Genomic DNA, 57,671 nt, shown 5'->3' with positions numbered 1-57,671 from the left:
GGGGATCGATTGAATAGCAAGTTGCTGGGAGTTTACGTTTTAGTCTATTTCTGTTGATGTGCACCAAAGGGAATGTTCGGATTGTAGGTTGTCCTATCAGCTCGGACCATTCGTCCATTCATGATTCGTTTTTTACTGCTGCTCCTGCTTTTTCTCGTGACCCTGGGTTGCCCAAAGCAAGAAACCTATCTTCCTCCAGACCTCGTCTACCTATACAAAACCTACCCTGTTGGTAAAACTCCGACATCAGTTAAATCAGGTGATTTGAATGGTGATGGTTTTTCTGATCTCATTACAAGCAATATTCAGGGAAACTCATTGTCTATTCTAATGGGCAATGGGGATGGAAGCTTTCAAGAGCAACGAACTGTCCAAGCCTGTCAGGAGCCAAGGAATTTGGCCCTTGTTGATTTCAACATGGATCGACGGGTGGATTTAGCCGTCGCGTGTTCAGGGAGCAATCAGGTGTTGATCTTTCTCGGAGAAGGGAATGGCACGTTTACGCGTGGAGCGCAGTATCCCGTCCATCGAACGCCAGTCGATCTTGCCTCTGGTGATTATAATGAAGATATGTTACCGGACCTGGTGGTGGCTCTCCGCAATGACAAACTCCAAGTTCTGTTGGGGATGGGGACTGGAAAGTTTCGTCTTGGAGCGCTGTATGAATATGGGGATACGCCGACGTCTGTCAGTACGGCCGACTTTGATGGTGATGAACATCTTGATTTGGCAGTGAGTAACGGAGGGCCTATGAGCCATGCTGTGTCCATCTGGCCAGGCAACGGCGACGGGACGTTTGAATCTCCCACAGATTATCGTACGGGAAAGCGGCCACTCGGGGTCTCATTTGCCGACTTTAATAGTGATCGAAACCTTGATTTATTGGTCGTCAATGGCGAAATGAATACGATTACCGTGTTTCTTGGAAATGGAGATGGAACATTTCAGGATGGCAAAGATTCTGGAGGCGATGCCGGCCCAAATCAGGGGTTAGCCTATGATTTTGATGGAGATAAACTGGCAGATGTTGCCGTGGTCAATATTCAATCGGGGAGTATGTCGTTATTATATGGGAAAGGCGATGGCACGTTTCATTACCCTCCCAAGCACTATTCCACTCCCTATGGACCATTCGCGTTAACTTCATTAATTGTGGCTTCGGGACGAAATGAACAACCGGGATTAGCCATTGCGAATAATTCCGCCAATAGTGTCTCGATATTTCTTCATCACGGCCTACATTCTCGAGGAAATCTAGAATCATCACCAGACTCTTAAGCGCAGAGAAGGGCGATGTCTCTTTCTTGACAGGTTCAAGGCCCTTCGCTAGAGTCAAATACTCTAGTAGATTATTTCTCTTTTTGATAATTCCCAGCTGACTCTGCAACAGCATCTCTTCTTACAGACACACAAAAATTATCCTCATAAAAGGAAAACGTGCGAACATTTGCCTGGTGGTTTGGAATGGGGTCACTGACAACGATGTCGGTGTTACTTGTTCAGGGTGGAGTACGAGATCTTGTGTATGGCTCACCGTCTTCGACAACCTTTGAAGGAATTCTCTCCATGGGATTGACCATATTGGGTGGAGGATTGCTTGCCGGCTGCGTTGCCGTTATCTTGAATCGGTTGCGATAGTGTTATTGAAGGCAGTTTGATAAGGGGAGGCAAGGAATCTCCAGGGTTGACGAAGGCTACTGGGTTTGGTGTAGGCTTTTGGAGTGTGCTTGAGTAGACAGACATCTACGGAAATTCACGTCGATATTTGCCATTATGACTTGTCTCAAATGCCAGGGAACTATGCTTGTAGAGCGTCACTATGCCACTCTCGCCCAACGGATTCATGCCCGTTGTATCAACTGTGGGTTTTGGTTTGATCTCGCTGATGTCCTTCGGTTTTTCAAGAAAGTGCTTGAAAGTGGGTATCGAGGATTAAAAATCCGAGAGACACTTTAAAACATTTTCTTCCTCTCTTTACCGTGTTCTGCCTCCATTCTATTTCTTAACACCTTTGCCCGAAGTTCGCAGCCGTTCGGGGTAGGTCGTAACAATCATCACTATCGGCCGTGGTTGACCGTTGGCAGTGCTTAGAGTCAGAGCCAATTCATGACGATTCCGAGTCATTCAACCGTCCTCAGTCGAGGAGCGAGGTAATGTGTTGAGGTCTGGCGTTCCACGTGTTGTGATGGAAGGAACGCGGCAGAAGACTTAGGGGCACCTCTAAAAACCGTCCTTTTCCGCGATGGCGGCGTTAGCCGCGTGCTCAAATCCTCATGTATTGGCTACCTACGATCAAAATAGCAAGAGTTCGCTCCCCTCACACAATGGAGGATTTATCAGTGTCGTGAGGGTTGTCCTACTATCGTAGCCAAGGCTCAGAACAGTGGCCTTAGGCACGATGGGCCACAGGGCAGACGGTACTGCCACCTTTCCTGTGTTGGGATGGACTCTCCTTTCCGTGAGAACGATCACAGGTGCCCAAGTTCCGCGCGCGGCCTCCTTGCCCTCACACAAAAATCCATGTTTTTAGAGGTACCCTTAAGAGTAGGTGGGGGAGTTTTGAGGGTTACGTGCAATCCGTTCAATATGCACGATGCCATCGTGTGATAAAATCGTTGCTTTTTCTAAAAGATACTGCATTTCTGCAATATTTCCTGGCCAGTCGTAGTGAGTGAGTACCTGATAGGTTTGATGGCTTATTTGGTCAATTGTCTTGTCATACTTTTCCGCATACATGTCGACAAAATGTTGTGCTAATGGCTCAATGTCTTCAGGTCGATGACGAAGAGGGAGGATGTGTAAAGGAACGACATTCAGACGATAGAACAGTTCTGCTCGAAACCGGCCTTCGGCTACTTCTTCCTGTAAGTTCTGCGATGTTCCGGCAATAATTCGAACCTGGTCCTCTCGGTCATAATTTGGTCTATTCAACGATTCCATTTCTAGTGTTAGCAGAGTACGGAGTAGCCAAGTTTGCGCTTCCGGAGTGAGCGTTCCGACTTCATGGAGGTACAGTGTGCACCCACGGGTCAAGTCGATAGGGATCTCTTTGTTGTCTGACAATGGGGGGCAGCCCTCTTGATTCGAAAGTTGTAGTGGATGTTGAGAAATGCTGGGACGGAATCTTGCGCAGTCTAGTCGATGGAAAGAAGATTTTCGTCTAATGCTGTGGTGGTGAATGTGGCGTGCGAAGGTTGCTTTCCCGCTGCCAATTTCTCCGATGAGGAGAACGCGACAATCAGCCTGTGCAACCAGGCGAAGTTGTTCCAGAAGTTCGAGAAATCGTGTTCCCTGGCCAATGAGAGGCTCGTGTGTAGGCTGAGGGTGTGGATCATTGGTCGAGCTGACAATCGCATTAGCAGGCATGGCGTTGGTTCCTTTGTTTTGAAGCATCACAGGAATTTTAAAGAAGCAACCAAGGTGCCATTTTTTTTCGTTTTATAGAATCGCCATAGATCTTTGTTTTTACGAATATTTTTCGTTTTACTTGAAATGGATAAAAAATGGAACGTGTAGGGTTAGGCCAGCATTTGCCTAGGACTGGGTATGTTTTCAATGCAGGAGTCCATTTTCGACAAGGCTTAACTGGGGTCGGCTATTGAAGAGCTGTCCATTGGGGTGACTACCACCCACCTAGCTGATGGCGAAGGCTGGCTCACTGAACATACAGTTGAGGAGCGCGTACTTTAGGGAGGGTCTTTGGTACCAGAAAAACGTTGTGGCCCTTCACATATGTCAAAATAGTCGACATATCTGATAGCAACGAGAGGGGTATGTAAGAACCTGTTGGTTACGCCTTTGTTTTTTTCGGCGTCCTGGTATTTCTTTTCCAGCGTGCTGAACTTGGGTGGTGTTGACCATATGTTCGAGGGGTGTTCTCAGAAGCGGCTGGTCGTGGTTCCCACTCTTGTACTTGCCCTGCAGGCCCTCTGGACCACCAGCAGGAGAGAGAGAATGGCTTATTTGGCGTGTCGTCTGACATGGGAGAATCCTTTTGTGAATGAGTAGGTAAAGGGTCTTCGCTTTCTTGGTCACCAAGTTGTTCGGATGGATGTGCTTCAGAGTGATTCATTGTCTCACTTTCTCTTCAGTGTGGGGAAAATACATCGGAAAACAGATCATTTTTGCTAAAAATAGACTGAGTATTTAAATTAAGCAAACATTGTACCAATAAAATCTATTGGAACTTTCTTATGTATTTCCACGGCAAATAAAGACTTTAATCGTCTCGTCTTTAAAGAGAAGGTGGATTGACTGGATGTTCCATAATTATTATTGCAAGGAAAGTCGACGATTTCCTGGAAATATAGAGTGTTCTGCACGATTCTATGTCGAATGACAGGTTGCGATTGAGCGAATCGATGGCTAGTGGAATGAGGTTCCGCTTTTTTATTGGAGTTTGTTCTGGGGGGGCTTCGCAAACCATTGAGTCGTCACAAACTTGAATTGTGCTGAGTCAAAAGGTTTTAAAATGTACGCATTCGCGCCACGTTCCATAGCGACCATGGCGCGATCCTTTGCTTCCGAGGCTGTGACCATGACGACTGGAAGGTATGGATATTGTTGTCGAATAGTCTGAAGAACCTGTACGCCATTCATGTCAGGTAGGCCAATATCCAAAATAACGCCATCGTAGAGGTTGCCCTGAATGGCTTTGAGTGCATCCTTTCCCGTGCGGGCAGGCTGGACCTGATACCCCTCTCCTTCTAATCGATCAACAACGAGCTCCAAGATATCCGGATCATCGTCTACGACGAGAATGCGTTTTGCGGTTTTAGTGTCAGGAGAGGGACCTTTCTCTGACGAGGGTTCAAGGGGAAGATCGACGTGGAAGGTTGTTCCCTTCCCAACCTCACTTTCAACCGAAATGGTTCCATGTTGAAGGTCTACGAGTTGTTTCACGATCGACAGGCCCAACCCTAGTCCTTTGACGTGAGTTTTGTGCCGACGATTCACGCGGAAAAATGGTTGAAACAAATCTGGAAGGTCTGTCTCAGGAATACCCTCTCCAGTATCCTCAATCGACAGTCTGGCACACGTTGCATCGAGCCGCAGGAGCTTCACACGTATAGCCCCTTCACATGGGGTATATTTAATAGCGTTGACGAGCAGATTGATCAGGATTTGACTCATTTTGTCTGCATCGGCATGTACCGTGAGTGTGTCGTCCTGACATTCCAGCTTGAGGGATTGCTGTTTGTCTGCGGCTTGAGGTGTGAGTTCTTCAATACATTCTTTGGCCAATAACGCAATAGGTACTTCACTAAGGATTATCTCCATTTTCCCGGCTTCTAGCCGTGCACGGTCGAGCAGGTCGGAAATCATTCGTGCCAGGCGGTTGCTGTTGGCTTGAATTCGCTGAAGACAACGTTCCTGTTTTTCGGAAATGGAGCCCGTCACTCCGCCTAAAATGTTTTCCGCAAATCCTTTAATACTCGTCAGTGGACTGCGGAGTTCGTGAGACACATGTGCAAGGAATTGTGACTTTAAGCGATCAAGTTCCTGCAATTCTTCATTAGCCTGTTGGAGTTCCGCCGTTCGTTCCTCCACTCGCTCTTCCAGGCCAAGATTCAATTCTTCAATTTGATGATAAGCCTCAGTATTATCAAGGGAAATAGCGACCTGGGTTGCAACGGTTGTCATGACATCCAGGTCGTCTTGGGTCAGCGATGGTCCGTGGATTCGATCAACCATTAGCGATCCCATGACTTTATCGTTGACTTTTAAAGGGACGGCAATGAGTGAGGTCGCTTTGGAGATTGTGGCCATCTCTTGATTCAAACGATGTAGGCGTTCCCATACAGCATGGTCATGGATATTTTCAAGAAGCACCGGTTCGCCTTTCAGGGCCACTTGCCCTTCGATTGTCGTCGGATCTGAAATAGGAATTTCATGGGAGCGGGCAAAGTGTTCGGCTTCTTCGGACAGGCCCAAGACGTGCGTATCGTGATTGACTTTGCGCACAGGGTCGTAAAAACTGATCATGGCGCGGTCGTAATGCAGTTCTTGAACAATGGTTTTTAACACATTTTGGATTAAGGTCTTGCGATCCAATGTGGCGCTAAACAGTAACCCCGCGCGATGCAGGGTGGTAAGTTGTGTCACTTTCCGACGAAGCTCGACCGTGCCATGTTCCTGTTCCAGAAAGGCTTCGCGGAGTTCCTCGTGACGAGTTTCCACCGTTTCCAGTTGTTCCACAATCAAGGCTTCTCGCTGTTGTGAATGCACCTGTTGATTGCGTTGGGTACAAAACCAGGTGATCACCGGTGGGAACAGGGCAATGGCTAAGGCCTCAGCGAGGGTGACCGTCGGATGTTGCCATTGCAGGTATCCGAAGGCGAGCACGCCGACTAGGATGCCTCCAAGGGCCCACCCAAATGGAACTTGAATTGGTGGCGTCCAACGAAACTCCCATTCACACCACTCATCACCATTTGCAATGCATTGGAGGTCTTTAACCGTTGCATGTCCCAACTGATGGACATGCTCAGGAACAACGGACAGTGCGGTTTTCGAGACTTCACATATTTGGTCGGCACATCGTTTTCGATAGGCTCCAAATTGTTGATAAACGTGATCGGTGTATTTCATTCGAAGAATGGCTGTCCCTTCAGTCACGGTGCCCACTTCAAAAAGAATGGACCCTCTGGCAAACTTTTGTCCAAAGTGCGGAAACATTTTGTAGATTTGTGACACGGAGAACGGACGGCCTAAGGTTTGAATGATTGGAGAAATATACTTGGTTTTCCCGACGTGGATCTGAAATTGCGGATCTTGGGAAATCAGGAGACAAAACTCAGTCAAAAAGCAGACAAATTCATAGGAATAGCTGTTCCAAATATTTTTCAGAAATGATGGAGACACATGATACGTGGGATCAGGAATGCGTTCGTTGAGGAGAGTGCAGAGCTCGGATGAGGCGTGAGGCCCTGCTTCCGATCCTCTGTTCTTGGCCGCCAATTCTTCCAAATGCGTCACATAGGCGCTGACCTTAATGCCTGTCACGTCGCGTATTTTCTCTCCTTTCTCATCGACACCAAAAGGCCGAAACTCCATCGTGCCTTTTTCCAGAATGGTGTGCTCTTTGGAGAGGAAATTCATGAATCAATGATGAAGCTGTTGGGGTTATAGCCGTTCCAGTTATGCCGAATCAGTTACATGTCGATCCACTGAATTCTGCTTGACCCTTTGTTATTGAACCGTCAATCGTATACAGGGCATCCAGGCGGGCATAACTTTCCTCTATGTTTGCGCCGTGTGAGATGGATTGAAGCGGCCAGCTCTTTTTTGGTTTCGCTCTATTGAGCAGAATCATACACTGATAGGGGAGAGCGAACACAAGCCAGTGGGGAAAGTAACGTATCTCCTCGCTTGTATTTCGTATCTCGTCGTTCGTAAGGCATGGGAGGAAAAACGTGAAGGAGGGGTCGTGAAGCGTCAAAGGCAAGTCTAAAGACTCTTCTTGAGAGATACCTTCTTTTTTTACGAGATACGATTCACGAGCAACGAGCAACGTTTTTTGTTATTTTTCAGGTAGCATGTGGGTCCAGCCGGTGCCCTTATGATGGAAGTCAAACGTGTGCGGATGGAAAATTTCAGCCAGAATTTCTAACGATTCGACGAGTCGAGGTCCTGGACGATTAAAGTATTGGTTGCCATCGGTTGCATAGACATTCTTCATGTGCACGGCGCGTAATTGATGCCAGATAGGATTGGACGTCAGGGTGTGAGCATGCTCTTGAATCTGGGAAAGAGAAAAGCCGCATGGCAATATGAGAATGATGTCGGGATCAGCATTCAGAAGGGCTTCCCACGTGATCCAGGGCGCATGGTGTCCGGCCTTGCCAAAAAGACATGATCCACCAGCCATTTCCACCAGTTCAGGCACCCAATTCCCAGCCGCCATGAGAGGATCCATCCATTCAATGCAGGCTACTTTGGGTGAATGATTCAGGGGGTGAGCCTGTTGGGCAATGGCTTTCATGCGTGCTTGAAGCATGTCCAAGACCTTTTGTCCACGGGTTTCCTGCTTGAGGGCCACAGCCACGGTATGCAGGTCGTTCCATACACCTGACAAATCAGTCGTCTGAAGCGGTACGATTGCGGGTTTCTTCCCAAGCCATGAATCTAGGGCCTGCTCCACATCCTGGAGATTGACGGCACACACATCGCACTGCGTTTGTGTCACAATGACATCAGGCTGTAACGTTTGTAACATGTCAGGAAAGACTCGGTAGACGGACAGAGCATTTCCCAAAAGATCTTTCACGCGTGCGTCGATCTCATGGCTTGATCCATTCACCTCAAACCTCGGTTCGGTGCAAATGGGAAGATGAGTAATCGAAGCAGGAAAATCGCACTCGTGGGAACGTCCAACGAGTTGGTGTTCTAGACCCAAGGCGCAGACCATCTCGGTGGCGCTGGGAAGCAATGTGATGATTCGTGTTTGCATAAAAAGTCTACGGATTCATTAGTTCTAAGCTCTCAAATCTCCAGAATCGTAATAGGCCACTGCGCGATTAGCAAGAGAGGCAATTTCCTTACTTTCCCTCGCCCCAGCGAGGAGAGGGTAGGGTGAGAGGAGAAAGTTGGGGGTACGTATCACATGGCGTGAAAATGAATGAGACTCCAAAAGAAAAAAACCATCCTCATTGTACGGATGGAAGCCGTAGGTCCGCGTATGGTAAAAGGATGCCATTAATTAGAATACAATTGTCTAATCCACCCACGGAGGGCATTATGGCCACGAAAGCGTATATCCTCATGAAAGTCAAAACGGGAAAATCCCAAGAAGTGCTTGCGACTTTGAAAGCGATGGCCGGCGTCGAACAAGCTCATGCCTGCTTCGGTCAACCAGATATTTTTGGACTCATTAACGCACCCGACGACCGTGCCCTATCCGATCTAATCATGACCAAGATTCACACGATTCCTGGCGTCGAGGAAACCGATACGCATATTGTGGTGCAGGAGTAGGAATATAGGACGGAAAGAGAAGAACTCAGAGATGCGATGCTGAGAGGCGTCTAATAAGAATCTATTCGTAGGTTAGGGATTTTTCGGAAATCCTTAAGATTCCGTGAAATAAGAGATTCATCGCATATCAATGCGTGAGCGCCAATCATGAGATCCATTATCCCAATTGGAGTTCCTTGATTTTGGAGATAAGCAAGCAGTTTGCCGTATGTTTCAGGTAGGCGGTGATCTGGATAGAGGATTTTGCAGTGCTGAAAGAGCAAGTCGATTCGGCCACGTTCTTTCGTTGAGGTTGACAAGGGCATCCCAGCTTCAAGTTCACAGACCACGAACATGCTTAGACGTACTGGGTCATCATTTAACTCTTCTAGTTTGCGATGAGCTGGCCCATAGGTTTGACGTTTTTCTTCTCGAAGCAAATCGATCACAAATGACGTATCAAGAAAGCTCATAGGCGAGGAGCTTTGACGGGATGCTTCTTTCTGTTCGCCACTTGCTCCTCAATATGGTCAAGTGTCGATTCTTCAACATCAAATGAAGGCAGCAGTTGCAAGAGAACTTTTGCGGTAGCCTTTCCGCCCAGACTCTCCTTAATGACTGAAGAGAAGGATTGTCCGTGTTTTTTACGGCTTGCGAGTAAGGTGTAAGCTTCCATGTCAATGGTAATAGTTTTAACAGCCATGCACTTATCGTGCACTTATATTGGGCGGTCGTCAATTCTTCGTCCGTGTTTAGACATTCGCTGTTTTCTTTCAACGAATCAATGCACTTCTTCAACGGCAGTTATAGCCGTTCCAGTTATGCCTAATCAGTTATAGCCGTTCCAATATACTCCGTCTGTACGACGTGTGTTTTTTCGCTGTGTGGATGATGTACATTCGGCTGGAAATTATTTGGTTTCGCTATAAATGTCGATCCACTGAATACTGGTTATAGCCGTTTCAATTATAGCGAAACCATGAAACATTTAGCCGAATTGACAGCACATACCAGACGCAACTACACACGTCATATAAGCGAACGAGAACCGGACCGGCTATAACTTCCGCTGGTGGAAACGTTGTACCGCGCTGAGTTCGTTGTATTTTCCTGTTTGGAACGTATTTGGATTCGCTATAACCCTTCGTTATTGAACCGTCAATCGTATACAGGGCATCCAGGCGGGCATAACTTTCCTCTATGTTTGCGCTGTGTACATGATGTACATTCGGCTGGAAGTTATTGGATTTCGCTATAATGACCTACCTGGATGAATTTGAACTGATGTGGGTTGCTACATCTCTATAAGGTTAGGCCAAAATGTCTCTCGTTGGAGGAATCTTGCTGGTTGCGCACATGTTGGATGGTGAAAGAATGTGGGGAACGAAAAGGGCCAGCATAAACAATATGCTGGCCCTTGAGGCAAGTTGAGAGAAAATCTGAAGATGTATCGTTTAAAACAACCCTGAAGCATGTCCCGACGAACTCATGAAAAATAACATGGGAATCGAAAGCATCGTGTTCGTTCGAGATGCCAACAGCGCGGTGCGGCCAGCTTTGGCCTTTTCGTCTGCTGTCGCTTCTTTCATCCCTAGGACTTTTTTCTGATTGGGCCAAATCACGCCCCATACATTCAGCAGCATGATGGTTCCAAGCCAGGCTCCCATCCCAATGACGGCATCCTGTCCCTGTAGCATAAATGCGCTTCCAAGCCGATGCTGAGTCATCAGCAATATCGCACCAAATATCCAGGTAACCAATGCACTCCAGCGGAACCACCACAAGGCATTCGGAACGAGATGCTGAAACGCTTCGGCTTTTGTTTCGGGTTTGACGGCCTTCAGAAACGGTACTTGTATAAAGTTAAAGTAGTATAGAATCCCGATCCAGGTGATACCCGCGAGGAAATGTCCCCACGCATACAAGCTTTCCATATTGATTCCCTCTTTTCTAAAATTTCTGGTGAATAGTTGTCGTGATTAAAGAATGGTCGTGATCTTACACGAGCATTTTCACGAACCCATAGAGCACGATGGTCAACACAAACCCAGCTGTAATAGTTCCACTGATCGTATCGAGTGGATTACCCATTGAAACCTCCCTGTGTATTGTCGAAAAACGAAATAAATTTCAGCCAAGCCGTTCTAGCTGACAGAGCACGATGAACACAGTAGCAAACCTCGAAAGCTTCCTGGAAAGACTAGAAGGTCGGACATCTTGTAGAGTGAACGATAGTGGGTGCACCGTGCCCCTGTTCACGGTAATAACCCTAACCCATTCCGTAGGGGTTCTTCAAGATGTCGTTCGCCCTATGGCGGGCTGTGGGGTTTGTGGGGCTCTTGGCTTATTTATTCTATCTTTGGCGTACGCAAGCAGAACCGCCAAGGCTTCTGAGCCCATTCCCCGGCATAGTCCACGCCTATTCGTGGAAGGGCAGTGATGAGGCTGGGGGGGATACGCTCACCTCGATCTTCAACCCAAATTGCTTGCCCAATCGTGGCATCCACACAGTTTAAGCTTTTATCGATGCTCAACTGCCGACAGACACGTCCAGGTCCATCGATACGAATGGGTTGCGGAAGCTGTTCTCCTCTCTGCTCAACGATCTCAATCCCTCGAATGAGAATTGCCGCCGGGAACTCGGGACGTTCCGTCACGAAATTGAGTAAATAGTGCATTCCGTAAATTAAGTAGACATAGGTCTGTCCCGGTGGTCCGAAAAGAACCTCTGTTCTCTTGGTTCGACCTTTCGACGCATGACAGGCTTTGTCTTCTTGTCCAATATAGGCTTCGACATCGATAATTCTTGCCACGGACTTGCCTGAAGCAGAGTCTCGAAACAAATACTTGCCTAACAGCTCCTTCGCAACTTTGAGCGTCGGTCTATTATAAAAAGACCGTGGAAGCGGGGTGGAGAGTATATGAGCGTGTCGATGGGGTTGGGGGCGAAAGATCGTTGTCAAGGTACGTGCAATCCTCTGGTTTTATCGTGAGGAAAATACGGTCGCGAGTTTTTGGTCAAACGTTTTTACCTGTGAGATGTCACGTCGCTTACAGCATGCTACGTGCAGAAGGTCGCGAGCCGTAAGGTGAGCATATCGAGAGATCAGCGTTCTTGCACATTGTACATCCGCAGGTTCTAACGACCAGACCTCATGCACGCACGATTCGACTAAGGTGAACGCGGCATCTAACGTCGAAAGGCGGTTCACCGGGAGGTAGGCGTGAAGGAGTTCTTGCAGGACTTCAACGGAAGTGACTAAGAGCTGGTCCCGTTCAAAACAGTCTGCAAAAAATTTTCGTGAAGGTGCCTTAAGTGGGTGGGACAGTCCGACGGCATACATGAACACGTTCGTGTCCACGAATGTCATAGGTCAGCCTGGCCCGAGGCGCGCGAGCGGTTAATCACTTTGAGATGATCCTCCCAATCAGGTTCAGTTCCCTCATCGTGAGCATCACATTCAAGAAAAAATCGTTCGAGCGACTCTTTGTCATAGATCGGTTTTTGCTGTTCGTTCAACAGTAACTTTTCATTCCCGGCTTTTCTTAGCCACGCACTCAAGGACAGTCCTTCCCGTTGAGCCATGGCTCTAAAGGCTTCTCGTTCCATTTCATCTATTATGACTTGGACTTTTATCGACATGATTAGTGTGTGTATTATGGTTACACATACATCTTATCATTACACATATGTATATTCAAACATGCATGTGTGTAAATTAAGAAATTTCCATTTATAGCCGTTCCAATTAGTTTCCGTACGTATGAAGCGGTGTTTCGCGCTGAGTTGATTTATTTGAATCGGCTGGAAGTTATTTGGTTTCGCTATAATCAAATAGATAGATTATGTTGACGGATTATCGGTGAGCCAAAACACTATTTGTCATTATTCGACATGATCACCATAGGGAGGAAGCGTGGTTAAACGAGTATCCTCAACCGGACCTCCGACAGTAAAGTGGTAGAGCGATTGATACGTAGTGTGTGGATAAAAGCCGAAGACTTTATGGACCGGATTATCGAAGAAACACCCGATGCCCGTTGACCGGATGCCGGCGGCTTCAGCCTCCAGGTACAGCACTTGCCCAATCAACCCTGTTTCCCAAAAGAGACGCCGATAGGCCCAAGGTCCATTGGATTCTAACGTGTGATCAAACTCAGAAATCATGCCTAACGAAAAGGCGCTATCTCCAGCAATTTCCTGCCAACAGCTCACCTGCATCGCAATCTTCTGCGCGTTTCCCTCTTCTAAGAGATACAGGGGAAGGTCATCCGGACACGCTTCAGGTGTGGTCCAGACGAACTGTTCATGCATGGTAGATTTGAATTCAGTCAATTTTTCTTGAGAGCGATCTCGAATCAGCATGTAGAGACCAGGAGGGATCCCCTCCACTCGATGGACAAATATGGCCAGGTGTATCGTTGGATTCCAGGGAATACAGTCCCACGGCATAGGACGTTGAGCAACAGGAAGGTCTTCTTGGGGCATGACACGGCTCAGCATAGTGAAGAAGCGTTGAGCGGGAATGCTAGTGTGTCCATCGAACGAGACAGCGCTACGGCGTTGATGAATAATTTGACCGGCTGAGAGTTGAGACATTTCTAGTGGTGGACTGGATTCTCCGCTCCCATCTTTTCCCTTTTCTACTTCTAGAGGGTTAAGAAAAGCGGGCAACGCAACAGATTCCAATGCCTGCGATGATTTCCACGAGGCTTCCGCCACATCATCGATGATTTCCCAGGGAATAGGGTTATCGCGACTCAATCGATTGGCTTTGCCTTGCCAAGTGCCCTGAGCGAGATTCCGTACGGCTTGCTGATCCAGCGCTTGTGGAAACTCTTGTGGTTGTGACGCATCCATTGGCCAAATCACGGCAACTAGTTCTGGATATTCCTTTTCAGACTGCACGAAATCATCTGATCGATTCAGGCCAAGCACTGTCGAAAGGGTCTCATCAGAATTCCCTTCGAGCAGGCTCATCTGCCAGCCTAAGGTCGCGGCAGCAAAGCGAAGTGTGCCAATGGCATGGCCGACATCATGCTGACAATATCGGAATGCCCGTTCGCCATATTTCCACGCTTCCCGCCAGTGAATGGAGCTGAGTCCAACAAAAAATGCTTGCTCAGGGAATCCTTCAAACAGAGGCTTGGCTTCAGAGTCGGTACAAATTAGACGGTGTTCGAGCCCATGTTCTTTGGGCGCATAATGGTAGAGGCCGGGCGTGAGTGGTAAGTCTGTGTAGTGGTTGAGAAACAGATACCCTTCAGTCGGATGAAGATTCCCGCTGGAAGGATTGCTGCGTAAGGCCCATCGATTGCCCCCATATTCTTTCCACGCTGTAAGGGAGAGTGCATACTCAAAGAAACGTGATAGGGACTCGATACTGAGGGGTACGGATGGGATAGTATGCGCACGATAAAGATCTTCGTACGTGGGCGAAACAGGCTTATCATCCAGAGTCAGGCGAGGTAGCGGGATAAGTGGGGCGCCGTTAAACCGGCGAAACGGGTTTGGCTGATTCGCCCAATCCATATAGCCCAACGATTGGGCATATTGATTAAAGTCATGCTTGGTTTGTTGATGATAGCGTTTGACTCGCTCCAAATAGCCTGAGGTTGATTGATGAGTTACGTCAGATTCCATGATAGTTTAGTGCTTTCAAACTACAAAAAGTGTCGTTGGGCCCTCTGTTTATAATTTGTATATGGGTGAAAAACTAGCGGATGAACTCCACAAAACTATCCCGGGGATTGAGCATTAGCAAATGAAGCGAGATTGAATCTATAGGTCAAGTGCAAGGCAAGTTTTGCGTCAGGCAAGAAAAAAGGGGGAGGTTAGTTTCCTACAACAAGTTCGGCTTCAAGAGGATGATCTTTTCGAAATCGACTCACGCCCTGTACGCTAAACCCAAGCACATGGCCTTGCTCATCGACGCGTTCCATGACTGCATCGTGGGCTGTCGGACGCATGAACCCTGGAGCGTCCTTGAACTGCACTTCCAGAAAATCTCCCTCAGGATCAAACCAGACTTTCACTTTTTCGGCCATATCGTTTCTCCTGCTTTTAATTGATCGGTCAAATAGGCCGTGACCACAAATGCATCATCTGGAGGATACTTTACCACGACACATAAGAATTTCGCACCAACACGGGTCTGGGCATAGAATTCATAGAATAATTCGACCGTCTTGTCAGAACGCGAAATACGAACTTCTGCGGGAGATTGTAAGACCCGTTCAATCTCAGCTTCCATTCCAGCCATCTCCTGATGCTGCAGAATATGGGCAATACGCTCATCTGTGAGTCTGACGGAGCGGCCAAAACAGTCATGAATTGTCTTCACAGATCACTATTTCCTAAGCCACTATTTGTGGCAGATAGAGGTATTTCTGAAAATTCGTAAAGACATGACTAATATCCTCTGGTTGTCCGAGGTCGGTCACGGCATCGGCAATCGAATCGTGATATTTCAATCGTAATAGCGGCGTCAGTTTGGTCTGATCGAGTTCTTCCACACCAACTTGGACGTATTGTGACAGCACAAAATCAAGAAAGACTTGTTGTTTGCTGTTGAAGTAGGTGCTGATTGCTACCTTGGCCTTGTCTGCCCGCTCTTGCCGCGTCAATGGCGGTAACGCATACGCCACGTGCGCGAGTACGTCGAAGAGGTCGCTGTTCTCGGCATCAATAATTTTCTGCATTTCAGCCATCTGTTCATGTCCAAAGCCCTTCTCGGTGAGTCCTTGTAAGAGTTTGGCTCGCGTGTCGGGAAGGCTCCAAAGAGCCCGGAGTTCAGCCTCGTTTTTGAAAAACTCTGGGAGTTTGCCAAATAGCATTTCGAGGAACTGGAGCGCCGACATGGGCGTGCCGTCCGGATGCCAAAACGTCGTGCACATCATATGTTGGATGACACGAGCTTTCCCATCGGCTAGCTTCACCTTAATTTTCTGTCTCTTCACGTAGTCGGGAGAGGTTTCACGAGCTTGGTTGGCTGATGGGCGAGAGGAGAGACGAGGCCTACGTCCTGCTTCCTCTTCAGGCTCGATCGGCTCACCATCCCACTCAGGATCATTGAAGTGATGATGCGCCTTCACGAAGTCGTAGATCGTGAAGTAATCCTTTCCGTCATACAGACGAGTACCTCGTCCAATAATCTGCTTAAACTCGATCATCGAGTTGATGGGCCGCATTAAGACGATATTCCGGATGTTACGTGCATCTACACCAGTTGAGAGTTTTTGCGAAGTCGTCAAAATGGTGGGGATAGTTCTCTCGTTATCTTGAAAGTCTCGTAAATGTTGCTCGCCCAGTGCATCATCATCAGCTGTCACCCGCTGACAATAGTTCGGATCGTGACTCGTCTTCATTTGATTAATGAGGTCGCGCACGGCTAGTGCATGGTCCTGGGTGGCGCAGAACACCAGAGTCTTTTCATGCTGGTTGATTTGCTCCATAAAGAGCTTCACACGGTGGACTTCGCGTTCCTTGATTTCAATGATCTTATTGAAGTCAGCTTCCTCAAAACGCTTGCCCGCTTCGATTTCCCCCTCGATGACCTGGTCATCAGGAGTGTAAACATAGTCGTCGAGCGTTGTGGCAATTTGCTTCACCTTGAACGGTGTGAGAAACCCGTCGTTGATGCCTTCCTTGAGTGAATAGATATACACCGGCTCGCCAAAATAGGCATAGGTGTCGACGTTATCCCAGCGCTTCGGTGTGGCGGTCAAGCCAAGCTGCACGGCAGGCGCGAAGTACTCCAGAATTCCGCGCCAGTTGCTTTCATCGTTGGCTCCTCCCCGATGACACTCATCGATGACGATAAAGTCGAAGAAATCCGGTGGATACTCCCCAAAATAGGGCGAGGGATGATCGTCTGTTGGTGGCTCGCTCATGAAGGTCTGGAAAATTGTAAAAAACAGGCTGGCATTCTTTGGGACTTTGCCCTTCTTGCGGATATCGTCAGGCTTAATGCGAACCAGCGCATCTTCAGCAAACGCGGCAAACGCGGTGAAATCATTATAAGCCTGAGTTGCAAGCGTATTGCGATCGGCCAGAAATAAAATGCGAGGACGACGCGATGGTTCTTTGTCTCGTTTCCAGTCCGTCAGGTTCCAACGAGTTTGAAATAGCTTCCAGGCAATTTGGAAGGCGATGGAAGTTTTGCCAGTGCCAGTAGCAAGAGTGAGCAAATTTCGATCTCTGCCATCAGCAATACGTTCTAGCACTCGATTGACAGCGATCTCTTGATAAAAACGAATGGTCCAACTTCCACTCTTGTCGGGAAACGGGATTGAGGAGAAGCGATCGCGCCAGTCATTCTGTTTAGCAAAAGTCAGGTTCCAAAGTTCGTTGGGACTCGGATAGTGTAGAACGTCACCTTCTGCTCCCGTTCGCATGTCGATGCCGTAAATTCCCTGGCCATTGGTGGAGTAAGTGAAGCGAATCGCAAGTTTTGCAGCGTAATTTTTAGCCTGGCCTACCCCTTCGGTCAGTGATTCATCCCATGCCTTGGCCTCGACAACAGCCAACTTGATGTTTCGATACTCCAGCACATAATCAGCAGTAAGTGGCTTACTACGTCGCCCGTATCCCTCAAGCCGTCCTAGTGTAATGGGGTACTCACGTCGAATCCGGCTTCCTTCAACCACACCCCAACCTGCCGCTTTTAACGCGGGATCAATATGCTCCGCTCTTGTTTCGGCTTCGTTCATCGTCCATTCCCTAGACACTTAAAGGAGATAGGTAAGCGAATCATACACCTCTTGCTTCAAATCGTCGCGGATACCGTAGCAAAGGTCGTACTCACCCCGACTCCCAGAGCCTACGCAGAGGGACCGCATGCATGCCGTCGCCAAAGCTGGCGCAAGTCTCCCCATCATACAGAACCACGCCACCCGCAAAGCGCGATCCGGCAGCCTGTCTGAGTTTACGCAATCCACGGAAGTCGCTAGACGTGACTGTGGCGCCCGCCTTGACTTCAACGCCTACTAGCATGCGTGCTCCTTGTTCAATCACAATGTCCACTTCACTCCCATCCTTATCGCGGAAATGAAAGAAATGTAACGATTCGTTGTGCCAGCTTGCCTGACGTCGAAGCTCTTGAAACACAAATGTTTCTAGAAGTTGACCTATTAAAGAACGGTCGGCGGTTAACGAAGCAGAATTGATGCCAAGCAGCGCCGCAGCTAGCCCTGTATCGCCCATGTGCAGTTTTGGGGTTTTAATGAGTCGACTCAGTCGATTGCTGTGCCAGGGTGGTAGAGTTTCCAGAAGAAAAATGCGTTCCAAGAGTGTCATATAGTCGCGGATAGTCGGACGGCTGAGCTGAAATGGAGCAGCTAAGTCGGAAATGTTTAACAACCTGCCAGTCTGTCCTGCAGCCAAGGTGAGCAATCGAGGCAAGGCATCAAGTCGGCTAATGCGAGACAAGTCACGGACGTCACGCTGGATAAGCGCATCCAGATAGTCTCGATACCAGGCAGCGCGTCGTCGCTCAGTCGATCGAGCCAGAGTTGCGGGATACCCGCCTGATGTGATGCGTTGACTGAGTTCGCTTCCTAACCGCTTGCTACGTCGGGTCTTGAAATCGGCGGTAAACAGCGTGTACAGAAAGTCGGCCTCCTTTCTTCCCAGCTCGCACTGTGCCAACGGATGCAGACGTAGCAGTTCCAATCGACCGGCCAACGAATCAGTGAGCTTAGGCACCAACAGAACGTGGGCCGAGCCCGTTAAAATAAATCGGCCTGGGGTGCGTTTCCGGTCGATAGCTGTCTTGAGTGTGGTAAAGAGGGTTGGGACTCGTTGGACTTCGTCTAGAGTGACGCGGTTGGGCAGGTCATCGACAAACCCAGCCGGATCGGCTTCTGCAGCTGTGCGGGCCACATCGTCATCAAAATTGATATAGGTGTAGCCCATGCGCTGGCCAACCCGTTGGGCCAGCGTCGTTTTGCCACACTGGCGCGGGCCGTAAATCAGCACGGCCGGGGAATCGGTGAGCGCTTCAATCAAGAGTGGTTCGGCATAGCGCGGAAGTAGGCGTGAACTAGCCATTGGCTAATCGTAAACATGAAATGCGGCTAATTGCAAGGTTTATGGTCGTCCAATTGCAAGGTTTATGGTCGTCCAATTGCAAGGTTTAAGGGCGGCTGATTGCAAGGTTTGAGGCTGGCCAATTGAAAAATTTGCAAACGTTACTATTTTATTGACGAGATAGCACAGAGTGATTGCAGATGACCGCTTCCAAGTTGAAGTGCTCAATTTTTCTGGTTACTCTGCGTACCCCTTCCTGCTGAACTGTTTCCAAAATGGAAACAGTTGGTTCTCGCTCCAGTTCGCCACTTGCAAAAATGTTTTTAAGTGCTTGGAAACGGCTGCTTTTTGTACATCGAACAAGGTGGCCATTTGCTCCTGCGACAGCCAGACCGTCTCACGCTCAAGCCGGACTTCGATGCTTCCACTGGGTGTTTCGTAGATACTGATCTCGTTCATGGTTAGTTTCTATAATTGTCCACTGAAGGCCTGATGCAGCAGCGATTTTTTCAACTCATCAAGAGCGGCCAACTTTTGCTGGTAAATGGATTCGAGGCGTTGGGTTTCTAGGTGGAGGACATCGAGGCTTGCAGCTATCTCCTTTTGCTTTGTCACTGTGGGCAACCAAACCATGAACTCGAATAAGTGCTCTCGATTTACCTTTGGAATTCCTGCGCGAGCTGAACCTTGTATCGCATAGTCAGTGAATGGTTTACTCAGTAAGAGGTGGAACAAGTAGTCGCGAGTAATTTGGTTCGGCAACGGCGTCAGCGGATACATATCCGCGCTGCACAAGCCATGGAAGTCAGCACGAGCCACCTTCATGAGGTAAGGACGAATCTTGCTGTAGAGGACCATCGATTTGTCGAATAGAAACTTCCCAGAAACCAGACCTTCTTCTCGCGAGGTCTTTAGGCCAACAAAGACGCCTGTTTTTGACTCAATGTTACCCGTGCCGACATGAACCAAATCAAAAAAATCATTCTTGCGAGGATCAACGAGCGTTGAGGTAATCGCACATACTTCGTTCAGTCTTTTTTGGGCCCATCCCTTGCCTCGCTTTGTAAAGATGGAGTGGAGGGGGCTGTCGAAGAGGGCGCGGGCGTTTTGGAGGTTCTTTCCGGCGTTGGCTTTGGCGGTAGCGATGCCCTCAAACGCTTCGTCGAGAATACCAACGATTCGCTGCTGTTCAGGGAGTGAAGGAGCTGGAATCGTGAACTCGTTGAGCTTTTCTTTTGTTATGTGAACTATACCAACAGCCCCGCTTACTGATTGCTCTATTTCCTCAGTGATGTGACGTAAGGCATGGAATGCATATCGTTTAGCGATCCCTTTGTGGAGGCCAATCTTGAAGATATGTTGGTTAAGAACTCCTCTCTGGCCGCTCCATAAGTGCGAGCCAAATGAAGAACCGACTGTACCTGACCACGAAAAAAGCAAGTCGCCTGGTTCGACGAGAATATCCTGATTATATTTCCCAGCAAAATAGTTGAATGGTGCGTCTTCTCTGTTGAGATTCTGAATGCGGATAATAGGCAACCCGCTTGTAGACCACTCTTCCTTTTTGAAGGCGCGTCCGTTCTTGAAGTCGAATAGATCGCCAAGCCTTTTACGCGGAGTCTCCTGCTTCATAGCAAGGCCATAATATTCGCAAGCACCTTTGCACTTTCGTTGTCCAATGCTCTGATTTCGTCCATGATTTCTTGCGGACTGCGGTGCACGATTTCTTCTCCGCCGTTGGGATTTTTCACGGAAAGCGCGAAGGTTTTTGGATCAATTTTCTTGGCATCCACTGTCCAGCTCTTAGGTGAGTCGGCGAAAGTCTTTTGCAGTTGGATGAACTCTGTCAGGTCGTCGTCGTTGAGAGGGTTGGTCTTGCCAAGGCTCCGGCCTGGGTCGAGCTGGTAGAACCAGATTTTTCTCGTGGGTGCGCCTTTTTCGAAAAAGAGCACCACGGTTTTTACTCCTGCACCCTGAAACGTACCGCCTGGACAATCGAGCACCGAGTGCAGGTTGCAGGATTCCAGCAGGAGCTTCCGGAGGCTGCTTGAAGCATTGTCGGTGTTGGAGAGAAAGGTGTTCTTGATGACCACGCCGCCATGCCCGCCGGCCTTAAGCATTTTGATGAAATGTTGGAGAAAGAGAAAGGCTGTCTCGCCGGTGCGGATGGGGAAGTTCTGCTGTACTTCCTTGCGTTCCTGGCCGCCAAAGGGTGGATTGGCCAGCACTATGTCAAACCGGTCTTTTTCTTGAATGTCAGCGAGGTTTTCGGTGAGCGTGTTGGTATGGATGATGTTTGGTGCTTCGATGCCGTGCAGGATCATGTTCATGATGGCGATGACGTAGGCCAGAGACTTTTTTTCTTTTCTGTAGAATGTACGGGTCTGGAGTGTCAGAAGATCTTTAGTCGTGAGATTTTTTTTCGATTTCAAGTACTCGAAGGATTCATACAAGAAACCCGCTGACCCGCAGGCACCATCGTAGATCGTTTTGCCAAGTTTCGGTTTAACCACTTGCACCATGGCGCGAATGAGTGGGCGCGGGGTGTAATATTCGCCGCCGTTGCGCCCGGCGTTGCCCATGTTTTTGATCTTGGCTTCATAGAGATGCGACAGCTCGTGCTTCTCAGACTGTGAACGGAAACGGAGTTCGTCTATGTGATCGATGATCTCACGCAGGTTGTAACCGCTTTGAATCTTGTTTTTGATCTCGCCGAAGATTTCCCCGATCTTATATTCGATCGTGTTCGGGCCACTGGCCTTTTGCTTGAATCCGTGCAGGTAGGGGAAGAGCTTGAGGTTCACGAAGTCGCGGAGGTCATCGCCGGTTTGAGCTTTGTTGTGATCGAGCTTCCCGTCCTTCTCCTTGGGTGCAGCCCAGTTATCCCAGCGAAATTCGGTGTCGAGGATGAACTGGTATTTCTTGCTCTCCAGCTTGCCTTCGGTGGCCCTGTCCTGCTCCAGGCCATCTAAGTATTTCAGGAATAGCAGCCATGAGGTCTGCTCGGTATAGTCCAGCTCCGTCGTACAGCCAGCTTCTTTTCGAAGCACGTCATCGATATTTTTAAATGCTTGCTCGAACATATTGGTCTATTTCTTATACCTCATTCTGGCCATGCGTAAAGAACGGAAAGTATTTCTTACTTAACATTTATTTATCGAGGAATGTACCCCAACCTCTCAAAAAAAGTACAGTTTTGCGAAATTCCCAAGGTACTCTCGAACTATAATTTAGTTCCTCGCGCGATAGACACGCCGATTGTTGGATACATATGGGTGCGGCTAAACTTCTTTAAGAAATGGAAGATAATCCCTTGCTAACAACTGACGGATTCGCCTTGTACAAGGGTGAGTCCTGAGGCTTACTTTTGAAGAAGATAGATAGCAAATCGGTGTTTTGGGATTTGATCGAGGTCTGCGGTTTGATCTCAGCGAGAAAGTCGGCATAGGCTGGGCGTTTGACGACGACGCGGTTAGTGGCAATTGGCAGTGCAACGGTGAATAGGTCATCGGCGGCATTTTCCTGCCCTCCAACTTCTTGCAATATTCTCATGTCTTTCTTCACTAACGCCGAATTTTCTTTTGGTGGAAACATGGGGTACCGATAAATCACGACGGGTTCAAGCGGATCCTGAAAAAGTGTCAGATCTATTGTTGTCTCATTGAATACGCTCTGGGGCACGCCTCAGGTCAGATATTACGTTCACGCATACCTCAGGCCTCTTCCCATCCTCCAAATTGATCAGAATGCTTTACTTTTCCCTGCGAGTTCTTGTGAGTGATCGTAAATAGTCTTTCTTCTTCCCATACCCACGACCACAGGTACATTCTCAGATGAAATTCCGTGGTCAGTATTGATGTGAAAGACCTGAGACAGGCATCATGTCTCGTGTGCTCTCTATGAAAGACGATCAATTACGAATGGGACCCGTTCTCCCCATCAACCTTGGATGGGGCCCAGAGGTGTGACCGAGAGCGCGGTGGCGTAGGACCTGATCTGGAGCTATTTCCATGCGATTCTATATTTTACGTAATCAGGAGGTCGTTTTGGCTTCTGGTGCGAAGGAGTTTGGCGAATGGGTGGAAACGGCTGATCGAGTGGTGAGTCACACAGAGGTCGCCGATGTTGAGGTGTCGACGATGTTTCTTTGTATTGATCATCAGTTCTTTGCCGGCCCACCTCTCATTTTTGAAACGATGGTGTTTGGTGGCGATCTTGATCAAACGTGCCGCCGCTGTTCCACATGGGATGAAGCGGTGGCGCAACATGAAGTAATCTTGTCAGAAGTGTTAAACCGCATGTATGGCTATTATAAGCCTGGTTGAACCTGTGTCGTTTCGCTTGAGAAGGGGATATTCTCATTTTTAGCGATGGGATGGAACCCAATCTCTTTATACGAAACATATCGATCTCACCGTTTCTCACAACATTTTCTTGCCAACTTTTCGGAGATTGTAGCGAATCCAAATACGTTCCACCTTATTCATGCCGACTATCAACGCGGTATCAAATGCTCAAAGGGCACGGAAGTTATAGCCGTTCGAATAGATGTCCGTTTGTGCGACGTATTGTGTTGCGCTATGTCCATGATGGACATTCGGTAGCGAAGTGTTTGGTTTCGCTATAATTGAATCGGCTATAAGGGTTATCGAATCAGTCACTCAACATTTTTCGACGATAGGTATACTTATAATCCATGCCAGCAACAATACAATACGCCTATCTGGCTCCAGAAGGATTTCAGGATCAACTAGCCAACGAGCTTGAGGGTATTCAATCCCAGCATGGACGGTTGATTGTGACGGATCGTCTTCCTGTGCAACCTCCTTTATGGGCGCAGAACTGTTGGCGCAATCCCATCTTAATACCCATTCAGTCAATTTCAGACGCGGCCCAACACCTCAAATCTCTCCAAAGAAACTGGAGCCTGTACTCCTTTCACTTACATCGACGAGGCCAACTGATTCAGGAGCAACTTCCGCATGTTTCCGCAAAACCGCTACATTTTCCAACGCGGCTCCCTCAGTCTCCTCTCGGGTCATGGACGCTTCTTGATCGAGAGACTCTGTTGGCCGCAAGCGACTGTTCCAGTGCATTTCCAAATGGAGAAATACAGTTTGTGGAGGATAAGACGAACCCACCTAACCGGGCGTACCTGAAGCTATGGGAAGCCCTGACGACTGTCCGGCACTATCCCAACGCTGACCAGTTTTGCATTGATGTCGGAGCAAGCCCAGGAGGATGGACCTGGGTCTTGGCAACATTGGGCGCTGAAGTATTCAGCATTGACCGATCGTTGTTAGACAAACGAGTATCTGAAATGCCGGGAGTCTATTTTCAAAAAGGGGATGCCTTTTCCCTCAGTCCAGAAACGTTCAAAGAGTCTCGAGCCCACACCGACTGGCTTTTCAGTGACCTTGTGTGTTATCCCGAAAAACTTTTCGATTGGGTCATGATGTGGGTCGAATCAGGCATATGCCATAATTTTATTTGTACCCTGAAGTTTCAGGGGGGCAGCGATTACCGCATAGCCCAAAAATTTGCCGCTATTCCCCATAGCCGAGTGCTTCACCTTTTTCACAACAAGCATGAGTTGACCTGGATAAAGTTGAAAGCCTGGGAAACCATCCCTGAATGACACCCAGTTACAGTTGTATGGAGCATATGAAAAAATGAAACTCATTTCCTGGAACGTGAACGGCATTCGGGCCGTGATCAAAAAAGAGTTTGCCGCATCTCTTGAAGTGATGAACCCTGATGTGCTCTGTCTTCAAGAAACCAAAGCACAAGACGATCAAGTATTGGAAGCATTACACGATATTCCCGGCTATCATATTTATACGAACTCGGCCATTAAAAAAGGGTATTCGGGGACAGCCATTCTTTCAAGAAATGAACCGCTTAACCTGACCGAAGGAATAGGGATACAGGAACACGATCAAGAGGGGCGAGTGTTGACGGCAGAATTTAAAGACTACTACCTGGTCAACACCTATGTCCCTAATTCTCAGAACGGATTACAACGCCTGTCGTATCGACAACAATGGGATCACGATATGTTGGTGTATCTGAAAGGGCTGGAAGCCAAGAAGCCCGTGATGTGGTGTGGGGACCTGAATGTCGCCCACAAGCCTATCGATCTGAAAAACGATAAGGCCAACTATAACAAGACAGCTGGGTATACCCAGCAAGAGATTGACGGAATGGACAATTATCACAAGAGTGGATTCGTCGACTCTTTCAGACATTTTTATCCAGAAGTTGAGAAATACTCTTGGTGGAGCTATCGGATGAATGCCAGAGAGCGGAATGTTGGCTGGAGAATTGATTATTTTTTGATTTCTGAGCTCTTGATGTCAAAGATCAACAACGCGTTTATCCTCAATGAAATCTACGGCTCAGACCATTGTCCCGTTGGAGTCGAACTCTAGAGTATAGAGTGACGGTTAGAAGCCCTTAGTAGCTGACCCATCTTTCTTCCATACACAGCATATGCGCCACTGTTCATTTATGCGGATACTGTGCTGTCCGGATCGGTCCCCTTTGAGTTTTTCTAGCCTGTTGGCTGGCGGAGCAAGCAGGTCACGTAACTCAACAGCACCATCCAGCATCGTCAGCAGTAACCCGATTCGACCTTTTCTTACACAATAACATCTCTAATTTTTCTCAAACGCGTATGTACACGCTTAGAACTGAACAAAATAGATATCAAATCTATGTTTTTGGTTTTGCTCGAGGTGTGGGGTTTGATCTCCGCGAGAATACTCACGTAGGTTGGGCAGTGTTGTGTAGTGGGCTCTAGACGATCATCCTACACATCCAAATCATCGGCTTGGCCGGCGTTGGCCATCAGAAATTCGTAGCGAGCTTCGGTTTTTTTGCCCATGAGGTCGTGGAAGATGCGGTCGGTGTTGAGTTCGTCCATGAGCTCGACTTTTAAGAGTCGGCGTGTCGCGGTATGTAAGGTGGTTTCCCGGAGTTGATGGGGAAACATTTCTCCGAGTCCTTTGAAGCGGCTAATAGTGGGCTTGGCATTGCTCCGAGCTTGCTCTAAGATGCGTTCTTTCTCCTCGTCGGTTCCAGCCCAATGCACTTCCTTCCCAATCTCAATGCGGTAGAGCGGTGGTTGGCCAATATAGACATATCCTTGCTTGATGAGCTCCGGGAGATGCCTGAAGAAGAAGGTTAAGAGAAGCGTACTGATATGGTACCCGTCGATATCGGCATCCATGAGCAGGATGATTTTGTGGTAACGCAGTTTCTTGACGTCAAAGTCCTTACCGATTCCGCAGCCTAATGCCTTGACTAAATCGGCCAGCTCTTTGTTTTCCACGACTTTGGCCAACGTCAAATCCTCAGTATTCAGAACTTTACCTCGAATAGGCAAAATAGCCTGCGTTTTTAAATCTCGTCCCTGTTTTGCGGTTCCGCCTGCTGAATCCCCTTCGACGATGAAGAGTTCGCTGATTGAAGGGTCGGTACTTTGGCAATCTGCCAGTTTTCCAGGCAGATTCAATCGATGACTGACCGCTGATTTACGCATCACGGCTTTAGAGGCTTCCCGTGAGGCTTCCCTGGCACGGGCGGCAAGGACCATACGGCCAACTAAGGATTCAGCGATAGACTGGTTTTCGTTGAGAAAGGTTTCTAAGGCCGGGCGGATCGCACTATCTGTCAGCCCTTGCACTTCAGGATTATTGAGACGCTCTTTGGTTTGCCCTTGAAACTGCGGGTTTAAAATCAACACGCTGAGTACAGCGGCCAGGCCTTCGCGGATGTCTTCGGCTTGGAGGCTGACGCCTTTGGGAGTCAGGTTATGCGTTTCGATATAATTTCGAACGGCTTTGACGATTCCGGCGCGGAGTCCTATTTCATGGGTGCCGCCGTTGGGGGTCGGGACTCCGTTCACATAGCTTCGAATAAATTCTGCTGGTTCGTCGGTCCATTGCAGGGCGACTTCCATCCCGAATCCGTTGCCATTTGCCGCTTGGTCTCCGGTTTGTTTGAGTTTTCGATCTAAGTAAAAGACAAAATCAGCCGAAGGTTTTCGTCCACGATCTGTGACGAGTTTGACCAGATACTCTTGGATGCCTTGTTCGTGTACGAAGCTGTGAGTTTCGCCAGAGCTTCCGTCCTTAAAGGTGAGCTTGAGGCCTTTGTGAAGATAGGCTTTGGCTTCCAACGTATCTTTCAGCAAGACCGGATCAAAGAGTGTCATCTTTCCGAAAATAGCGGAGTCCGGGCGAAAATACACTGATGTGCCTGTGCCACGAGCCTGTCCAATTCGTTTGACTGGTCCTTGGGCTTTGCCGGCTTGGTAGGTTTGTGACCATTCCTGTCCGTCTCGTTTCACTCGGACTTCGAGATGACGCGATAAGGCGTTCACGACGGATGCTCCCACTCCATGCAGGCCTCCTGAGTGAATGTAGCTTCCTGTCTCGAACTTTCCACCGGCATGCAAGGTGGTCATGATAATTTCCAGGGCGGATTTTTTGAATTTTGGATGCTTCTCGACCGGAATGCCGCGTCCGTTATCTGTAATCTGTATGCCGCTGCGAGCTTTATCGAGTTCAACAAGAATTGTGGTGGCGTGACCATTGATCACTTCATCAATGGCATTGTCCAAGACTTCCCACACGAGATGATGTAGGCCGGTCTTATCTGTCCCGCCGATATACATCGCCGGTCGACGCCGTACTGGTTCGATGCCTTCTAAAACAAGAATGTCGCTCGCGTCATATTTTTTCGCCATGTGCTAACTCTTTGGATATCTCGTGTCGTTGGTGGAACGTTGACGATTCATTTAATTGGTCGACTCTGTTGGGAATTCAGGTAGGGTTGCTTCCTGAATTTCAGTCCCACTGAGGCTTCCTCGACGAAAGAGAGGGTGGCCTTTTCCTCCACGGCTGACGGCTTGATATTTTTTGGAAGTTACAGGCAACTTTGCCCCATCCTGTTTAAGCAGGATGACTTGATCGTGCTTGTCTTTTAAGAGACCGAAGGCCACGACATGATCCTGTTGGTCTAATTTGATCACAATCACCCCTCGTCCCGGTCCTGACAGGAGGGGAATGTCTTCAGCCTGACACAGCAGCAAGCGACCGCGTTGGGACGCGACCGCGACGGTTGATGTGGCGAGTGCTCCCTCGAGAAATCCAAGACTCACAACTTCTTCGCCGTCTTTCAGTTTGATGAACTTTCGACCTAATCGGGTTGAAGGTTCTTGAAACGTACGTAATTCAATACGTACACCCATGCCGGTTGAACTCACGGCGACGGCTTGCCCTATCGAGGTTGCCCCGTCTTTGGCTGATTGATCAAATAACGGAAGGGATTTTGAGGTTTTCCCTTTCGATTTGACGGGCTCAGTTTGTCGCATACGTGGATCTAAGCTCAAGGCGGCAATGATACGTTCCCCATCTTTGAATTTGAAAAGCTTTTGCGCCGGATCCCCGTACCCACTTCGTGCGGGAGGGATATCGCCGATGCGTATGGTGTAGGCGCTGCCGTAGTTCGAGAAAAACACGACGTTGTCGATAGAGCTGCCGCCAAGTGCGAGCATGAGCTGATCGCCTTCTCGAAGCCGGGCTTTTGATAAGTCTTTGATGAGACCAACTCGCCGAATCCATCCATCGGTTGAGACGGTGAGAATCGCATCCTCTTTCACCATGTAGGCTTCCGGGTCAAACTGCACCTCTTCAGTTTGGCGCCGACCAATTTTGGTTCGACGTTTGTTTGAGTAGGTATTGGATACTTCCGTCAGTTCGTTTTTGACCACGGTCCAGAGTCTTGGCTTGGAGGCGAGTAGGGCTTTGAGTTCTTTCGCCTGTCGACGTTTGTCGGTGAGTTCATCCACCATTTTCTTGATTTCTGTGCGCGATAATTTGTAGATCGCCGTTTCGAGAATGGCTTCGGTTTGTATGGCGTCAAGATCAAAGCGTTGCTGAAGCTTTTGTGCTGAATCGGCTTTGCCATCGCTTTGACGCACGATTTTGAGGACTTGGTCGAGTGCATCAAAAATGATTTTAAATCCGTTCAGGATGTGAATGCGTCGTTCAAGTACTCGCAAGTCATATTCGTACCGTCGCTTGACCGTCTCAAATCGAAAGTCAATAAACAGCTCGAGTATTTGCTTGAGATTTAAGCAGTCGGGTCGTGAAGCTTGGGTGCCTGGCACTGGAACTAAGCACGTGAGGTTGACCGAGAAATTATTCTGTAACGGGGTGTTTTTAAAGAGATAGGCCATGGCGACATCGGGGTCGGCGCCTTTTTGAACCTCAAGGGCAACGCGCACGTCGGTCGTGGATTCATCCCGCACATCGAGGAGTTGAGGGATTTTTCGTGCGCCAATCAGTTCACCGACTCGCTCGACAATTGTTGATTTGTCAACGGCGAACGGGATTGAGGTGATAATGATCTCTGTTTGTCCTTGGCCGCGCTCTTCGATGGTATATTCACCACGGAGCCGGACGGATCCTTGCCCCTTCTCGTAAATCTCACGAATGTCTGAACGACTGTTGAGGATTTCTCCTCCAGTAGGAAAATCAGGGCCTTTGACGTGTTTGAGCAGATCGGCAATCGAACAGTTTCGATTATTGATCAGTGTCACAGCCGCGTCGATGACTTCCCCTAGGTTATGCGGTGGAATATTCGTGGCCATACCAACGGCAATGCCCGTTGAGCCGTTGACCAGCAGATTGGGGAATCTTGCTGGCAGAACGAGCGGCTCTTCGGCTTTCCCATCGTAATTGGGCTGCAGATCGACGGTCTCTTTGTTGAGTTCGGACAAAAGGTCTAACGCCGCTGGAGCTAATCGTGCTTCGGTATATCGGTAGGCGGCTGGCGGATCACCGTCAAGGCTGCCAAAGTTTCCATGTCCATCAACGAGAGGCAGTCGCAACGACCAAGCTTGCGCCATGCGGGCCATGGCATCGTAGACGGCCGAGTCGCCATGGGGATGCCATTCACCGATGACGGAACCCACGACTTTGGCGCTTTTGATTGGCGGTCGATCCGGCGTTAAGCGGTGGTTGTGATACATCGAAAAGAGAATGCGTCGTTGGACTGGTTTCAAGCCGTCGCGGACATCTGGAAGGGCACGAGAGGTAATGACCGAGAGGGCGTAGTTGAGATATCGCTGTCGTGTCGTTTCATCCAGCGGGACGGATGTGATGATTTCATCGACGCGAGGGGTTGGTTTGGTTTTCTTTGATTTCGTTTTGGCCATTGCTGTGTTATCTACAAATCTGGAAGGGAGTCATCGTACTCGAAGTCAATCGGCTGAGGTGTATTGTTTACGGGGTTGCAGGCGGAGGGTTGGGCCCAAGGTCATCATTAGAATCTGGTTGCTCCGGTTCAAGAAAGATCTCAGGTGGGGCTTCGAGGCTGAGTTGATCTCGAATCCGTGTTTGTACCCAGTTGGGATCCCACCATTCGGTTGGGTTTATCTGTTCTCCATGCAAAATCAAGCTGAAATGCAAATGATCGCCGGCGGCGAGGCCCGTTGTACCTGAACGCGCAATGACTTGTCCAATGGTCACAGCATCTCCAGTGCGCACGGCAAATGACGAAAGGTGAGCATAGAGGGACTGCAGGCCGTAGCCGTGGTCGATAACGATGGTGTTTCCGTAAATGCCGAGATAGTCGGCAAACACGACAACCCCATCATTAGAGGCTTGCACGGGGTATTGTTTGGTGACGGCCAGATCAAAGCCTAAGTGATCTTGGGTGTCGACGATCTTGTTTTTATAGACATATTTTCGATGATCCGCAAATGACGCTTCGACTTTTGATCCAGGCAGTTGACGAAAGGCTTTTGTCCAGAGGAACGCGGCTTCACTTTGTTTTGAAAAGTCTCGGATGGTCTGGTTATTCAACTGCCGAAGCTGGTTGTTCACCATGACAAAGTTCCCGAGATTTGATCCTTGATCTGACAGTTCCGGTGTTTGCGCAATGATCGGCAAGACGGCTTTTTTAATAAATGAATCGGAAATACCGATACGTCGTGTTCTCCAGGCCTTTTTCTTCACCCGAAGGTCGATGTTGAAAATAGCGGTATTGCCGACGGCATCTTGCGCGGTCAGTTGAACGGGGGTATTGGGTTTTGCGTTATACGGCATCGCAATGAGGGCAAACATGCCCGAGTCGTCAGGCAGCGGATAGCCTGGGAAAAAAGCCGATTGGATTTGCACTCCATGTGTGACGGCATCAGGTGACGCGCGGTACCGGACTACGCCTGAGCCTCCTTGGGAGATTGAGCTAGGGGGAGAAAGTAATTCAAGTCGTGGTGGACTGAATTTTGGGGTGAAGTCTTGCGAGATGCGATGACGATTGCCTTCGAGCAGGTTGCGCCAGGAATAGTCGCGTGCGGTAATGAGTAGTTTTGCGTCTCCTGGTTTTCTGGGAATCGTCTCGTCGGCATAGGGGGTCACCGTAAGTTCATAGTCGTGTCGGGTTCCCCCTTCGGCAGAGAGCAATCCACGTGACGTGAACGACTGTTTATCAATGACGTACGTTTTCAGGTTATGCACGATTCGAATCGAAATATTGCGTAAGCCGGTATCAGGATCGGAGATTCGAATGGAGAGCGGGGTTGACGGACCAACCTGATCAAACGGTTGCGTAATGACGATCTCCGGCGGGGTGATATCTCCCCACCGCGATAAGCCAACGACGACAAGGTACGTTGTCATCAGCACGAGGGCAATCAGAATAACGAGAAATTTTTTCGACACGCGGATGCAGTAACTCCTGTGTTCTTATGTAAATGTTGGGAGGGAGGCCTAAAGGAATATAGCGAACCCAACTGGTGACGAGCCGATATGCTTGGACACGATGGTTGTGAGACAACGTGTTCCTCACATGTCTCCGACCTTGGTGATTAAACTTTCCTTCTTTTTGTATTCATTAATAGGTGTCCAAGTTCAACCGATGTCCTTGGACACGATAACTGTATGACCGAAGGGCACTCAGAAATATCTTACGTTGGAGTCTAATCCTTCTTGATGCCGAGCCTACACGTGTCCAAGCAGATATAACACTATGACACACCAAATGTTGGAAATATATTGGAACAGCTACATTTTCCTCTATTTACTTATACCATATGAAGGGTAGAGAGCAAGGTGCGTGCTAGATTTTCTCTGAGAACTGTGCTCATCACAGGCACCACTAGTGTTTTCACTCCCCACCTCTTGACACCAGTGCAGTGATGTCATAGCCTGTGCAACCGCTTGGTTGGTATGGACTCATCAACGAGACCATCATAGAATACTAGATAATGTGGCAAGAGCGAGGAATCGCTGATGTCGCAATCTCGTCATAATCATTTAAACTGTTGCATTAATGAAATCGGATCTCATGGATGAGCTGATCCGCTCTTTTCTCCTTGCCGTATCTCGGTTATTTCCTATTTCGTCTTCATTTTTTCAATTTCCAACCGATGATGACATTACGGGTACGATTGCGTGAGTTGTGAGACATTCCGAGGAATGGATGTAGACAACGAATGATGTGGATTGACATTCTCAGGAAGGAGATGCCGTGGGACTAGCAGGAGACTTTCTCGGATGGTTTTCAAGTGATCTGGCCATTGATCTAGGGACGGCCACGTCACTGGTCTATGTGCGTGGCAAGGGCATTATGCTCAGTGAGCCTTCGGTGGTGGCCATTGAAAAGCAAAGTAATACGGTGTTGGCCGTGGGAGCCGAAGCGAAAAAAATGGTGGGTCGAACGCCGGGAAACATCGTGGCGATCCGGCCAATTAAAGAAGGCGTGATCGCGGACTTTGCCATGACGGAGCGAATGCTGCACTATTTTATTACCAAAGCTCATAACCGAAACTCCTTTGTCCGGCCACGATGTATCATTGGCGTACCCTCACGGATTACCGAAGTTGAGCAGCGCGCCGTCCGTGAATCCGCTACCCATGCCGGAGCGCGGGAAGTCTATTTGATTGAAGAGCCCGTCGCAGCCGCCATTGGTGCAGGCCTTCCCATAACTGAGCCATCGGGCAATATGGTTGTAGATATTGGCGGTGGAACCACCGATATTGCCGTCATCTCATTGGGTGGGATCGTGTGTAGCGAATCGGTGAAGGTGGCCGGGGATCAGATGGATGATGCCATTATGAGCTATATTAAACGACGCTATAATTTGTTGATTGGCGAACATATGGCTGAGAAAATTAAAATAGAAGTGGGGTCAGCCTATCCCTTGGAACAGCAAAAAACGATGATGGTCAAGGGGCGTGATATGATTTCAGGGATTCCCCGTACCGTCGTGGTGAATGACGCGGAGATTCGGGAAGCGTTGGAAGAACCCATTCATTCCATTGTGAACGCGCTTCGAACCTCCTTAGAAAATACTCCGCCGGAGTTAGCCGGTGATATTATTGACCGAGGGGTGGTGATCACTGGCGGCGGGTCGATGTTGCCGGGACTCGCGACGCGGTTTCAGGAAGAAACCAACCTTCCGATTATCACCGTGGAAGATCCGCTAACCTCGGTGGTTCTTGGTGTAGGGAAAGTCCTTGATGAGGGAGATCTCTTTAAGAAAGTCTCACTATTAAGGCCAAGCTAACGCTCATGCGGTGCCGGCGTGAGTTTGTGGACTGATCCTGCGTAGCCAAGAACATACAGCTCTCCCGACTCATCTTCTCCAAACGACGGAATCTGCAAGTCCGTATCGAGAAGAACGTTGAACGATCCGTTTGCATACCCAAAAATTTCTCCGCTACAGAAGTCGGCAAAGAGGTAGGTGCCCTGGAGGGCCGGGATGGCTTTTCCTCGATACACGTAGCCGCCGGTGACGGAACAGCGGCCATCATCGCCGTTTGGATAGTTCAGGACCGGCAATGTCAGGTGTTGTGAGTGTTGACAATCTTGCTTCGGTTGAAAGCAATGCTGTCCTTCCATGAATCGCCAGCCATGATTTTCGCCTTTCTTGACCTTGGTGATCTCTTCCCACGAGTTTTGCCCGACGTCGCCAGCCCATAGCTCTCCGGTTTGTCGATCAAAGGAAAATCTCCAAGGATTTCGCAATCCCGTCGCATAGATTTCTGGTTTTCCTCCATTTTTGACGAATGGATTATCAGCCGGGATGCTATAGGGGGTTCCTTGATTAATATCGATACGAAGAAACTTTCCAAGTAATTCATTGGGGTTTTGCGCACGGTTTTCTGGGTCGCCTCCCGCACCACCGTCTCCCATTCCAATATAAAGGTACCCATCGTGACCAAACGCAAGCATGCCGCCATTGTGGTTTCCGTATGGTTGGGGCATAACCAAGAGGACTTTTTCTCCAGTTTCGACTTGATCGGGATTCGCCGCCCGGCGATACTCGGCAATGACCGTGGCTTGATCCTCTTTACGGGTATAGTTAATGAACAATCGTCCATTTTTTTTGTAATGTGGGTGAAAGGCCAAGCCTAATAACCCTCGTTCTCCCCCAATCGACACCTTGTTGGAGATATCCAGAAATGGCGTTGGGAGAAGTTGCCCTTTTTTGAAAATGAGCACTTTCCCATCTTGTTCAACGATGAACAGCCGACCCTCATCTTCTTGTGTGTGAGTCAAAAAAACTGGTTTATGCAGGTTGCTTGAGATCATAGGGGTTAACGTAAATGGAGCGGTAGGATGCTCTGGGGAAGCGGACAGTGCCATGACGGGAGAAGAACCCAGGGCATGAACGAGGATGAGCAGGGCTAATCCTCGTAAACCTGGTCGTTTGGGGAGTGGTATCCGAATCATGGGTAATCCTCCAGGATTGCGAACCGAATAGTTGACTTGGTATAAAAAGGGACGTGATCCGTTTTGGCCACGTTGTAACCGTTGGTAGGCGTTGCCATTTTCATTCTAAGAGATAATGGAAGACTCATGATTCTTAAATACGAAAATGATGTGTTAGACGAAGAGCATTCTGCTGGTCACTTTTACCATGTCTGTCAGGGGAGGATCCAGGAGAAAGAATTGTCGGTTCCACCACCTGATGAGCCGTATGAATGTCCTGATTGCGGGATTGATCTTGAGCAGGAAGACTTTTTGCTTGCTCAACAACGCGGATGGTCGTAAGCGCAAAGCGTATTTCATGAAGCGTGAAACGACCAAAAAAGTAAGAAAATCTTCTCACGTAATACGAAAGGCGAATTGAAATGTCTAGTAGTGTCGGGCGAAAAACAGTAAAAGTCATGCGGGGCATTATGATGCTCTGCCCGGTGTGTTTTGAGTCTGTTCATGAGGAAAAGCTTGTAGATGAAAAAAACTATGTCGAAGATCATGAAGCGTTCTTTGATTTGATTTGCCCGGGATGTGAAGATATTAATCGCCCATTAATCGATGATATGCTTGGCAGCTCGGAATAGCTCTCGCTCATTTCCTTCCCGTTACATACTCTTCTGACCGCTGAATCAACTTTGTCGCAATCCTCTCCGTCTGTGCCAATTACCTACGCATCATAAATATGGTGGGTTGAGACTCGTTCTCTTCAGTCAATAACTGCGCCCAATTCCGCATGAATAACTCGTATCACTACAGTTTTTCCAATAACTGACCGAAAAGAACTATAAGGGCAAAAGTGTAGACCAACCTTTCAGCAAAGGAGGTGCCGTATGAGAGGCTCCATTCCTTTTTTTACAAGGTCTGTTGTATCAGGAGGAGTCATTCTCCTATTGATGATTGTGCCGTTTGTGAGTGTTGCCTGCCTGGATGTTCCCAACCCCGAAGAGTTTCAAGTCGACCTTCCATCTGAGAGTAAACTTCTGCCAAATGGCATGATGGTCGTGGTCTATAGTGACTCAACAGGTGAGCGACGAACCCATGTTACGATCCATCGCGTGCTTCGGGTATTACCTGGACGGTTTCCATCACTTCCAGAGTTACGCGATCCTCAATATAAAATAATGGAAACGGATGGAACCATTGGTCCGATAACCTATCTCCTGAAAGCCCATGCGCTTTACTATGGCGAGGGAACCGATTCGCTGGGATTTCCAACGAAGTCTTGGATAGATCCGGAAGAAGATGGCCTCAATGGTAATGAGCATTCCGTCTCGTTAGCCGGGTAGTGATTGCCTGTCAAGGCGTAGCGGGGATAAGAAGGCTTGGTTTTATCCAAGCCTTCTTATCCCCGTTGCTTTCCAAGAGCATTCAAACCATACAATACAATTCTCTTCCCCGTGACCCATCTCTTTGGCCTTGAGAGTGGTCTCCCTCTCATGTCACTGCCCCCATCAAAAGCTATTTTGTGAGGACGGTGACATTCGTTTGAGATGAGCGTTTGTTCTGGCATTACCCTCCTGCTGGGGATATCCTGACAAAGTTGAGAATGGTTTTGGTCTTTCCTCCGTTCCGGGTAAGTTGAATAGTTAAGTTTCCATCGTTCACCGTTACAGGGAAATCGGTTATAGTCAGGAATTCATTGACCTGTGTCGTCACATTGTTAATGACAGTTTGCCCTTCGACTACGATATGATGCGGTCCCTGAACGTAACTCGGGTCGCCGCTGGCTAATGAGATCAGATACTGGCCGTTGGCGAGAGTGTATTGCCAAGTGACAGCATTGCCAGTGTCAAAATGAATGAAGGTGTCTCGGGACTGATCGTTGAGGTAATTCCGATCGTGGGTGTTGACCCGTGTCGACCAGCCATAGCCGCGAGACGCGTTAAAGACGGCGCCGTCATCCTTGATGAATCCTGCTGGGACAGCCGCAGAGCCAGGTTGAAAGTTGATGGCGACTGCCGAGCCTTTTGGTGGCGGCGGGCCTGGATCTGGTGCCGGTGGCGGGGTCGAACCGGCAGGGGCAATGCGGATGAAGTTGAGGATGGTTTTCTTGCTCGTGCCATTTGGACGCGTGAGACGAATCGTTAATTGTCCGTCTGTGATGGTGGTGAGATGATTCGTAATTTGTACAAATTCATTGACCTTGGTCGGAATATTATTCATGACCGTGACGCCCTCGACTTGGACATGATGAGGGCCTTGTGGCCAAGAGGGATCTCCGCTGGCAAGCGATACATGGTATTGACCATTGGGAAGGGTATATTGCCAGGTGACGGTGGCGCCTTTGTCAAAGTGAATCAAGGTATCGAGGGCCTGATCACTCGAACGATTCCGGTTTCTGGTATTCACGCGCGTTGACCATCCGTAACCACGTGTAGCATTGAAGACTGAGCCGTCATCTTTTAAGAAGCCCGCTGGTGTTTCTGCGGACGAAGGTTGAAAGTTGATGGCGACGGTTTGATTGCCAGGGGGCAGCGGACTTGGCGGAACCGGGGGTGGACTTGGCGGAGCCGGGGGTGGACTTGGTGGAACCGGGACCGACCCGCCCTGACTATGTTTATAAATCCAGACTTCCGGGTTACTCGTGACGGCTTTTATGTACATGACTACGCCATAGGTACTAATAGGAATCACGACGGAATTCGCGATGTTCTTCGAAGAATTATTAAATTTTCCTGGTCGCCCTACATCGTTGACTGTCCCCCAGCGGTTTGTCAAAAAGTCAAATGCATGGAATTTCCCCTTGTTTGTCAGAACAAGAAGCTCCCCGGATCCTGGGTCAGCGGCGATGATGGTGCCTGTTTGGTGGCCCGCATTCACATGAAGTGGCGATGGGGCGTCGGGCCGTTGTACGGCCGTTCCTGAACTGTTTACGGTGCACCACCGGCTATGGAGAGGGCCCGATGAAGTATTTCCGCCTCCAAAGGCCAGCTCGCCTCGTAATGGTAGATAAAGGGCAAAGGTATGATAGGCCCCAGATTTTGGGCCGAAGCAGCTGGATTTTCTTGTGATCACGCCCCATTTGTCAGTATCGGGATTGTACTCTCGAATATTGCCAGTCGTGCCATCCGCGATAACCCATGTGCCGCGCTCCGGGAAATAGACCAATGCCTCGGCAACATTCCCGCTGTTAGACGTGGTACTTACCAGTTGCCAAGTGTTCGCCGTACTGATGGTTTGACGGATAGAAAATTGGTAGAGCTTCGTAACCGAGGGCTTTAAATTAATGTATCCGAGTGTCCCGCTTCCTGCGTCGATGGCATTATGATAATACCCGTGACCCCAGTTGACTCCAGGATATCCTGGTATGCGCCCCCCTTCTCGCCACGAGTTCGTTGCGTCATCGTATACATGGAGTTTGTTGGTCCCAAAACGGGCAGCTGCTAAGAAATAGACACGGCGGGTAATAGGGTCCCACGTACCTTCTCCCATCGCGTCAAGAGTTGTCAGGCTGCTATTTTGGCGGAAGAAGCTCGCTGGTGGATTGGATAACTTCGCCCATTTTCCTGGGGATAAGTTGTTTGCCGCAGTACTCAATTCTGTGGCTTCGGAATGAATGGGAGTTACGAGTCCAAAAACGCAACTGATAAAAAAGATGATGATAGATAAAAGAATCATGATGGTTCCTCCCCCTGCATATCGGCGGGATGGAAGCCTCGGTCGTGTAGAGGAATAGCATGATCATCCACCCACTGCCGTGTATTAGGAATATATGAATAAACATATGAATACTTGAGCCCTCATATATTTTTTGAGATGAAAAGGAAACGATTTTCTTTCTTTCGTCACGAACCAAGGCGTTCCAGGATATGCAGAACTTTATGGGCATCAGTATCACAACCCAGAACGATTAATTTGTCAATATGAATGGAGCAGGTATTGCCGGTTCTCATTGACCGGTCGATGGTCTTGTAGGTGAGGGTTCTACATGTACAGAATTTGCATTGAGTTGGATTCCAACTTGCTCAGAATAACGATTGCATCTAAGCTGACGACACAATAGGGAATTTCATTGAATTTAAGAGATGTTCGATACACGGTAGCTCGATAGACCAACGGCTATGCAGAGTGTAGCCCTACGTATTATTTGGGTTTGGGTATTGAAAGGAAGTACTGTGTATGCTGATGCTTGAGGTGGGTTTAGAGAGGGAAGCGATAGACGCACTGAATGTTAGAATGGGCACTTTGGTACGTGAGTCGGATGTTTCGATCTAAGAGGGTCGTCATTCCTGCGGTTGCACGTGTGTCTCTGAACGTATGATACCTGTTTGAGGCTGACGGACTCAGTCAAAAGAGGCAACATGCAGCAAACGGTCGTTTGCTCACATTGTATGGTGTCTCTAGGATCAATCACTCGCGATTCAGCTTCTAAAGACTTGACGGTGACGCCGCTCTACTGTGCTGCGTAGTAAAATTCCTCCTTGGCGATTTTATCCTCTTCTACGGTATAGAGACCGATTTCTTCTATGGTCATGCGCTTCCCTGTGTGTTTGGGAGTCACGTCAAATTTAAATAGCACGGCGAAGCGATTTCCGTTTGGGAAGGGACCGGTCACCTCACCACTGTGGACTTCGTGGTTTTCCACCCACCAGATATTCTTCCCTTTAATGGCTTCGAGTCCGGTTTGTGTTTGTTCCATGCCCGGCATTGCACAGGCTTCGATGCTGACAATGTTTGGGCTATAAAACTTTTCAATGGCTTCCATATTCTTCCCTTGTTTGCAAAGCCCGACAAGTTCTTGTCCAATTTGAGTAGCAGACATGAAGGAGTCCTCCTTTTCTATATGTGCGGTAAATATTTCATCGTTCGGGATCCGTGTTGTGTTATTTGGTATCTCGCACAATGATACGTTCTGACGTGTTTTTTTAACGAAATACGATTCACGCTTGCGCGCCGGAGCGCTACAGCGCGCAGGCACGAACGACGAGCGACGATATTTAATTGAGTGAGCACGATCCTGGCCCGCGTGGGTCACCGCAAGAACCACAAGCTCCCGGCTCACCTCCCGCAGCATATCCTCCATCACTCCCGCCTACGGCAAAAGCCGTTAATTGTTTTTCCAAATTGGTGGTCTGGCACTCAGGACATTCAGGAATTATTGAACCCTGGACAAGTGAGTCGAAATGATGGGAACATTCTTGGCAAATATAGGAGAACATTGGCATGGGTCCCTAGACCTCATTTTTTTCGTAATGGTAAAGGCTAGTATAAGAAAGGATCTCTGTACCTGACAATAGGCAGGACGTGAGTACAGTTCAATCTCTGATCGTTCGAATAAAGGGGCTGAAGTTATGTATCATGAAGAGAAGACGTTTACCGTATCATTTAGTTTAGAAGCGCACTTTCCTGATGACTATGAAGGCGATGAAGATGAGCAGGCCTGGCTTCATGATTGGGAGTCGCGAGTCATGCCGGATATGGTCAAGGCTATCTTTACGACGCTGAGAAAATATCCTTCGTGGGCTGCTCGTGTGCGCAATCGTGGAATGGCTCCAACGGAGGCTCTTGAAATTGCGTTAATCAAAGATTACACCAAACCCATTAATCCCTGAGGTTGCGTATGAAGATCTTCTCCCTATTCTTCACAAGAACTCAATTCTGGAGTGTTGTGGTCATGTTGATGGCTCCATCAGTGTTTGCACAAAATCTTGTGTACACTCCGATTGCGAGTACCTCTGTGGGGCGTACGCCTCAATCGATAGCCACGGGAGATTTTAATCACGATGGGCTGCTCGATATCGCGACGGTCAATAGCACATCCGATGATGTCTCCATTCTCTTGAGTAACGGGAACGGAACGTTTCGATCAGCAGTGTCTTTTGGCGTTGGCAAAATTCCTATGGCCGTAGCGACGAGCGATCTCAATGGTGACGACACGTTAGATCTCGTGGTTGCCACGAGTGGGATGGATCAGATTATTGTGCTTTTCGGCCAAGGGACTGGATTTTTTACACAAGCAGGCAGCTATCCATCCGGTAAGGGAACCACATTTGTCGTATTGCAGGACGTTGATGGTAATGGCAGTGCTGATATGGTTACGGCCAATAGTGGACGGTTTGGATATTATCCGCCCTTTAGTGTGTCCGTCCTGTTGAACAAGGGATCGGGGACATTCGGCAAGCCGACATTATATGAGACAGATGGACGAGATGGAATGTTTCCCACCGGGGTGTATGCTCATGATCTGACAGGAGATGGTCATGTGGATGTGGCCGTCACGTGGAGTCAAGCAAGTTGGCGTACGCCGAACGGGATGATTTCATTACTCGCCAATCAAGGCGATGGAACGTTTGTCCTGAAGGATGAAATCAAAGCAGGCTTGTCGTTGAGTGCCATTACAGGAGCGGACTTGAATGGCGATGGGCGTGGTGATTTGGTGACGACGAGTATTTTCTCCGATAGCGTGATCGTCCTGTTTCAAGACAAGCATGGGAAATTTGTCAACCGAGGATCGATGAAGGTGGGGTTTAGTCCAGTAGCGGTCGCTATTCGTGATTTAAATGGCGATGATGAATTAGATCTTGTCGTTACCAATCGAGATTCCAATAGTGTGTCGGTTCTTCTAAGCAATGGAGTGGCTACGTTTCACCAAGCTGGGCACTTTGGTGTTGGGGCTGTTCCCTCGGCAGTGGTTGCGGAAGATTTTGATTTGGATACATTGCCGGATCTCGTGACGGCCGACAGCGATTCCGATGCAATTTCGGTGTTGCTGAGTGGGGGAGGCGCTATTCCACTTGCTAGTATGAGCACAGACTCCATCATTTTTGAAGCCGATGATGTTCAGTCGGATTCTCGAGAGAAAACGGTACGACTGTCAAATATCGGGCTTGGTCCGCTTCAGGTCGCAACTGTCGAATTAGTGGGAAAAAACCCGGAAGCCTTTTCACTGAAGGACAATCAATGCGCGAAAGCCGAATTGTTGACCGGAACTTCATGTACCATTCAGATCGCGTTTACGCCTGGCAGTCAAGGGAGTCATACTGCGATGATTCGAGTGATGGATAATAGTAGTGGCAGTCCAAGGGTCGTTGTGCTGAAAGGTATATTCAAAGGATAAGCGGGCTCCATTCATTCAAGGCTACGGCTTGTCATTCCTCGCAGGGTTTTTCTCTCGATCATCCTCGGTAAATTAGATAGTATCTCTACAATGACAGGTGTTTGGTGTATCGATTACAGGTGGCCTCGGGCACGTACGGGTAAGTTCGTCAGCAGATGATGCAACTCCTTCGTTTCAGAAAGCCATTCCTGTCAGCATGATTGGTTTATAGGTGTCCCTAAGTTACGATTGTTCTGTACTCATGTAGTCAATGATTATTTGTCTTTTGTTGGGATTCATGACCGTCTGATGTGGGAATTATAGGTGGCCTAGGCTACGATGGTTGTGTGTTAAAACTGCTTCTGATGTAGGTTATAAAATTGAGGGCCATGGCGTACTGATGTCGCAATTATAGGTAGCTTAGAACACGGTAGGGTAAAGCTCTTCAGCAGATGATGCAACTCCTTCGTTCCAGAAAGTCATTCCTGTCAGAATGATTGATTTATAGGTGTTCTAATGCAACGAATAGGGATAGACATTGGAGGGACTTTTACTGACTTTGTTGTTCACGACGACAGGGATGGAACGGTGCGAAGTTTTAAGCGTTTGTCGACACCTACTTCTCCAGAGATTGCGGTTCTTGAGGGGATAGCGACGGTTCCGGTTGTTGGTTCCCGAGTTGTGGTTCATGGATCGACGGTAGCGACGAATGCGCTGTTAGAACGAAAGGGGGCAACAACGGCCTTAGTCACGACCAGAGGGTTTCGGGATATGCTGGTGATTGGTCGGCAAACTCGTGAACAGTTATATGATTTAGTGCCTGATTCGCTCACGCCATTGATTCCGTCTGAACTATGCTTTGAAGTCCCAGAGCGTGTCGACTATCAAGGAACAGTCGTGACGCCACTTGACTTGACGGAGGTTGACCGCATCATCCCAATCTTACTGGATCAACGAGTCAACTCCGTCGCGGTGAGTTTCTTATTTTCCTTTCTGTTTCCTGATCATGAACGCTTGGTTGCTGCCCGTCTTCGCGATGCTGGATTTTTTGTGACGGCGTCGCACGAGTTGGTTCCGGAATTTCGCGAGTACGAACGAACGAGTACGACGGCCATTAATTCCTATGTGTCTCCAGTGCTGGACCGATACCTTGCGCAAGTCCAACAGACAATGCAGCCTGCAGAGTTCCATATATTACAGTCTAATGGCGGAAGACTTTCCGTTGAACAGGCACGCGGACAGGGTGTGCGTTCCATTCTGTCTGGCCCGGCAGGTGGTGTCGTGGGGGCGAGATATATCGCCAAACTTGCCGGTTACGAAAATCTCATGACATTTGATATGGGTGGAACCTCGACCGATGTTTCTTTGGTCACAGACCATCTGCATGTTACCAATGAGGCAACGGTTGGCGGACTGCCGATTCGTGTTCCCGTTCTTGATATCCATACTGTCGGTTCGGGAGGAGGGTCAATTGCGTATCGAGATGCCGGAGGCGGTCTCCGTGTTGGTCCGCAGAGTGCGGGAGCGGATCCCGGCCCAGTGTGTTATGGGCGTGGTGGTCAGCAGCCAACGGTGACGGATGCCAACGTTCTTCTTGGTCGTCTTCCGCATGACGGATTTTTGGATGGGACGATGGCCTTGGATTATGCGAAAGCGGCAGACAGTCTGAATCTGTTGGCGAGAGATCTGTCACTTGTTTCATCAACAACGCTCGATCAGATACAGGCTTTAGCATTCGGTATTGTGCAGATTGTCAACGCCCATATGGAACGGGCGATGCGGGTCATTTCCGTAGAACGGGGATATGATTCACGGGATTGCACCTTAGTCTCATTTGGGGGAGCGGGCGGACTGCATGCCTGTGATATTGCGAGGCAATTGAGTATTCCGCGTGTGGTGATTTCTCCAAAGGCTGCGACACTCTCCGCGTTGGGCATGCTTTCGGCCGATGCACACATCGACTATGTGCAAACCTTCATGATCGAAGGGGACGTGTCCTTTGAGGAACTTGAGAAACGAGCGCAATCTCTTGTGGAGCAAGGGATGAACGATCTTCAGCGTCAGGGCTTGAATGCGGACTCCATTGAGGTGGTTCGAGAAATAGATATGCGATACAGGGGACAATCATTTGAATTGAGCGTGCCTCTCACTCCAGACTTTCGAGCACAGTTTGATGCGTTACATGAGCGACGCTATGGATTTTGTCACTATGATGCACAGACCGAGATCGTGAATGTTCGTGTTCGTACGATAGGGGTGGTCATGCCGCCAGTTTTGCCTGTGTATCGGGCTGAACATTCCGATGTGAAAGAAGCGATCTGGTGTCATCGGCCGGTGGTACTTCAAGGTCAGATTGAAGAAATAATTCATTACCGAGGGTCACTTTTGCAGACGGGGCATCGGGTCGAGGGGCCAGCCATTATTGTGCAAGAGGATACGACTATCTATTTAGGGGCAACCGATTCGGCTGTCGTTGATCAGTATCGAAATCTGGTGCTTGAGGTTGGAGCGTAAGCATGGATGACCCTATTCGTATAGAAATCATGAAACATCTCTTTGTGTCGGTGGCTGAAGAAATGGGTGTGCGGTTACAGCGCTCGGCCTACTCTCCAAACATTAAGGAACGGCGTGATTTTTCCTGCGCCGTGTTCGACGCCGGTGGACAGTTGGTTGCGCAGGCGGCTCATATTCCTGTGCATCTGGGTGCGATGCCGCTCTCCGTTCAAGCATGTCTGCAGGCGTTTACGTTCTCTCCCGGAGATGTGGCGATGGTAAATGATCCATATCAGGGCGGGACGCATCTTCCTGATATTACGATGGTGTCACCCCTATATAGTGAACGGAATGGATGTGCAAGGCTTTTGGGGTTTGTGGCTAATCGCGCGCATCATGCGGATGTTGGTGGGATGTCGGCAGGTTCGATGCCATTGTCGGAAGAAATTTTTCAGGAAGGCGTCATTATTCCTCCTTTGAAATTAGTGCGCGGTGGCGTACGTAATCAGGATGTATGGAACTTGTTTTTGGCTAACGTTCGAACCCCGGTTGAGCGAGCCGGAGATCTTCATGCACAACTGGCGGCGAATACTATCGGAATTCATCGCATGCAGGGTTTTATGCAGCGATATGGGTTCGAACAAGTGAGTCAGGATATGGCTGCGTTAGTTGAGTATGGCGAACGTATGACGCGTCGGCTTATCACAGAGTTACCGAATGGTCTGTATCGTTTTGAAGATCGACTAGATGATGATGGGATGACGGCTGACCCGGTGACAATTATGGCCACAGTGACGATTGCCGGAGACGAAGCGACGATCGACTTTACCGGGACTGATTCTCAACGAACAGGAAGTATTAACGCCGTGTATCCCATCACGTTGTCTGCCGTCGTCTATGTGTTTCGATGTTTGCTTGGCCTCGATATCCCTGCGAACAGTGGGTGCATGAAACCCATTCATCTCGTCGCGCCGGAAGGGACAGTTGTCAATGCACGATCTCCTGCGGCCGTGGCCGGAGGAAATGTTGAAACTTCGCAACGCATTGTCGATGTGGTGCTAGGGGCATTGGCGCAAGCATGTCCCGAACGTATTCCGGCTGCCAGTCAGGGAACGATGAATAATGTTGCAATTGGAGGATGGGACCCCGTCCGTCACCAGCCTTTTACCTATTATGAAACCATAGGTGGTGGCATGGGGGCCAGGCCGACCGGTAATGGTGCAAGTGCAATCCATTCTCACATGACGAATACCCTGAACACGCCAGTCGAAGCCTTGGAATATGCCTATCCCTTTCGAGTCACGCAATATACTGTGCGGGAACGATCTGGTGGACAGGGAGGTTTTGCTGGGGGTAATGGCATTTGCCGGTCATATGAGTTTTTACAACAGGCTCATGTGACCATTCTCTCTGAGCGGCGTACGTACAGTCCGTATGGGTTGGCGGGTGGACAGCCGGGGCAACCTGGGCGAAATCAGTTGCAGCGTAGCGGAGAGATTCAGGAATTACCAGGGAAATGTCGCATTGATGTCCAATTGGGTGATATCCTCACAATCGAAACTCCTGGAGGGGGAGGGTATGGAAGTCAACGTGAAAATTTAAAAAGGTAACATGTCAAATTTTTCAATATGACGCAACAGATAAGGAGCAAGTCTCATGTCGGATGATCGTCAAAAAGAAACGGACCCAGAAAAGTTAGCACTGTTGTATGAACGGTTTAAAGATGTCTGTCTTGTCGAAAAAGAAGTGTGGAAGGAAATCTATATGCCACCGAGTCAAGTGACGAATGGTGCTGTGATGACGAATGTGCAGGAGCGATATGACGTGATTATTGATGATGAAGACATTGAAGACACGCTTGAGGCCAATATTCCGCTTGGGAGCAAATCACTCGCTGCAGCAATCCAAGAGTATAAATCGCATATTAGTTTCGCGAAGAAGTGATCGGTGCTACAGAAAATTAAATGGAAATGGGACAACTAGCATGCTCCCAGCCTTTTTCTTCTATGAATCACGTAGTTTCCTTTGTACGAGAACCACACAGCTCTCGAATTTGCACCCAGTTTGTCTTTGGCAGCAACGAAGTTGCCGGGTTGAACGTTGGAGGTATAAGCTTTTGCAAGCGTTGAATGCGTTCATTCGTCGAGGGGTGAGTTTGTAGATATTGTGTAATATGTTGAGGCGTTTTTCCCTTCTCGTAAAGCTTTTCTTTGATCGTCCGAAAAAAGTTCAACATGCCTTGTGGGTCGATTCCTGCGCGAAGTAATAGCACCACTCCTTCTTTATCTGCTTGCTCTTCTACATCTCGATTGTACGACAAGGTTTGGAGTATATGCGCGGCTTGTAGTCCGAATGTCATGATCCCGCTGACGTCTCCGCTTAAGGCTCCGACCACGACTCCCATTGACGCCTGTTGGACTAAGAGCCGCATGCCATGACGTTGTAAGATATGCTGCATTTCATGAGCGAGTACGCCAGCCATTTCTTCGGCAGTTTCAGTGCTTTCGAGTAATCCTCGAAACACAAGTATCTGTCCGCCCGGTGCCGCGAGCGCGTTGACGGTGGGGCTGTCTACGACAGAAATGTGAAATGTATAGGGGGTAGACTGCACGGATGTACTCAAGGTGCTCACGATGGTGTCAAGTGATTCAATAATTTTCGGGTCAGCGCAACGTTTCTCCTGCGGAGCCAGTTCCGTGGCTATGTATTGGCCCAATTCTTTTTCCCAGGCTATTGGAATGAGTGTAGTGATTGGACCTGAGAGCCAGGGTATGCCCCAGGTGAAAGTCACCCACAAAAGCGGAAGGCTGACGAGACCGGCGAGTATCGTCAGCAGCAATCGACGCTGGCGACGTGCGGGGTTATGAAAGTGTGTGGCCAGGTCCGGTGCAAGAGCATGAAGACTCTGTAAGATGGCAATGTCAGATACTGTGAGAATCTCACATATCCCACTCCCTCGTTCGAATCGAACCTCTTCTCCTGAATATTTCCCCTGCGTTTGTCTGATATTGCAATAGCGCCAGGATAATTGGCTGCCGGATTGGGCGATGATTTGTATTCCAGAAGGTTGTATTTGAACCGTGACGCGGTGTGGAACGGCAGATACGCCATCGTAATAGATGCCGCTCCATTCTGTTTTTGGTGTGGTGGAACTCACGAGTTATTGAGAGACTGCAATGGACTGATAAGGCTATAGCCGTTTCAATTATAGCGTAAGCGTATAACTCTAAGCCGAATTGCTATCACGTACAAAGCGCAACCACACATGTCGTAGGAGCAAAAGGTGAAAAGTACGGCTATAACTTCCGCTGATTCAAACGTTGTACCGCGCGGAGCTATAGCCGATTCACTGAATTTCCGTACTCTTGAAGCGTTTGACTCCGCGTTGAAAGTCTTTACTTGGACACCTGTAATGGAGATATGTGTAGCCAGAACGATCACAACAACGATTACCCATCAAGTGCAACCGGGTCATTCAACGACCGTGTCCAAGCAGACTGATGTATATCTAGATTCGCTATAGTTGTATGTTTCCGTTTGGAACGTATTTGGATTCGCTATAGCCTATTCTTCTTGTCTTAGTTTGAGCGACGTACGCTTCACGAACAACGAGATGCGTCTTGTATGTTCCTAGCCGAGGTCGAATCCGGTATCGAAGAATCCTGCTAACTCTTCTCCCGTTGGAGAAGCATCTAAGGCATCTTGTTCGATGAGATGAAGATCGAGGGGACCGTCGAGTTCTGTGTAGTAATAAAAGAACTGCAGGTTACGAACTTGAACCCATGGCCACGCCATTCCTAATGTGCTGACCAGAAGAAAGAGATGTCCCAGCCGTAATTCGAAAATTTTCCACGCGGTCACGGTTGAAAAGAATCGAGCCTCGCCGAATATTGTATGATTCCAGAAAAAGCATTGTCGGGCAGCTTGCAGGTAAAACCATGGGACGATGAGCCCGATCCCGGCGATAAATGGAAGAGCGCTTGACGCAAACATGAGTGTTGTCATGTCAGACAGTGGCATGGAAAGGTACACGGTAATCACAGCCAGGACTATGCTGCTTGCAAGTGTGATGGTCATGAGATAGAGCACGGCCGATTTGGTGTAGATCGCAAATAAGTCCTTGCCGGTTCCCTCGTAGTCGAAGGTTTGGCTGCCGAATTGAGAATGTGTGATCAAGTAATGTCGTCGAGCATTTTCAAAGAATGGATAATACAGTCCAAGTGTGAGCGCGGTGAGAACAGAGCCTTTCAGCCAGAGCTTGGTATAGTCCGATACGGTGCCGCGAAACGAGAAGCGAATATTCCGTAAGGACGTTCGGCTCATGCGGTATCGGTGCGCACCGACGACGGCGACGGGGATGAAACAAAGGAAGAGCAGTCCGGCGATGCCTTGTGGAATATACGGAGGCACTTGTTTCCAGAAAAATGGAAGCGCACTTAACGACAAGTAGGGAATGCCGAAGACCAGCATGGCTTTCATCCATCCCGTAAACAGTTCTTTTCCTGTACCATGATAGGCAAACCTACTGCTGGCAAAGCTGGTTTGGCTGTTCAGAAATGCTCGTACACGGGCTCGTCCCCAGAAAGAATAGATTCCGAGTGTGATGATGGTGAGAAAGCTATTCACGATAAATATGCCAAAAAGTGATCGTCCGTTTCCCCAGAACACAGGGTGTCGAATTCGATCTGAGGAAATTGGATGTTCTGGTGTAGGGGCGATGGGGATTGGCGGTTCGTCGTTTGACTCCTCATCAACATGACTTGAATCAGGATTTTCGATAGACTCTGTCTGTTCAATCGTGAGCAATGCTTCTGAATGAGTGGGGTTGTCTTGTTGTTGCCCATTTTCTGATGATGCGTGTGCCGTCGCAATCACTGGAGGATCAACGCTCATGGTTGTTGGCTGCCAGTCCGGTGTCGTCGTTGATTGGTTCCCCACTTGCGAGTGTTCTTCGACTTGAGGACTGTCCTCTATTGATGTCGGCGTATGACTTTCCGGGGGCTGTGTATTCAGAACCGGTTCCGTCGCTGCTGCGAATGCCGATGGAGTCGTGGAAGACGACGATGATGGCCAGGGTGCTGAGGTGGTTTTCTCGCCCGTTATGACTGGAACATCTTCCTCCAGACTGAATAGTCCGGCTCCACATGAGATGCATTCATCCGTTTGAGTTTGACGCTCACCGCACTCCGGGCACGTCAGTTCTGTTGTCGCATCCATGTCGGTCTTCCTTGTCTTCACGTCAAAGTGGTGTAAGGTAATATATTGATCATGAGTGTTCAGACATGTTTGAATCTAACGATGTATCGGCAAGAACACGCGAAAACCTAAATGAACGGATGCCTGATGTTTGATTTTTGAGTGGGCTTGATTCGTGGAAGTTGGAAGAAAGCATTGCGTGTAAATGCGTAGATATGGCTTAGGTATTAGCTATGAGGTTGGTGATGCCGATGAAAGACAATAATGAGAAATGTGGATGTGGAAATAAGTAGGGGGTGGAGGCATGGATGGGGGATGCTGTTGCTTGTCCTTCTCGTCAGTGCATGGGGGTGCGTCTCTCAGTCTGCAATATCACCGGAGATACGAAATCTGCCACATCAACAAGACCTTGTCCCGATTCATGTAAGAGATCTGGCGGGCGTATGGGAATATGAAGAAAGCAATGTTGTCTACCCGTTAACATTTGATGAGAAAGGGAACGGGGTCTATGAGTGGAAGGACGGTCAGTTTACAACGACCAGTGTAGAAGGCCGAACATGGAAAGGCACATGGTCTCAGCGAGAAAATGACCGGGAAGGAGGCTTTGAAATACAATTAGGCCAAGATCTTTTCACTGCCACGGGGCGTTGGTGGTATACTCGTATTGAACAGGTTCATAATCCCTTGGAGCCAGGGGGGACTTTTACTCTCACACGACGTCCAGTTGATATGATGAAGAAAAATTCTGATGAACATCATTAAGACTCACCTTGTGGGTGTCATGATTGTGTTGTCTGTCGTTGGGTGCCAAAGTGCTCCACGGCATGCGACAAATCCCATCGTCAGCATCCATGCATCAACAACTACGGTCATGCTCTCGAATGAGGACGCGGTGAAGCGGTCATTGTATGCGCAATTAGATGAATGGAATGATGTGGACTATGATTATGGCGGGCTGAGCAAGGACGGTGTCGATTGCTCAGGATTTGTGTACCTCACCTACCAGTCTCACTTTGGCGTTACATTACCACGGACCACGGCTCAGCAGTCTCATGTAGGACAACCAGTTGCCCAACGTCATCTGAGGCCCGGAGATTTAGTCTTTTTTAAAACGGGACGCAAGACCAGGCATGTAGGAATTTTTGTTGAAGGGCGACAATTTATCCATGCCTCAAAAAGCCGTGGAGTCATGATGTCAAGTTTAGATGATTTCTATTGGTCGAAAAAATATTGGAAAGCCAAACGAGTCGAAACGCACTCATCTTCTGCGACACTCATCCCTGAATCTACCAATCGCAATTTCGCTAATGTTGGATTGGAGCAGTCTTAGCTGTTGCCTTAGGTGTTGAGACCACCTTCTTGAGGGGCGGGGCTGTCTGGAGGACCTCACGGAGGACTTCGTCAATTGTTTCCACAAATACGACAGTGATATCGTGCTTGACTTGCTCGGGGACGTCCTTGAGATCTTTTTCATTGGCTTTTGGCAATAGAATACGTCGAAGGCCTACGCGATGAGCCGCAAGAATTTTCTCTTTAATTCCGCCAACGGGTAAGACCAGTCCGCTGAGATTGATTTCTCCAGTCATCGCTGTATCTTGTCGAACAGGAATGCGCAAAAATATTGAGGCGAGCGCGCTCGCCATGGTCACCCCTGCAGAAGGTCCGTCTTTGGGTATGGCACCTTCGGGAACATGGATATGAAGGCCATTTCGTTTGAATAAGGAGATGGCAAGTCCCATGGTCTCAGCTCTGGACCACAAATAACTTCGAGCCGCTCGAGCGGACTCTTGCATGACATCACCAATTTGTCCCGTAATGGTTAAGTCGCTGCCTCCCGGAAGCAGTGTACTTTCGACATACAGGACGTCGCCGCCGGCCTCGGTCCAAGCTAACCCCGTGGCGACGCCGACGGGAAGTTCTTTCCGGCCTTCTTCAGGCATAAAGCGTTCTACCCCCAGCATTTCAGAAAGCTCGGCTTTGGGAATGCTGATTGGTTCTGGCACCTGGTCAGGGGAGCGTTCTGCAAGGCGAAGCGCAACTTTTCGTGTCAGTCTTGCCAGTTGCTGTTCGAGTTGCCGGACGCCAGCCTCCCTCGTATATCGATTGATGATGTATGGAAGGACATCCTCGTGCAACGTCACTTCTTGCTCTGTCAGCCCAGCCTCTTTTTGTTGACGCGGCCATAGGTAGCGAATGGCAATTTCCAGTTTTTCCTGTTGGCTATATCCTGGCAATCGAATGACCTCCATACGGTCCAACAAGGGTCTCGAGATTGAATCCAGCGTGTTAGCCGTCGTAATGAAGATGACCTTCGAGAGGTCAAACGGGAGGTCTAGATAATTATCCCGGAATGTATGGTTTTGAGACGGATCAAGAATTTCTAACAGTGCAGACGCCGGATCTCCGCGAAAATCTCTTCCAACCTTGTCAACCTCATCGAGCATGACCACAGGATTATTGGAGCCAGCACGTCGAAGTGCCTGAATAATTCGTCCAGGCATGGCTCCGACATACGTGCGTCGATGTCCACGCAACTCCGCTTCATCGTGAAGGCCGCCTAGGCTGATGCGTTCAAATTTTCGATTGAGTGCGCGCGCAATTGATTGCCCTAAGCTCGTTTTGCCAACTCCTGGCGGTCCGACTAGGCACACAATCGGGGCTTTGGCTGCTGGATTGAGTTTCAGAACGGCCAAATGCTCAAGTATGCGTTCTTTCACGTCCGGAATGCCGTAATGGTCTTCATCGAGGACAGTTCGAACGTGAGATAATTCAAGGCTATCCTCAGTCGTCGTTGTCCAGGGAAGCTCAAGGACGAGTTCCAGGTAACTACGAATGACTTGATGGTCGGGAGCCGTCGGTGGGAGTTTGGCCAGGCGTTTGACTTCACGTGTGGCCTCTGTCTTGACGGCTTCGGGCAGTTCGGTTTCCTCAATACGTTTTTTCAGGTGAGCGACATCGCCTTCTTCATGTTCGCCTTCCATCTCACCCAGTTCCTGTTGGATTTCTTTGAGTTGCTGACGAAGAAAATACTCTCGTTGAGATTTTCCTATTTCAGCTTGAGCCTGACTGGCTATTTGGTGGCGAAGTTTGAGGATCTGGAGTTCGTGCGATAAGGCCGCATAGACCTTTCGAAGAATATCAGTGAGTTGCGATTCCTCTAATAAAGCCTGTAGTTGATCGACGCTCATATTGAGAAGAGGGACTAACCGATAGGCTACCGAGAGAGGATTCTTTTCCGCACGCAAGACGCTCACAATTTCCGAGACGCCTTCATTGGTCATGAGGTTGGTGAGTTCACCGACAAGATCGAGCAGGGCGCGATGCAGGGCTTCGATTTCGTGGCTTGAATCCGTAGGAATGCCTAACTGGCGAACTCGTGCAATGAAATACGGGTCACTTTCTTCCATTTTCAACAGCACCATCCGGTCGACGCCTTGTACTAAGATATTCAGATGACCTTCTGCCGTTTTCACCATTTGTTTAATGAGAGCTTTTGTGCCGATTTGATATAAATCTTCAAACTTTGGATCTTCTTGTTCAAAATCGCGCTGAGCTGAAAACAGAATGGCTTTATCTTCGCTGTTCATGGCTGCTTCTACGGCAGCAATGGAGCGGGAGCGGCCAATAGTAAATGGGACCAGTGTTTCCGGAAACAACACGGTTCGTTTCACCGGAACAACCGGCAGGCTTGTGATGATGTCTTCATCGCTCATCGTGTGCTCCTTGGTATGTTCCTTGCTGGCACTGCATAATTAAGTGATCGTCGTTTATCGTTTTGATTTCGTCCTGTCACAGATAGTCATGAATGACAAAGAGTCAACCCTCGTCTACGTCTCTCCTGCGATCGACAGGTACATACTCTCAGGGCGATCAGTGTGAAAATATGTTTCATGTGAGACATATGCGAGATCATCGTTCTTTCAAGTGCACGAGAATATCTCGTAACGATATGAGTCCGACGACATTTTCGGATTCTGTGACCAGAAGATATCGAACGCCCTGTTGCTTCATCATGTCGTATGCTTCTTCAATCGGCCATGTCGATTCTACGGTAATCATTGGGGATGTGATAATTGATTCAACATTCGTGGTATGTACATTTTTATCGTCAGCTACAACTTTGCGAATAATATCTGTCTCAGATACCAAGCCGACAATTTTCGAGTTCGGATCGCGAAGTAATTTCCCTGTACGCTCAACGAGCAGAGAGCCTATACCCTCTGTTCTCATCAGTTTTGCTGCATCAAAGACAGAGGATGTACAAGAGATGGTTTTGAGATTCGTGATCATCACATCAGCTAACTTTGCCATAGCGACTCCCCTTGAGAAGTGAGTGGATCTTCATGGAACGGATGAATGTGTCGCTCATGTCCATGGAGCATGACCCCTATTCAGACCAAAATTGTCGTATCATGTTCTGGAGTTAGGTGTATTGTAGCACCCGATGAGCGTTATCGCTTTTCTCATGTTGCGATTGAGATTAGGGTGGGGGCTGAGCTAAATCGGTGACCTTTGGTCGGAATATGCCCAGTTGTTCAATGTGTTCTCTGTTTATTTGATGTGATGGCTTAGGGCGGTTCGATCGTTTAGGCATGAACTGTGGAGTCGATGACTGGCGTGCGTATTGACAACTTTACCCCCGAGTTTTATCCTCTTTGGTAAGTACTTACTTACCAAATAATATTCTATGAAACCTTCTTCTCTTAATGGCCCTTCGCCTCGAATTTCAGGGGCGAAACGAAAGGCGAGCATTATCGCCTCGGCGGCGAGGCTCTTTGCCGCGAAGGGTTTTACTGGGACAAAAACGAAAGTCATTGCCGAACACGCCGGCGTAAGCGAAGCCTTGGTGTTTAAACATTTTCCCTCAAAAAAAGATTTGTATGCGGCCATTCTAGAGGATCAATGTCCTATCCCATCAATTCTTGCTGAACTGAAGACGTTCGCGGACGAGCAACATGACGTCAAAGTGTTTTCTTGTATTGCCAAGTCAATAGTGCGCAAGGAACCAGATGTTCAGTTAATGCGGTTGTTGTTGTTCAGTGCGCTTGAGGAGCATGAATTGTCTGATATGTTTTTCCAAAACCATGTCCGTGTATTCTATGATTTTTTGTCTAGCTATATTGATCGACGAATTCGAGATGGAGCCTTTCGTTCCGTTGATCCACTTCTTGCAGCACGGGCATTCATGGGTATGTTGATCTACCATCGTCTCTTAAGCCAATTATTTCATCTGCCCGTGAAGCAAAAATCACAAGAGATCGAAGATACATTTGTTTCCATTTTTTTAGATGGCTTGCGAGTGGGAAAGATTCCCACGGGAATGCTTCAGGATGTTTCACCTATACGATCTCGATCGTCACGGAGAAAAAAGCGCGTATGAATTTCGTGGCCCTCAAAATGCTGTTTGGTGATCGGGCAAAGTATTTGATGTTGTTGGCAGGACTTACTTTTTCGACCATGCTCATTGTGCAGCAGGGCTCCATCTTTTGGGGACTTATGATGTACTCGCAATCCGGCATTAGCAACATCAATGCGCCAGTCTGGGTAACGGATCCCAATATCAATCAGGTTGATGAGGTGAAGCCATTAGCGGATACGGCCGTGACGATTGTGAGAAGTGTGCCTGGAGTTGAATGGGCGGTGCCGTTGTATAAAGGTGTGCAGCGTGCCCGATTAGCCGATGGAAATTATCAGCAAATCTCTTTGGTGGGGTTAGATGCTGCGACATTGCTGGGGCGTCCTCATACGGTTTTCGAAGGGTCCATTGAAGAACTGCGCTCGCCGGATACGGTGGTGTTAGATCAATGGGCCGTAGAGCGGTTAGGTGGACCAGATGTGATCAAATTAGGGACGGTGTTTGAGATAAACGATCGTAAGGCCCGGATTGTTGGCATTGCCGATACCCAAAAAAGTTTTCAAAACATACCGTTTGTCTATACAACCTATGAACGCGCCCTGAGTTATTCGCCGCCAGAGCGACGAAAATTGTCGTATGTCATCGCCAAGCCCATTTCGGGTGTGTCGCCGGAATCCCTGGCAAGACGAATCGAAGCTGAAACGGCGTTGGGTGCGTTTACGGACGAAGAGTTTTCGTGGAAGACCATTCACTGGGTGTTGAAAAATACTGGCATCGGAGTCAATTTTGGAACAACGGTCTTGTTGGGCTTTATCGTGGGTATGGCCATTTCAGGGCAGACGTTTTATCTCTTTACGGTAGAAAACTTAAGACAATTTGGGGCACTCAAAGCCATTGGTGCGAGCACAGGGATGCTAGCCCGCATGATTCTCCTGCAAAGTTTTTTGGTCGGGTTCATCGGGTATGGAATCGGTGTTGGGTTAGCGACCATCTTTGGCCTGACCGCGGCGAGTAATGAGCAGTTACCGTTTGTCGAGACCTGGCCCTTATTAGGTGGAGTATTCGTTGCGCTATTGGGAATTTGTAGTTTGTCGAGTGCCATTAGCATTCGCAAATTAGCCAAACTAGAGCCGGCCATTGTGTTTCGGGGTTGATGATGACTCAGGCGATTACCAGGCTCCCCGATGGAATCCAGACCAGTCTTGTCACGGCGCGAGGGTTGTGCAAAAGCTTTGGCGAGGGGAACGCACGAATCTCTGTTCTCAAGGGAGTCGACCTGGATGTGTTTATGGGGGAAGTGCTGTTGCTGGTAGGACCGTCCGGAAGCGGGAAAACCACATTACTCTCAGTTATCGCCGGTATCCTCGATGCCGATGAAGGGGAGCTCTCCATTCTTGAGCAATCAATCACAAATTTGTCGGCTGCGGCGAAAACGCAATTTCGCCGGGACTATTTAAGCTTTGTGTTTCAACAGTATAATTTATTGCCTACCTTAACTGCGGCGGAAAATGTGGCTGTTCCCTTGTTCATCCGAGGTGTACCCAAAAAGGAAGCGCTTCAAACCGCAGAGGGCATACTTGCGGAGCTTGGAATGGGTGAACGTATGCAGTCATTGCCATCCAAATTGTCTGGTGGTGAACAGCAGCGGGTGGCGATTGCACGAGCTCTCGTTGGAGACCCGCGCTTACTGCTTTGCGATGAGCCGACGGCAAGCTTAGACGGGGAAACGGGTCATAAAGTCGTTGAGCAGCTTCAACGTATTGGTCGGCGCTCGAATCGTGCCGTGATTATCGTCACGCATGATTCACGAATTTTTGAATTTGGAGACCGTATCGTGCATATGGAAGATGGGCAGATTGATCAAGTGCAACATGTGAATGGTGAATCTACGTGATGATTTTTAGGCGATTGAGTGTTTGGATTGCGATCGGCGGCGTCATCTTGACGGTGACGACGTTATGGGGGGCACGTGATACTCCTCCTGCGCCCCCGCCTTTAGAAGAGCCGCCGCGAAATCCGTATGCATCAACGGTTGCCGCATCGGGGATTATTGAAGCGGTGAATGAAAATGTCCGAATTGCGCCGCCTGTGTCTGGTCTGGTGACCAAGGTTCATGTCCAAGTTGGTGATCATGTGACGCAGAGCCAATCTTTATTCCAACTTGATGATCGTGAGTTGCGTGCACAACTTCAGACTCGACAGGATTCAATACCATCGACCATCGCTCGCATCGAGGAACAAAAAATTCGCTTAAAAGATCTGATGGATCAATTGGGACGATTGCAGGCAGTCGAAGATCGCCGTGCGGTCAGTCAAGATGATATTCAACGAAAATGGCATGAAGTCGAAGGGGCGAAGCGTGCGCTCATTCGAGCCAAGGCTGATGTCCGTCTGGCAAGAACTCAGCGGGATGAAGTTCAAATTTTATTGGAACGGTTAACGGTCCGTGCTCCGAGACCCGGAATGATTCTGCAGGTGAATATTCGAGCGGGCGAATATGCGATGGTTGGAGCGCAGGACCCTTATATTCTGCTGGGCGACACCGATAGCTTGCAGGTGCGAGCCGATATTGATGAGGTCAATGCCCCATTGGTCAAGCCAAATAGTTCAGCCGTTGCCTATCTCAAAGGTTCAACTGAGCGCTCAATTCCTCTCACATTTACTCGTATTGAACCGTACATAGTTCCGAAGCGATCGCTCACGGGAGATAATCGGGAGCGAGTCGATACGCGCGTGTTGCAGGTGATCTATCAATTCGAAAAGCCAGGATTTCCGGTGTATGTAGGACAGCAAGTCGATGTCTTTATCGAACGTTCTCAAGCTTCCAAG

General features: G+C 48.7%; 51 protein-coding genes and 1 pseudogene (1 of these 52 cut by a window edge). 22 read left to right on the top strand and 30 right to left on the bottom strand.

The window, feature by feature from the left end:
• The first annotated feature begins 120 nt into the window (after positions 1-120).
• The 3 genes from ACWHX8_RS18150 (at position 121) to ACWHX8_RS18140 (ending at position 1,956) form a co-directional block, all read left to right on the top strand.
• On the top strand, positions 121-1,278 hold the full coding sequence (locus ACWHX8_RS18150; RefSeq protein ID WP_447969545.1) for an FG-GAP repeat domain-containing protein: 1,158 nt from the start codon (positions 121-123) through the stop codon (positions 1,276-1,278).
• Positions 1,279-1,437: 159 nt separating this feature from the next.
• The gene (locus ACWHX8_RS18145) at positions 1,438-1,638 is read left to right on the top strand and encodes a hypothetical protein (RefSeq protein ID WP_447969544.1); all 201 of its coding nucleotides are present in this window, start codon (positions 1,438-1,440) and stop codon (positions 1,636-1,638) included.
• A gap of 162 nt (positions 1,639-1,800) precedes the next feature.
• On the top strand, positions 1,801-1,956 hold the full coding sequence (locus ACWHX8_RS18140) for a hypothetical protein (RefSeq protein ID WP_447969543.1): 156 nt from the start codon (positions 1,801-1,803) through the stop codon (positions 1,954-1,956).
• Between the two features lie 582 nt (positions 1,957-2,538).
• Here the strand turns inward: ACWHX8_RS18140 and ACWHX8_RS18135 are convergent.
• The 3 genes from ACWHX8_RS18135 to ACWHX8_RS18125 all read right to left on the bottom strand — a co-directional run bounded on the left by ACWHX8_RS18135 (position 2,539) and on the right by ACWHX8_RS18125 (position 8,452).
• Positions 2,539-3,366, bottom strand: a complete 828-nt coding sequence (locus ACWHX8_RS18135; protein ID WP_447969542.1) for a sigma 54-interacting transcriptional regulator — start codon at positions 3,364-3,366, stop codon at positions 2,539-2,541.
• A 1,023-nt stretch (positions 3,367-4,389) separates the two neighbouring features.
• Positions 4,390-7,101, bottom strand: a complete 2,712-nt coding sequence (locus ACWHX8_RS18130) for an ATP-binding protein (protein WP_447969541.1) — start codon at positions 7,099-7,101, stop codon at positions 4,390-4,392.
• Between the two features lie 421 nt (positions 7,102-7,522).
• Entirely contained in the window at positions 7,523-8,452 is a 930-nt protein-coding gene (locus tag ACWHX8_RS18125) for a cobalamin-binding protein (protein ID WP_447969540.1), read from the bottom strand.
• A gap of 287 nt (positions 8,453-8,739) precedes the next feature.
• Here ACWHX8_RS18125 and ACWHX8_RS18120 point away from each other — a divergent pair, with 287 nt between their 5' ends.
• Complete coding sequence (locus ACWHX8_RS18120; RefSeq protein WP_447969539.1) at positions 8,740-8,976, top strand: Lrp/AsnC ligand binding domain-containing protein; 237 nt, start codon at positions 8,740-8,742, stop codon at positions 8,974-8,976.
• A 50-nt stretch (positions 8,977-9,026) separates the two neighbouring features.
• On the opposite strand, the gene ACWHX8_RS18115 is transcribed toward ACWHX8_RS18120, so the two are convergent.
• The 15 genes from ACWHX8_RS18115 to ACWHX8_RS18045 form a co-directional block, all read right to left on the bottom strand.
• Positions 9,027-9,428, bottom strand: a complete 402-nt coding sequence (locus tag ACWHX8_RS18115; protein ID WP_447969538.1) for a type II toxin-antitoxin system VapC family toxin — start codon at positions 9,426-9,428, stop codon at positions 9,027-9,029.
• Positions 9,425-9,658: an antitoxin VapB family protein gene (locus ACWHX8_RS18110; protein ID WP_447969537.1), complete on the bottom strand. Its 234-nt coding sequence runs from the start codon at positions 9,656-9,658 to the stop codon at positions 9,425-9,427. The genes ACWHX8_RS18115 and ACWHX8_RS18110 overlap by 4 nt, the downstream gene beginning before the upstream one ends.
• Before the next feature lie 751 nt (positions 9,659-10,409).
• A complete protein-coding gene (locus tag ACWHX8_RS18105) occupies positions 10,410-10,889 on the bottom strand; it encodes a urate hydroxylase PuuD (RefSeq protein WP_447969536.1) in 480 nt (159 codons plus the stop codon).
• Positions 10,890-11,303: 414 nt separating this feature from the next.
• Positions 11,304-11,918 carry a DNA-3-methyladenine glycosylase gene (locus ACWHX8_RS18100; RefSeq protein ID WP_447969535.1) on the bottom strand — a complete coding sequence of 205 codons (615 nt, stop codon included), beginning with the start codon at positions 11,916-11,918 and terminating at the stop codon, positions 11,304-11,306.
• Between the two features lie 21 nt (positions 11,919-11,939).
• Entirely contained in the window at positions 11,940-12,326 is a 387-nt protein-coding gene (locus ACWHX8_RS18095) for a type II toxin-antitoxin system VapC family toxin (RefSeq protein ID WP_447969534.1), read from the bottom strand.
• Positions 12,323-12,541: an antitoxin gene (locus tag ACWHX8_RS18090; RefSeq protein ID WP_447969533.1), complete on the bottom strand. Its 219-nt coding sequence runs from the start codon at positions 12,539-12,541 to the stop codon at positions 12,323-12,325. Before ACWHX8_RS18090 ends, ACWHX8_RS18095 begins: the two co-directional genes overlap by 4 nt.
• Before the next feature lie 300 nt (positions 12,542-12,841).
• Entirely contained in the window at positions 12,842-14,599 is a 1,758-nt protein-coding gene (locus ACWHX8_RS18085) for a SagB/ThcOx family dehydrogenase (protein WP_447969532.1), read from the bottom strand.
• Positions 14,600-14,790: 191 nt separating this feature from the next.
• On the bottom strand, positions 14,791-15,003 hold the full coding sequence (locus tag ACWHX8_RS18080; protein WP_447969531.1) for a DUF2283 domain-containing protein: 213 nt from the start codon (positions 15,001-15,003) through the stop codon (positions 14,791-14,793).
• On the bottom strand, positions 14,988-15,299 hold the full coding sequence (locus ACWHX8_RS18075; RefSeq protein WP_447969530.1) for a hypothetical protein: 312 nt from the start codon (positions 15,297-15,299) through the stop codon (positions 14,988-14,990). The genes ACWHX8_RS18080 and ACWHX8_RS18075 overlap by 16 nt, the downstream gene beginning before the upstream one ends.
• A 13-nt stretch (positions 15,300-15,312) precedes the next feature.
• Positions 15,313-17,667: an EcoAI/FtnUII family type I restriction enzme subunit R gene (gene hsdR, locus ACWHX8_RS18070; protein ID WP_447969529.1), complete on the bottom strand. Its 2,355-nt coding sequence runs from the start codon at positions 17,665-17,667 to the stop codon at positions 15,313-15,315.
• 91 nt (positions 17,668-17,758) lie between these two features.
• Positions 17,759-19,006, bottom strand: a complete 1,248-nt coding sequence (locus ACWHX8_RS18065; RefSeq protein ID WP_447969528.1) for an ATP-binding protein — start codon at positions 19,004-19,006, stop codon at positions 17,759-17,761.
• A gap of 216 nt (positions 19,007-19,222) precedes the next feature.
• Positions 19,223-19,444 carry a hypothetical protein gene (locus tag ACWHX8_RS18060; protein ID WP_447969527.1) on the bottom strand — a complete coding sequence of 74 codons (222 nt, stop codon included), beginning with the start codon at positions 19,442-19,444 and terminating at the stop codon, positions 19,223-19,225.
• 9 nt (positions 19,445-19,453) lie between these two features.
• Positions 19,454-20,617, bottom strand: coding sequence for a restriction endonuclease subunit S (locus ACWHX8_RS18055; protein ID WP_447969526.1), 1,164 nt, complete (start codon positions 20,615-20,617; stop codon positions 19,454-19,456).
• On the bottom strand, positions 20,614-22,068 hold the full coding sequence (locus tag ACWHX8_RS18050) for an N-6 DNA methylase (protein WP_447969525.1): 1,455 nt from the start codon (positions 22,066-22,068) through the stop codon (positions 20,614-20,616). Before ACWHX8_RS18050 ends, ACWHX8_RS18055 begins: the two co-directional genes overlap by 4 nt.
• A gap of 208 nt (positions 22,069-22,276) precedes the next feature.
• Positions 22,277-22,666: a class I SAM-dependent methyltransferase gene (locus tag ACWHX8_RS18045; RefSeq protein ID WP_447969524.1), complete on the bottom strand. Its 390-nt coding sequence runs from the start codon at positions 22,664-22,666 to the stop codon at positions 22,277-22,279.
• A gap of 329 nt (positions 22,667-22,995) precedes the next feature.
• Here ACWHX8_RS18045 and ACWHX8_RS18040 point away from each other — a divergent pair, with 329 nt between their 5' ends.
• The 3 genes from ACWHX8_RS18040 (at position 22,996) to ACWHX8_RS18030 (ending at position 25,416) form a co-directional block, all read left to right on the top strand.
• The gene (locus tag ACWHX8_RS18040) at positions 22,996-23,310 is read left to right on the top strand and encodes a hypothetical protein (RefSeq protein ID WP_447969523.1); all 315 of its coding nucleotides are present in this window, start codon (positions 22,996-22,998) and stop codon (positions 23,308-23,310) included.
• A 371-nt stretch (positions 23,311-23,681) separates the two neighbouring features.
• Positions 23,682-24,623 carry an SAM-dependent methyltransferase gene (locus ACWHX8_RS18035; protein ID WP_447969522.1) on the top strand — a complete coding sequence of 314 codons (942 nt, stop codon included), beginning with the start codon at positions 23,682-23,684 and terminating at the stop codon, positions 24,621-24,623.
• 34 nt (positions 24,624-24,657) lie between these two features.
• Positions 24,658-25,416 (top strand): exodeoxyribonuclease III, encoded by a 759-nt coding sequence (locus ACWHX8_RS18030; RefSeq protein ID WP_447969521.1) that lies wholly within the window; start codon positions 24,658-24,660, stop codon positions 25,414-25,416.
• A gap of 15 nt (positions 25,417-25,431) precedes the next feature.
• Here ACWHX8_RS18030 and ACWHX8_RS18025 read toward each other — a convergent pair.
• The 4 genes and pseudogenes from ACWHX8_RS18025 to ACWHX8_RS18010 all read right to left on the bottom strand — a co-directional run.
• Positions 25,432-25,602 (bottom strand): annotated as a pseudogene (locus tag ACWHX8_RS18025) (type II toxin-antitoxin system RelE/ParE family toxin); the annotation flags it as partial.
• Positions 25,603-25,796: 194 nt separating this feature from the next.
• Positions 25,797-27,737: a DNA gyrase/topoisomerase IV subunit B gene (locus tag ACWHX8_RS18020; protein WP_447969520.1), complete on the bottom strand. Its 1,941-nt coding sequence runs from the start codon at positions 27,735-27,737 to the stop codon at positions 25,797-25,799.
• A 51-nt stretch (positions 27,738-27,788) separates the two neighbouring features.
• A complete protein-coding gene (locus ACWHX8_RS18015) occupies positions 27,789-30,212 on the bottom strand; it encodes a DNA gyrase/topoisomerase IV subunit A (RefSeq protein WP_447969519.1) in 2,424 nt (807 codons plus the stop codon).
• A 67-nt stretch (positions 30,213-30,279) separates the two neighbouring features.
• Positions 30,280-31,719: a M23 family metallopeptidase gene (locus ACWHX8_RS18010; RefSeq protein ID WP_447969518.1), complete on the bottom strand. Its 1,440-nt coding sequence runs from the start codon at positions 31,717-31,719 to the stop codon at positions 30,280-30,282.
• An 808-nt stretch (positions 31,720-32,527) separates the two neighbouring features.
• Here ACWHX8_RS18010 and mreB point away from each other — a divergent pair.
• Entirely contained in the window at positions 32,528-33,565 is a 1,038-nt protein-coding gene (gene mreB, locus ACWHX8_RS18005) for a rod shape-determining protein MreB (RefSeq protein ID WP_447969517.1), read from the top strand.
• On the opposite strand, the gene ACWHX8_RS18000 is transcribed toward mreB, so the two are convergent.
• On the bottom strand, positions 33,562-34,734 hold the full coding sequence (locus tag ACWHX8_RS18000; RefSeq protein ID WP_447969516.1) for a PQQ-dependent sugar dehydrogenase: 1,173 nt from the start codon (positions 34,732-34,734) through the stop codon (positions 33,562-33,564). The two genes, mreB and ACWHX8_RS18000, sit on opposite strands and share 4 nt — an antisense overlap.
• 126 nt (positions 34,735-34,860) lie before the next feature.
• Between ACWHX8_RS18000 and ACWHX8_RS17995 the strand changes: the two genes are divergently transcribed.
• The 3 genes from ACWHX8_RS17995 (at position 34,861) to ACWHX8_RS17985 (ending at position 36,047) form a co-directional block, all read left to right on the top strand.
• The gene (locus ACWHX8_RS17995) at positions 34,861-35,055 is read left to right on the top strand and encodes a hypothetical protein (RefSeq protein ID WP_447969515.1); all 195 of its coding nucleotides are present in this window, start codon (positions 34,861-34,863) and stop codon (positions 35,053-35,055) included.
• A gap of 80 nt (positions 35,056-35,135) precedes the next feature.
• A complete protein-coding gene (locus ACWHX8_RS17990) occupies positions 35,136-35,345 on the top strand; it encodes a hypothetical protein (RefSeq protein ID WP_447969514.1) in 210 nt (69 codons plus the stop codon).
• A gap of 246 nt (positions 35,346-35,591) precedes the next feature.
• A complete protein-coding gene (locus ACWHX8_RS17985; protein WP_447969513.1) occupies positions 35,592-36,047 on the top strand; it encodes a hypothetical protein in 456 nt (151 codons plus the stop codon).
• Between the two features lie 223 nt (positions 36,048-36,270).
• On the opposite strand, the gene ACWHX8_RS17980 is transcribed toward ACWHX8_RS17985, so the two are convergent.
• From ACWHX8_RS17980 to ACWHX8_RS17970, 3 genes are all read right to left on the bottom strand, one after another.
• Entirely contained in the window at positions 36,271-38,379 is a 2,109-nt protein-coding gene (locus ACWHX8_RS17980) for a hypothetical protein (protein ID WP_447969512.1), read from the bottom strand.
• Between the two features lie 775 nt (positions 38,380-39,154).
• Positions 39,155-39,523, bottom strand: a complete 369-nt coding sequence (locus ACWHX8_RS17975) for a SnoaL-like domain-containing protein (protein ID WP_447969511.1) — start codon at positions 39,521-39,523, stop codon at positions 39,155-39,157.
• A gap of 175 nt (positions 39,524-39,698) precedes the next feature.
• Positions 39,699-39,920: an FmdB family zinc ribbon protein gene (locus tag ACWHX8_RS17970; protein WP_447971934.1), complete on the bottom strand. Its 222-nt coding sequence runs from the start codon at positions 39,918-39,920 to the stop codon at positions 39,699-39,701.
• A gap of 132 nt (positions 39,921-40,052) precedes the next feature.
• On the opposite strand from ACWHX8_RS17970, the gene ACWHX8_RS17965 reads away from it, so the two are divergent.
• The 5 genes from ACWHX8_RS17965 to ACWHX8_RS17945 all read left to right on the top strand — a co-directional run bounded on the left by ACWHX8_RS17965 (position 40,053) and on the right by ACWHX8_RS17945 (position 46,234).
• Positions 40,053-40,313 (top strand): hypothetical protein, encoded by a 261-nt coding sequence (locus ACWHX8_RS17965; RefSeq protein ID WP_447969510.1) that lies wholly within the window; start codon positions 40,053-40,055, stop codon positions 40,311-40,313.
• 62 nt (positions 40,314-40,375) lie between these two features.
• Complete coding sequence (locus ACWHX8_RS17960; RefSeq protein ID WP_447969509.1) at positions 40,376-41,818, top strand: FG-GAP-like repeat-containing protein; 1,443 nt, start codon at positions 40,376-40,378, stop codon at positions 41,816-41,818.
• Between the two features lie 495 nt (positions 41,819-42,313).
• Positions 42,314-44,311 carry a hydantoinase/oxoprolinase family protein gene (locus tag ACWHX8_RS17955; RefSeq protein ID WP_447969508.1) on the top strand — a complete coding sequence of 666 codons (1,998 nt, stop codon included), beginning with the start codon at positions 42,314-42,316 and terminating at the stop codon, positions 44,309-44,311.
• Between the two features lie 2 nt (positions 44,312-44,313).
• Positions 44,314-45,900 (top strand): hydantoinase B/oxoprolinase family protein, encoded by a 1,587-nt coding sequence (locus ACWHX8_RS17950; RefSeq protein ID WP_447969507.1) that lies wholly within the window; start codon positions 44,314-44,316, stop codon positions 45,898-45,900.
• A 46-nt stretch (positions 45,901-45,946) separates the two neighbouring features.
• Positions 45,947-46,234 carry a hypothetical protein gene (locus tag ACWHX8_RS17945; RefSeq protein ID WP_447969506.1) on the top strand — a complete coding sequence of 96 codons (288 nt, stop codon included), beginning with the start codon at positions 45,947-45,949 and terminating at the stop codon, positions 46,232-46,234.
• 67 nt (positions 46,235-46,301) lie between these two features.
• Here ACWHX8_RS17945 and ACWHX8_RS17940 read toward each other — a convergent pair whose 3' ends face one another.
• Together ACWHX8_RS17940 and ACWHX8_RS17935 are read right to left on the bottom strand one after the other, a co-directional pair.
• Complete coding sequence (locus ACWHX8_RS17940) at positions 46,302-47,447, bottom strand: M48 family metallopeptidase (RefSeq protein ID WP_447969505.1); 1,146 nt, start codon at positions 47,445-47,447, stop codon at positions 46,302-46,304.
• A 473-nt stretch (positions 47,448-47,920) separates the two neighbouring features.
• Positions 47,921-49,507 (bottom strand): YjgN family protein, encoded by a 1,587-nt coding sequence (locus tag ACWHX8_RS17935; RefSeq protein ID WP_447969504.1) that lies wholly within the window; start codon positions 49,505-49,507, stop codon positions 47,921-47,923.
• A gap of 258 nt (positions 49,508-49,765) precedes the next feature.
• On the opposite strand from ACWHX8_RS17935, the gene ACWHX8_RS17930 reads away from it, so the two are divergent.
• Both ACWHX8_RS17930 and ACWHX8_RS17925 read left to right on the top strand, forming a co-directional pair.
• A complete protein-coding gene (locus ACWHX8_RS17930; RefSeq protein WP_447969503.1) occupies positions 49,766-50,248 on the top strand; it encodes a hypothetical protein in 483 nt (160 codons plus the stop codon).
• Positions 50,235-50,816, top strand: a complete 582-nt coding sequence (locus tag ACWHX8_RS17925) for an NlpC/P60 family protein (protein WP_447969502.1) — start codon at positions 50,235-50,237, stop codon at positions 50,814-50,816. Before ACWHX8_RS17930 ends, ACWHX8_RS17925 begins: the two co-directional genes overlap by 14 nt.
• Here the strand turns inward: ACWHX8_RS17925 and lon are convergent.
• On the bottom strand, positions 50,791-53,199 hold the full coding sequence (gene lon, locus ACWHX8_RS17920; protein ID WP_447969501.1) for an endopeptidase La: 2,409 nt from the start codon (positions 53,197-53,199) through the stop codon (positions 50,791-50,793). The two genes, ACWHX8_RS17925 and lon, sit on opposite strands and share 26 nt — an antisense overlap.
• A 196-nt stretch (positions 53,200-53,395) precedes the next feature.
• Complete coding sequence (locus tag ACWHX8_RS17915; protein WP_447969500.1) at positions 53,396-53,797, bottom strand: CBS domain-containing protein; 402 nt, start codon at positions 53,795-53,797, stop codon at positions 53,396-53,398.
• Positions 53,798-54,173: 376 nt separating this feature from the next.
• Here ACWHX8_RS17915 and ACWHX8_RS17910 point away from each other — a divergent pair, with 376 nt between their 5' ends.
• The 4 genes in view from ACWHX8_RS17910 to ACWHX8_RS17895 are tightly spaced (each overlapping or abutting the next) and all read left to right on the top strand, a layout consistent with a single transcriptional unit that may run on beyond the window.
• Entirely contained in the window at positions 54,174-54,866 is a 693-nt protein-coding gene (locus ACWHX8_RS17910; protein WP_447969499.1) for a TetR/AcrR family transcriptional regulator, read from the top strand.
• Complete coding sequence (locus ACWHX8_RS17905; protein WP_447969498.1) at positions 54,863-55,996, top strand: ABC transporter permease; 1,134 nt, start codon at positions 54,863-54,865, stop codon at positions 55,994-55,996. The genes ACWHX8_RS17910 and ACWHX8_RS17905 overlap by 4 nt, the downstream gene beginning before the upstream one ends.
• Positions 55,996-56,736 carry an ABC transporter ATP-binding protein gene (locus ACWHX8_RS17900; protein ID WP_447969497.1) on the top strand — a complete coding sequence of 247 codons (741 nt, stop codon included), beginning with the start codon at positions 55,996-55,998 and terminating at the stop codon, positions 56,734-56,736. The genes ACWHX8_RS17905 and ACWHX8_RS17900 overlap by 1 nt, the downstream gene beginning before the upstream one ends.
• Positions 56,736-57,671: the 5' portion of an efflux RND transporter periplasmic adaptor subunit gene (locus ACWHX8_RS17895; protein WP_447971933.1), read on the top strand. It continues 27 nt past the right edge of the window; the window shows 936 of its 963 coding nt (coding positions 1-936); its start codon is at positions 56,736-56,738; the stop codon falls past the right edge of the window. The genes ACWHX8_RS17900 and ACWHX8_RS17895 overlap by 1 nt, the downstream gene beginning before the upstream one ends.

The organism is Nitrospira sp. M1 (assembly GCF_965152605.1).
This window is presented reverse-complemented; position numbering and strand designations above follow the sequence as displayed.

What these genes read in the sequence shown, in the direction of transcription:
- ACWHX8_RS18030 (WP_447969521.1), top strand. Translation starts at nt 24,658, where the DNA reads ATGAAACTCATTTCCTGGAACGTGAACGGCATTCGGGCCGTGATCAAA.
- ACWHX8_RS18120 (WP_447969539.1), top strand. Translation starts at nt 8,740, where the DNA reads ATGGCCACGAAAGCGTATATCCTCATGAAAGTCAAAACGGGAAAATCC.
- ACWHX8_RS17975 (WP_447969511.1), bottom strand. Translation starts at nt 39,523, where the DNA reads ATGTCTGCTACTCAAATTGGACAAGAACTTGTCGGGCTTTGCAAACAA.
- ACWHX8_RS18105 (WP_447969536.1), bottom strand. Translation starts at nt 10,889, where the DNA reads ATGGAAAGCTTGTATGCGTGGGGACATTTCCTCGCGGGTATCACCTGG.
- ACWHX8_RS18140 (WP_447969543.1), top strand. Translation starts at nt 1,801, where the DNA reads ATGCTTGTAGAGCGTCACTATGCCACTCTCGCCCAACGGATTCATGCC.
- ACWHX8_RS18065 (WP_447969528.1), bottom strand. Translation starts at nt 19,006, where the DNA reads ATGGCTAGTTCACGCCTACTTCCGCGCTATGCCGAACCACTCTTGATT.
- ACWHX8_RS17960 (WP_447969509.1), top strand. Translation starts at nt 40,376, where the DNA reads ATGTTGATGGCTCCATCAGTGTTTGCACAAAATCTTGTGTACACTCCG.
- ACWHX8_RS17915 (WP_447969500.1), bottom strand. Translation starts at nt 53,797, where the DNA reads ATGGCAAAGTTAGCTGATGTGATGATCACGAATCTCAAAACCATCTCT.
- ACWHX8_RS17950 (WP_447969507.1), top strand. Translation starts at nt 44,314, where the DNA reads ATGGATGACCCTATTCGTATAGAAATCATGAAACATCTCTTTGTGTCG.
- ACWHX8_RS18080 (WP_447969531.1), bottom strand. Translation starts at nt 15,003, where the DNA reads ATGGCCGAAAAAGTGAAAGTCTGGTTTGATCCTGAGGGAGATTTTCTG.
- ACWHX8_RS18000 (WP_447969516.1), bottom strand. Translation starts at nt 34,734, where the DNA reads ATGATTCGGATACCACTCCCCAAACGACCAGGTTTACGAGGATTAGCC.
- ACWHX8_RS18015 (WP_447969519.1), bottom strand. Translation starts at nt 30,212, where the DNA reads ATGGCCAAAACGAAATCAAAGAAAACCAAACCAACCCCTCGCGTCGAT.
- ACWHX8_RS18150 (WP_447969545.1), top strand. Translation starts at nt 121, where the DNA reads ATGATTCGTTTTTTACTGCTGCTCCTGCTTTTTCTCGTGACCCTGGGT.
- ACWHX8_RS18110 (WP_447969537.1), bottom strand. Translation starts at nt 9,658, where the DNA reads ATGGCTGTTAAAACTATTACCATTGACATGGAAGCTTACACCTTACTC.
- ACWHX8_RS18090 (WP_447969533.1), bottom strand. Translation starts at nt 12,541, where the DNA reads ATGGCTCAACGGGAAGGACTGTCCTTGAGTGCGTGGCTAAGAAAAGCC.
- ACWHX8_RS17985 (WP_447969513.1), top strand. Translation starts at nt 35,592, where the DNA reads ATGAGAGGCTCCATTCCTTTTTTTACAAGGTCTGTTGTATCAGGAGGA.
- ACWHX8_RS18050 (WP_447969525.1), bottom strand. Translation starts at nt 22,068, where the DNA reads ATGTTCGAGCAAGCATTTAAAAATATCGATGACGTGCTTCGAAAAGAA.
- ACWHX8_RS17945 (WP_447969506.1), top strand. Translation starts at nt 45,947, where the DNA reads ATGTCGGATGATCGTCAAAAAGAAACGGACCCAGAAAAGTTAGCACTG.
- hsdR (WP_447969529.1), bottom strand. Translation starts at nt 17,667, where the DNA reads ATGAACGAAGCCGAAACAAGAGCGGAGCATATTGATCCCGCGTTAAAA.
- ACWHX8_RS18115 (WP_447969538.1), bottom strand. Translation starts at nt 9,428, where the DNA reads ATGAGCTTTCTTGATACGTCATTTGTGATCGATTTGCTTCGAGAAGAA.
- ACWHX8_RS18055 (WP_447969526.1), bottom strand. Translation starts at nt 20,617, where the DNA reads ATGAAGCAGGAGACTCCGCGTAAAAGGCTTGGCGATCTATTCGACTTC.
- ACWHX8_RS18040 (WP_447969523.1), top strand. Translation starts at nt 22,996, where the DNA reads ATGCGATTCTATATTTTACGTAATCAGGAGGTCGTTTTGGCTTCTGGT.
- ACWHX8_RS17935 (WP_447969504.1), bottom strand. Translation starts at nt 49,507, where the DNA reads ATGGATGCGACAACAGAACTGACGTGCCCGGAGTGCGGTGAGCGTCAA.
- ACWHX8_RS17910 (WP_447969499.1), top strand. Translation starts at nt 54,174, where the DNA reads ATGAAACCTTCTTCTCTTAATGGCCCTTCGCCTCGAATTTCAGGGGCG.
- ACWHX8_RS17980 (WP_447969512.1), bottom strand. Translation starts at nt 38,379, where the DNA reads ATGATTCTTTTATCTATCATCATCTTTTTTATCAGTTGCGTTTTTGGA.
- lon (WP_447969501.1), bottom strand. Translation starts at nt 53,199, where the DNA reads ATGAGCGATGAAGACATCATCACAAGCCTGCCGGTTGTTCCGGTGAAA.
- ACWHX8_RS18130 (WP_447969541.1), bottom strand. Translation starts at nt 7,101, where the DNA reads ATGAATTTCCTCTCCAAAGAGCACACCATTCTGGAAAAAGGCACGATG.
- ACWHX8_RS17965 (WP_447969510.1), top strand. Translation starts at nt 40,053, where the DNA reads ATGTATCATGAAGAGAAGACGTTTACCGTATCATTTAGTTTAGAAGCG.
- ACWHX8_RS17990 (WP_447969514.1), top strand. Translation starts at nt 35,136, where the DNA reads ATGTCTAGTAGTGTCGGGCGAAAAACAGTAAAAGTCATGCGGGGCATT.
- ACWHX8_RS18125 (WP_447969540.1), bottom strand. Translation starts at nt 8,452, where the DNA reads ATGCAAACACGAATCATCACATTGCTTCCCAGCGCCACCGAGATGGTC.
- ACWHX8_RS17905 (WP_447969498.1), top strand. Translation starts at nt 54,863, where the DNA reads ATGAATTTCGTGGCCCTCAAAATGCTGTTTGGTGATCGGGCAAAGTAT.
- ACWHX8_RS17925 (WP_447969502.1), top strand. Translation starts at nt 50,235, where the DNA reads ATGAACATCATTAAGACTCACCTTGTGGGTGTCATGATTGTGTTGTCT.
- ACWHX8_RS18060 (WP_447969527.1), bottom strand. Translation starts at nt 19,444, where the DNA reads ATGAACGAGATCAGTATCTACGAAACACCCAGTGGAAGCATCGAAGTC.
- ACWHX8_RS17900 (WP_447969497.1), top strand. Translation starts at nt 55,996, where the DNA reads ATGATGACTCAGGCGATTACCAGGCTCCCCGATGGAATCCAGACCAGT.
- ACWHX8_RS18135 (WP_447969542.1), bottom strand. Translation starts at nt 3,366, where the DNA reads ATGCCTGCTAATGCGATTGTCAGCTCGACCAATGATCCACACCCTCAG.
- ACWHX8_RS17955 (WP_447969508.1), top strand. Translation starts at nt 42,314, where the DNA reads ATGCAACGAATAGGGATAGACATTGGAGGGACTTTTACTGACTTTGTT.
- ACWHX8_RS18020 (WP_447969520.1), bottom strand. Translation starts at nt 27,737, where the DNA reads ATGGCGAAAAAATATGACGCGAGCGACATTCTTGTTTTAGAAGGCATC.
- ACWHX8_RS17970 (WP_447971934.1), bottom strand. Translation starts at nt 39,920, where the DNA reads ATGTTCTCCTATATTTGCCAAGAATGTTCCCATCATTTCGACTCACTT.
- ACWHX8_RS17995 (WP_447969515.1), top strand. Translation starts at nt 34,861, where the DNA reads ATGATTCTTAAATACGAAAATGATGTGTTAGACGAAGAGCATTCTGCT.
- ACWHX8_RS18035 (WP_447969522.1), top strand. Translation starts at nt 23,682, where the DNA reads ATGCCAGCAACAATACAATACGCCTATCTGGCTCCAGAAGGATTTCAG.
- ACWHX8_RS18095 (WP_447969534.1), bottom strand. Translation starts at nt 12,326, where the DNA reads ATGACATTCGTGGACACGAACGTGTTCATGTATGCCGTCGGACTGTCC.
- ACWHX8_RS18085 (WP_447969532.1), bottom strand. Translation starts at nt 14,599, where the DNA reads ATGGAATCTGACGTAACTCATCAATCAACCTCAGGCTATTTGGAGCGA.